The 56,162-nt window shown below is 71.5% G+C and carries 52 protein-coding genes, 1 tRNA gene, 3 pseudogenes and 3 riboswitches (2 of these 59 running past the window's edge); of the genes and pseudogenes, 27 read left to right on the top strand and 29 right to left on the bottom strand.

The window, feature by feature from the left end; all coding sequences use genetic code 11:
* From cbiE to ELX43_RS07655, 4 genes are all read left to right on the top strand, one after another.
* A protein-coding gene (gene cbiE, locus ELX43_RS07640) for a precorrin-6y C5,15-methyltransferase (decarboxylating) subunit CbiE (protein WP_127782848.1) crosses the window boundary here: on the top strand, positions 1-188 show its 3' portion. 1,069 nt of this gene lie to the left of the window's left edge; the window shows 188 of its 1,257 coding nt (coding positions 1,070-1,257); the start codon falls outside the window, past its left edge; it ends in the stop codon at positions 186-188.
* Positions 185-931: a precorrin-4 C(11)-methyltransferase gene (gene cobM, locus ELX43_RS07645; RefSeq protein WP_206518136.1), complete on the top strand. Its 747-nt coding sequence runs from the start codon at positions 185-187 to the stop codon at positions 929-931. Before cbiE ends, cobM begins: the two co-directional genes overlap by 4 nt.
* Positions 932-1,297: 366 nt before the next feature.
* Positions 1,298-2,044 (top strand): DUF4352 domain-containing protein, encoded by a 747-nt coding sequence (locus ELX43_RS07650; protein WP_241249828.1) that lies wholly within the window; start codon positions 1,298-1,300, stop codon positions 2,042-2,044.
* Between the two features lie 107 nt (positions 2,045-2,151).
* Positions 2,152-3,051, top strand: a complete 900-nt coding sequence (locus ELX43_RS07655; protein WP_127782850.1) for a DUF4352 domain-containing protein — start codon at positions 2,152-2,154, stop codon at positions 3,049-3,051.
* A gap of 160 nt (positions 3,052-3,211) precedes the next feature.
* Here the strand turns inward: ELX43_RS07655 and ELX43_RS07660 are convergent, their stop codons facing one another.
* The 3 genes from ELX43_RS07660 to ELX43_RS07670 are packed head-to-tail and all read right to left on the bottom strand — an operon-like array spanning position 3,212 to position 6,263.
* Entirely contained in the window at positions 3,212-4,729 is a 1,518-nt protein-coding gene (locus ELX43_RS07660; protein WP_127782851.1) for a precorrin-2 C(20)-methyltransferase, read from the bottom strand.
* Positions 4,726-5,388 (bottom strand): precorrin-8X methylmutase, encoded by a 663-nt coding sequence (locus ELX43_RS07665; protein ID WP_241249884.1) that lies wholly within the window; start codon positions 5,386-5,388, stop codon positions 4,726-4,728. The genes ELX43_RS07660 and ELX43_RS07665 overlap by 4 nt, the downstream gene beginning before the upstream one ends.
* Positions 5,388-6,263, bottom strand: coding sequence for a nitrite reductase (locus tag ELX43_RS07670; RefSeq protein ID WP_127782853.1), 876 nt, complete (start codon positions 6,261-6,263; stop codon positions 5,388-5,390). The genes ELX43_RS07665 and ELX43_RS07670 overlap by 1 nt, the downstream gene beginning before the upstream one ends.
* 53 nt (positions 6,264-6,316) lie before the next feature.
* A riboswitch (cobalamin riboswitch) is annotated at positions 6,317-6,516 on the bottom strand.
* A 35-nt stretch (positions 6,517-6,551) separates the two neighbouring features.
* A riboswitch (cobalamin riboswitch) is annotated at positions 6,552-6,697 on the top strand.
* Between the two features lie 103 nt (positions 6,698-6,800).
* Between ELX43_RS07670 and cobA the strand changes: the two genes are divergently transcribed.
* Positions 6,801-7,802, top strand: coding sequence for a uroporphyrinogen-III C-methyltransferase (gene cobA / locus ELX43_RS07675; RefSeq protein ID WP_206518137.1), 1,002 nt, complete (start codon positions 6,801-6,803; stop codon positions 7,800-7,802).
* Between the two features lie 3 nt (positions 7,803-7,805).
* Here cobA and ELX43_RS07680 read toward each other — a convergent pair whose 3' ends face one another.
* From ELX43_RS07680 to ELX43_RS07690, 3 genes are read right to left on the bottom strand one after another with little or no spacing between them, the layout of a single operon-like run.
* Complete coding sequence (locus tag ELX43_RS07680; protein WP_127782854.1) at positions 7,806-8,573, bottom strand: ABC transporter ATP-binding protein; 768 nt, start codon at positions 8,571-8,573, stop codon at positions 7,806-7,808.
* Entirely contained in the window at positions 8,570-9,598 is a 1,029-nt protein-coding gene (locus ELX43_RS07685) for an iron chelate uptake ABC transporter family permease subunit (RefSeq protein WP_127782855.1), read from the bottom strand. The genes ELX43_RS07680 and ELX43_RS07685 overlap by 4 nt, the downstream gene beginning before the upstream one ends.
* On the bottom strand, positions 9,595-10,623 hold the full coding sequence (locus ELX43_RS07690) for an ABC transporter substrate-binding protein (protein ID WP_206518138.1): 1,029 nt from the start codon (positions 10,621-10,623) through the stop codon (positions 9,595-9,597). The genes ELX43_RS07685 and ELX43_RS07690 overlap by 4 nt, the downstream gene beginning before the upstream one ends.
* 75 nt (positions 10,624-10,698) lie before the next feature.
* Positions 10,699-10,825: riboswitch (cobalamin riboswitch) on the bottom strand.
* Positions 10,826-10,973: 148 nt separating this feature from the next.
* Here ELX43_RS07690 and ELX43_RS07695 point away from each other — a divergent pair.
* Positions 10,974-12,140 (top strand): FUSC family protein, encoded by a 1,167-nt coding sequence (locus ELX43_RS07695; protein ID WP_164860607.1) that lies wholly within the window; start codon positions 10,974-10,976, stop codon positions 12,138-12,140.
* 75 nt (positions 12,141-12,215) lie between these two features.
* On the opposite strand, the gene lysA is transcribed toward ELX43_RS07695, so the two are convergent.
* The 3 genes from lysA to ELX43_RS07710 all read right to left on the bottom strand — a co-directional run bounded on the left by lysA (position 12,216) and on the right by ELX43_RS07710 (position 14,753).
* The gene (gene lysA / locus ELX43_RS07700; protein WP_127782858.1) at positions 12,216-13,538 is read right to left on the bottom strand and encodes a diaminopimelate decarboxylase; all 1,323 of its coding nucleotides are present in this window, start codon (positions 13,536-13,538) and stop codon (positions 12,216-12,218) included.
* Entirely contained in the window at positions 13,535-13,885 is a 351-nt protein-coding gene (locus ELX43_RS07705; RefSeq protein WP_127782859.1) for an SAV_915 family protein, read from the bottom strand. The genes lysA and ELX43_RS07705 overlap by 4 nt, the downstream gene beginning before the upstream one ends.
* Before the next feature lie 547 nt (positions 13,886-14,432).
* On the bottom strand, positions 14,433-14,753 hold the full coding sequence (locus ELX43_RS07710) for a hypothetical protein (RefSeq protein ID WP_127782860.1): 321 nt from the start codon (positions 14,751-14,753) through the stop codon (positions 14,433-14,435).
* A gap of 435 nt (positions 14,754-15,188) precedes the next feature.
* On the opposite strand from ELX43_RS07710, the gene ELX43_RS07715 reads away from it, so the two are divergent.
* Entirely contained in the window at positions 15,189-15,377 is a 189-nt protein-coding gene (locus ELX43_RS07715) for a GrpB family protein (protein ID WP_127784757.1), read from the top strand.
* Positions 15,378-15,734: 357 nt separating this feature from the next.
* Here the strand turns inward: ELX43_RS07715 and ELX43_RS07720 are convergent, their stop codons facing one another.
* The 3 genes and pseudogenes from ELX43_RS07720 to ELX43_RS17985 all read right to left on the bottom strand — a co-directional run.
* Entirely contained in the window at positions 15,735-17,078 is a 1,344-nt protein-coding gene (locus ELX43_RS07720; protein ID WP_127782861.1) for an NAD(P)-binding domain-containing protein, read from the bottom strand.
* Between the two features lie 174 nt (positions 17,079-17,252).
* Positions 17,253-18,272 carry an adenosine deaminase gene (add, locus tag ELX43_RS07725; protein WP_127782862.1) on the bottom strand — a complete coding sequence of 340 codons (1,020 nt, stop codon included), beginning with the start codon at positions 18,270-18,272 and terminating at the stop codon, positions 17,253-17,255.
* A 51-nt stretch (positions 18,273-18,323) separates the two neighbouring features.
* A pseudogene (locus ELX43_RS17985) lies at positions 18,324-18,507 on the bottom strand (IMP dehydrogenase); the annotation flags it as partial.
* A gap of 84 nt (positions 18,508-18,591) precedes the next feature.
* On the opposite strand from ELX43_RS17985, the pseudogene ELX43_RS18280 reads away from it, so the two are divergent.
* Together ELX43_RS18280 and ELX43_RS07740 are read left to right on the top strand one after the other, a co-directional pair.
* Positions 18,592-18,963: pseudogene (locus ELX43_RS18280) on the top strand (nuclear transport factor 2 family protein); the annotation flags it as partial.
* Positions 18,961-19,941, top strand: a complete 981-nt coding sequence (locus ELX43_RS07740) for an NAD(P)H-binding protein (RefSeq protein ID WP_346773871.1) — start codon at positions 18,961-18,963, stop codon at positions 19,939-19,941. The pseudogene ELX43_RS18280 and the gene ELX43_RS07740, both read left to right, overlap by 3 nt.
* Before the next feature lie 332 nt (positions 19,942-20,273).
* On the opposite strand, the gene ELX43_RS07745 is transcribed toward ELX43_RS07740, so the two are convergent.
* Positions 20,274-21,032 carry a hypothetical protein gene (locus tag ELX43_RS07745; RefSeq protein ID WP_127782863.1) on the bottom strand — a complete coding sequence of 253 codons (759 nt, stop codon included), beginning with the start codon at positions 21,030-21,032 and terminating at the stop codon, positions 20,274-20,276.
* Positions 21,033-21,207: 175 nt separating this feature from the next.
* Here ELX43_RS07745 and ELX43_RS07750 point away from each other — a divergent pair, with 175 nt between their 5' ends.
* Complete coding sequence (locus tag ELX43_RS07750) at positions 21,208-22,320, top strand: hypothetical protein (protein ID WP_127782864.1); 1,113 nt, start codon at positions 21,208-21,210, stop codon at positions 22,318-22,320.
* 269 nt (positions 22,321-22,589) lie between these two features.
* A complete protein-coding gene (locus tag ELX43_RS07755; RefSeq protein WP_127782865.1) occupies positions 22,590-24,041 on the top strand; it encodes a hypothetical protein in 1,452 nt (483 codons plus the stop codon).
* A 35-nt stretch (positions 24,042-24,076) separates the two neighbouring features.
* On the opposite strand, the gene ELX43_RS07760 is transcribed toward ELX43_RS07755, so the two are convergent.
* The 3 genes from ELX43_RS07760 to ELX43_RS07770 form a co-directional block, all read right to left on the bottom strand.
* Positions 24,077-24,718, bottom strand: a complete 642-nt coding sequence (locus ELX43_RS07760; protein WP_127782866.1) for a hypothetical protein — start codon at positions 24,716-24,718, stop codon at positions 24,077-24,079.
* 47 nt (positions 24,719-24,765) lie between these two features.
* Positions 24,766-26,331, bottom strand: a complete 1,566-nt coding sequence (locus tag ELX43_RS07765) for a TerD family protein (protein WP_164860608.1) — start codon at positions 26,329-26,331, stop codon at positions 24,766-24,768.
* 876 nt (positions 26,332-27,207) lie between these two features.
* Positions 27,208-27,732 (bottom strand): TetR/AcrR family transcriptional regulator, encoded by a 525-nt coding sequence (locus tag ELX43_RS07770; protein WP_241249830.1) that lies wholly within the window; start codon positions 27,730-27,732, stop codon positions 27,208-27,210.
* Between the two features lie 170 nt (positions 27,733-27,902).
* Between ELX43_RS07770 and ELX43_RS07775 the strand changes: the two genes are divergently transcribed.
* The 3 genes from ELX43_RS07775 (at position 27,903) to ELX43_RS07785 (ending at position 31,545) form a co-directional block, all read left to right on the top strand.
* Complete coding sequence (locus tag ELX43_RS07775; RefSeq protein ID WP_127782869.1) at positions 27,903-29,249, top strand: NtaA/DmoA family FMN-dependent monooxygenase; 1,347 nt, start codon at positions 27,903-27,905, stop codon at positions 29,247-29,249.
* Between the two features lie 139 nt (positions 29,250-29,388).
* Entirely contained in the window at positions 29,389-30,774 is a 1,386-nt protein-coding gene (locus tag ELX43_RS07780) for a DHA2 family efflux MFS transporter permease subunit (RefSeq protein WP_127782870.1), read from the top strand.
* Between the two features lie 24 nt (positions 30,775-30,798).
* Positions 30,799-31,545 carry an NAD(P)-binding domain-containing protein gene (locus ELX43_RS07785; RefSeq protein WP_127782871.1) on the top strand — a complete coding sequence of 249 codons (747 nt, stop codon included), beginning with the start codon at positions 30,799-30,801 and terminating at the stop codon, positions 31,543-31,545.
* Here ELX43_RS07785 and ELX43_RS07790 read toward each other — a convergent pair.
* The 5 genes from ELX43_RS07790 to ELX43_RS07810 all read right to left on the bottom strand — a co-directional run bounded on the left by ELX43_RS07790 (position 31,536) and on the right by ELX43_RS07810 (position 37,288).
* Positions 31,536-31,754 (bottom strand): hypothetical protein, encoded by a 219-nt coding sequence (locus ELX43_RS07790; RefSeq protein WP_127782872.1) that lies wholly within the window; start codon positions 31,752-31,754, stop codon positions 31,536-31,538. The two genes, ELX43_RS07785 and ELX43_RS07790, sit on opposite strands and share 10 nt — an antisense overlap.
* Positions 31,755-31,906: 152 nt before the next feature.
* On the bottom strand, positions 31,907-32,560 hold the full coding sequence (locus tag ELX43_RS07795; protein WP_164860609.1) for an EcsC family protein: 654 nt from the start codon (positions 32,558-32,560) through the stop codon (positions 31,907-31,909).
* A gap of 70 nt (positions 32,561-32,630) precedes the next feature.
* The gene (locus tag ELX43_RS07800) at positions 32,631-34,733 is read right to left on the bottom strand and encodes a DUF262 domain-containing protein (RefSeq protein WP_164860610.1); all 2,103 of its coding nucleotides are present in this window, start codon (positions 34,731-34,733) and stop codon (positions 32,631-32,633) included.
* Positions 34,734-36,338: 1,605 nt separating this feature from the next.
* A complete protein-coding gene (locus tag ELX43_RS07805) occupies positions 36,339-36,761 on the bottom strand; it encodes a hypothetical protein (RefSeq protein ID WP_127782875.1) in 423 nt (140 codons plus the stop codon).
* A 441-nt stretch (positions 36,762-37,202) separates the two neighbouring features.
* A tRNA-Leu gene (locus ELX43_RS07810) sits at positions 37,203-37,288 on the bottom strand.
* A 145-nt stretch (positions 37,289-37,433) separates the two neighbouring features.
* Between ELX43_RS07810 and ELX43_RS07815 the strand changes: the two genes are divergently transcribed.
* Together ELX43_RS07815 and ELX43_RS07820 are read left to right on the top strand one after the other, a co-directional pair.
* Positions 37,434-38,786, top strand: a complete 1,353-nt coding sequence (locus ELX43_RS07815; RefSeq protein WP_127782876.1) for a M20/M25/M40 family metallo-hydrolase — start codon at positions 37,434-37,436, stop codon at positions 38,784-38,786.
* Positions 38,787-38,824: 38 nt separating this feature from the next.
* A complete protein-coding gene (locus ELX43_RS07820; RefSeq protein ID WP_127782877.1) occupies positions 38,825-39,625 on the top strand; it encodes an SDR family oxidoreductase in 801 nt (266 codons plus the stop codon).
* Between the two features lies 1 nt (position 39,626).
* Here ELX43_RS07820 and ELX43_RS07825 read toward each other — a convergent pair whose 3' ends face one another.
* The 5 genes from ELX43_RS07825 to ELX43_RS07845 all read right to left on the bottom strand — a co-directional run bounded on the left by ELX43_RS07825 (position 39,627) and on the right by ELX43_RS07845 (position 43,824).
* On the bottom strand, positions 39,627-40,427 hold the full coding sequence (locus tag ELX43_RS07825) for an ABC transporter (protein WP_127782878.1): 801 nt from the start codon (positions 40,425-40,427) through the stop codon (positions 39,627-39,629).
* Between the two features lie 23 nt (positions 40,428-40,450).
* A complete protein-coding gene (locus tag ELX43_RS07830; RefSeq protein WP_127782879.1) occupies positions 40,451-41,524 on the bottom strand; it encodes a quinone-dependent dihydroorotate dehydrogenase in 1,074 nt (357 codons plus the stop codon).
* 66 nt (positions 41,525-41,590) lie between these two features.
* Positions 41,591-41,785, bottom strand: a complete 195-nt coding sequence (locus ELX43_RS07835) for a DUF5703 family protein (protein WP_127782880.1) — start codon at positions 41,783-41,785, stop codon at positions 41,591-41,593.
* Positions 41,782-42,801: a hypothetical protein gene (locus ELX43_RS07840; RefSeq protein WP_127782881.1), complete on the bottom strand. Its 1,020-nt coding sequence runs from the start codon at positions 42,799-42,801 to the stop codon at positions 41,782-41,784. Before ELX43_RS07840 ends, ELX43_RS07835 begins: the two co-directional genes overlap by 4 nt.
* Before the next feature lie 96 nt (positions 42,802-42,897).
* The gene (locus tag ELX43_RS07845; RefSeq protein ID WP_127782882.1) at positions 42,898-43,824 is read right to left on the bottom strand and encodes an aldo/keto reductase; all 927 of its coding nucleotides are present in this window, start codon (positions 43,822-43,824) and stop codon (positions 42,898-42,900) included.
* 84 nt (positions 43,825-43,908) lie between these two features.
* Between ELX43_RS07845 and ELX43_RS07850 the strand changes: the two genes are divergently transcribed.
* The 7 genes from ELX43_RS07850 to ELX43_RS07885 all read left to right on the top strand — a co-directional run bounded on the left by ELX43_RS07850 (position 43,909) and on the right by ELX43_RS07885 (position 49,886).
* On the top strand, positions 43,909-44,955 hold the full coding sequence (locus ELX43_RS07850) for an LLM class F420-dependent oxidoreductase (RefSeq protein ID WP_127782883.1): 1,047 nt from the start codon (positions 43,909-43,911) through the stop codon (positions 44,953-44,955).
* On the top strand, positions 44,952-45,800 hold the full coding sequence (locus ELX43_RS07855) for an undecaprenyl-diphosphate phosphatase (protein WP_127782884.1): 849 nt from the start codon (positions 44,952-44,954) through the stop codon (positions 45,798-45,800). The genes ELX43_RS07850 and ELX43_RS07855 overlap by 4 nt, the downstream gene beginning before the upstream one ends.
* 79 nt (positions 45,801-45,879) lie before the next feature.
* A complete protein-coding gene (locus ELX43_RS07860; protein ID WP_127782885.1) occupies positions 45,880-46,581 on the top strand; it encodes a histidine phosphatase family protein in 702 nt (233 codons plus the stop codon).
* A gap of 76 nt (positions 46,582-46,657) precedes the next feature.
* Entirely contained in the window at positions 46,658-47,251 is a 594-nt protein-coding gene (locus tag ELX43_RS07865) for a DUF3090 domain-containing protein (protein ID WP_127782886.1), read from the top strand.
* 14 nt (positions 47,252-47,265) lie between these two features.
* A complete protein-coding gene (locus ELX43_RS07870) occupies positions 47,266-48,144 on the top strand; it encodes an SCO1664 family protein (protein ID WP_241249831.1) in 879 nt (292 codons plus the stop codon).
* Between the two features lie 52 nt (positions 48,145-48,196).
* Positions 48,197-49,348: a DUF222 domain-containing protein gene (locus tag ELX43_RS07875; RefSeq protein WP_127782888.1), complete on the top strand. Its 1,152-nt coding sequence runs from the start codon at positions 48,197-48,199 to the stop codon at positions 49,346-49,348.
* Between the two features lie 223 nt (positions 49,349-49,571).
* Positions 49,572-49,886, top strand: coding sequence for a hypothetical protein (locus ELX43_RS07885; RefSeq protein WP_127782890.1), 315 nt, complete (start codon positions 49,572-49,574; stop codon positions 49,884-49,886).
* A 70-nt stretch (positions 49,887-49,956) separates the two neighbouring features.
* Here the strand turns inward: ELX43_RS07885 and ELX43_RS07890 are convergent, their stop codons facing one another.
* The 3 genes from ELX43_RS07890 to ELX43_RS07900 are packed head-to-tail and all read right to left on the bottom strand — an operon-like array spanning position 49,957 to position 52,354.
* The gene (locus tag ELX43_RS07890) at positions 49,957-51,111 is read right to left on the bottom strand and encodes a sulfotransferase (protein ID WP_127782891.1); all 1,155 of its coding nucleotides are present in this window, start codon (positions 51,109-51,111) and stop codon (positions 49,957-49,959) included.
* On the bottom strand, positions 51,108-51,896 hold the full coding sequence (locus ELX43_RS07895; protein WP_206518140.1) for an SDR family oxidoreductase: 789 nt from the start codon (positions 51,894-51,896) through the stop codon (positions 51,108-51,110). Before ELX43_RS07895 ends, ELX43_RS07890 begins: the two co-directional genes overlap by 4 nt.
* Complete coding sequence (locus ELX43_RS07900; RefSeq protein ID WP_127782892.1) at positions 51,893-52,354, bottom strand: nuclear transport factor 2 family protein; 462 nt, start codon at positions 52,352-52,354, stop codon at positions 51,893-51,895. The genes ELX43_RS07895 and ELX43_RS07900 overlap by 4 nt, the downstream gene beginning before the upstream one ends.
* An 88-nt stretch (positions 52,355-52,442) precedes the next feature.
* Between ELX43_RS07900 and cysD the strand changes: the two genes are divergently transcribed.
* The 4 genes and pseudogenes from cysD to ELX43_RS07920 form a co-directional block, all read left to right on the top strand.
* On the top strand, positions 52,443-53,354 hold the full coding sequence (gene cysD / locus ELX43_RS07905) for a sulfate adenylyltransferase subunit CysD (protein WP_127782893.1): 912 nt from the start codon (positions 52,443-52,445) through the stop codon (positions 53,352-53,354).
* Positions 53,354-55,228, top strand: coding sequence for an adenylyl-sulfate kinase (cysC, locus tag ELX43_RS07910; RefSeq protein WP_127782894.1), 1,875 nt, complete (start codon positions 53,354-53,356; stop codon positions 55,226-55,228). The genes cysD and cysC overlap by 1 nt, the downstream gene beginning before the upstream one ends.
* Positions 55,225-55,977, top strand: a pseudogene (locus ELX43_RS07915) (3'(2'),5'-bisphosphate nucleotidase CysQ); the annotation flags it as partial. The gene cysC and the pseudogene ELX43_RS07915, both read left to right, overlap by 4 nt.
* 118 nt (positions 55,978-56,095) lie before the next feature.
* Positions 56,096-56,162, top strand: partial view of a DUF1905 domain-containing protein gene (locus tag ELX43_RS07920; RefSeq protein WP_127782896.1) — the 5' portion only. The gene runs 221 nt beyond the window's last position; 67 of the gene's 288 nt are visible here — the first part of the coding sequence; its start codon is at positions 56,096-56,098; its stop codon lies beyond the right edge, outside the window.

Genomic DNA, 56,162 nt, shown 5'->3' on the forward strand with positions numbered 1-56,162 from the left:
TGGTGCACGGAGTGACCCTGCAGACCGAGGCCGCACTGGCCCAGGCACACGCCACCCACGGCGGGGAGCTGACCCGGCTGGCCATCGAGCACGCCGCCCCGGTGGGCACCTTCACCGGGTGGACCCCGGCCCGCACCGTCACCCAGTGGGCGTGGACCCGCCCCGCCGCAGAGGAGAACCCGTCGTGACCGTGCACTTCGTCGGAGCCGGCCCCGGGGCCGCCGACCTGCTCACCCTGCGTGCTGCGCGGATGCTCGCCGACGCCGACGTGGTGCTCTACCCCGGCACGTACCTCGACGCCGAGGTGCTCAGCCACTGCCGCGAGGACGCCGAGCTGGTGGACACCCAGCACCTCGACCTCGACGCCATCACCGCGCACCTGGTGGCCGGGCACGAGCGTGGCCACGACGTGGTGCGGCTGACCTCGGGCGATCCGTCGGTGTACTCCGCGCTGGCCGAGCAGACCCGCCGGCTGGACGCGGCAGGGGTGTCGTGGGACGTGACGCCGGGGGTGGCGGCGTACGCGGCCGCGGCGGCCCGGGTGGGGCGGGAGCTGACCGTGCCGCTGGTGGCGCAGTCGGTGGTAATCACCCGCGCCCAGGCCCGCTCCACCCCGATGCCCGACACCGAGTCGCTGGCCGCGTTCGCCGCCACCCGGGCCACCCTGGTGCTGCACCTGGCCATCACCCGCACCCGCGAGGTGATGGCCGAGCTGGCGGGGGAGTACGGCGCCGACTGCCCGGTGGTGGTGGTCTACCGCGCCAGCCAGCCCGAGGAGCTGGTGCTGCGCGGCACCGTGGGCGACATCGCCGACCAGGTGGAGGCCGCCGGGCTGCGCCAGGCCGCGATCATCCTGGTGGGCCGGGCGCTGGAGCCGGCCTCCGGTGGCGAGTCCTACTTGTACGACCGGGATCGGCCGCGGCGCAAGTAAACCCGACTTGCTCACCTCCACGCTGCAGTCCCGCGCATGGCGCGATGGCCGAGGTTGGCGGCGTTCCGCGAACCAACGAAGCGGCCCGAGCTGCAGGCCGCCCAGTGGCCGCTTGAGCTATGACGTCCCGGCGCAGGCTCCTTCCGCAAGCCGATGGCCCCGCAACTAGTGCAAACCACTCTGTCCGGACTGAGTGTGTACTTAGAGATACCGATAATCACGCTGTGTCACCGATTTGAGGCAATTTATGCAATCTCAGTGATAGTTGTTGCTGCTCTGTAACGTTCGGGGCTTCGTCTACGAGTGGTAGGCGCAGATGAAGTTGCGCCTTCCTTGGCGTTTACCACCCACATCCAAAGGAATTTGATGCCCGATCAGCGCCACGAGCCAGCCGATGCAGGACACCCTTCACAGGAGCAGGCCCCCCAGTTCGCCAGTGGTAACCAGGGGCCACCGTCGGGATATCAGGGTGCGCCTGGACCCGGATACCAGCCGGGCTACGGGCAGCAGCCGCCCCTGAACAAGAAGGACGCCAAGGCTCAGGCCGCAGCCGCGCGGGCTTACGCCAAGTCTCAGCGAAGCTGGTTCATGCGGCACAAGTTCCTCACCGCACTGGCTGCGCTCATTGTCCTCATCATCGTCATCGTTATGGCCACCAGCGCGGGCGGCGGCTCCGACAGTGATTCCGCTGGCGGGTCGGGGAGTTCTGAGCAGGCTTCTCAGGCCACCATCGGTACCCCGGTTCGGGACGGCAAGTTCGAGTTCGTGGTCAACGCCGTACAGCCCGGAACGCCCACCGTCGGGAGCGAACCATTGCAGACCACCGCCCAGGGCCAGTTCGTGGTCGTCAAGCTCTCAGTCCGCAACATCGGAGATCGCCAGCAGATTTTCAACCAGAGTGCGCAGAAGTTGATTGACCAGCAGGGTAGGGAGCTCTCGACCAGCACGGTGGCAGGTGCCTACCTTGACTCCAACAACTTCCTCGCGGAGATCAACCCGGGCAACAGTGTCGACGGCACCATTGTCTTTGACATCCCGAAGGATGCCGTCCCCACCACCTTGGAGCTGCACGACTCCGTCTTCTCCGGTGGAGTGAAGGTTCAGCTCAGCTGAGCACAGGAACGGTAGGTCGAGCAGCCGAGCGGGACTCGGCTGCTCGACCTACTCTTCGGCGCTTCCACATCTAGCCTCCCCTTTCTGCTCAGTTCAAAGGACCGTTGATGAACGACGACCAACCCGTCGGAAGCGACCCGTTCGCGCCCATCGGCGGGGACACCGGCAACGTCCACCCCGCTGCCTACTCGGCGCCTGCGGAGCAGAACCTGGTCCCGGTGAACCGCTGGCTGCTCTCCGGCCTGGTCGGCGTGGCGGCCATCGCGACTCTGGCCGTGGTGGCACTGGTGGTGGCCCTGGTCGGGCGTGACTCGACCACGCAACCGGTGGCCTACGACCCACCGCCGCAGGCGCCCCTGCCCACCGCCACCACGACGTCCGTGGCCCCGACACCGACGGAAACGACGGTGCTGGCACCCCCCGGCGTTGAAGAGGTTCCTGCGTCGACTGCTGCGCCGACAGCCACCCGGATCAGCGTGCCCACCCGAGTCCCGGCACCAGCGGCGACGGTCTCCGCGTCCCCGCAGCCTGCTGCTTCTGCTGCTCCTGCCGCGCCTCGACCGAGCCCAGCCTCGACCACCAAGCCCCCTGTCTCGGTCCCGCCAGCTCCAGCGAGCGTGGGCTCAACGGTGCCCTTCACGCTGACGGGCTCGCAGCCAACGTCCGGCACCGTCACCCTCAACAGCATCCGCCGCATTACTACGTCGGAAACGGCCTACGGCGGCAAGCCTACGAGCGGCAGCTACCTGATCGCCAACTTCACCGTGGCCATCAGCTCCGGAACCACCTACATCAGCCCGAGCTACTCCCGAGCCCAAACCCCTGACGGCAGCACCTACTCCGCCCAGCACAGTGTGGTCAATCAGGAGATGGACCGATCAGACCTCAGTGCAGGACGCATGCTGCGCGGCGACGTTGCCTTCGACGTGCCCCAAGGGTCCAGTCTGCTGCTGGACTTTGGAGGAGTCGGCAGCTCCCCGCTGGCGACCTTCCGCGTGACTGGTTAACCCGCCGTCCGTTCATGGCGACAGCACCCACCATGCGCCAGCACCCCGCGAGTTCGGCTGCACCCTGGCCCCCTGCTTCGGTGCTAGCGAACGCGTCCACTTCTCACCCAGCCAGCACTCAGGGCACCTCAGGGTCATCAACACGGCACTGTGCCACCTTTCAGTCCACGTAGCGCGGTGTCCAGACGGCTCCGCTTGCCGCCACCCGGGTGCGGGTGGCGCCCACGATGAGCAGGCACTTCATGTCGATGCTCGCCGGGTCCAGCTGGGCCAGCGTGGTCACCACCAGTGACTCCTCGGCGCGCCCGACGTCGCGGCCGACCACCACCACGGTGTCCGGGCTGCGGTGCTGCAGCAACAGCTGCTGCATGTCGGCCACCTGGTGGGTGCGGGAGCGCGACGCCGGGTTGTAGATGGCCAGCACCAGGTCAGCCTCGGCGATCGCCCGCAGCCGCTGCTGCACCACCGGCCACGGCTTGAGCCGGTCGGACAGGCTCACCACCGCGAAGTCGGCCCCCACCGGTGCTCCGGCCCGGGCGGCCACCGCCTGCACGGCGCTCACCCCCGGCAGCACCCGGACGGGCACCGTAGCGTACGCAGGATCCTCGGCGGCCTCGTAGACCGCCGCGGCCATCCCGAACACCCCGGCGTCCCCGCCGGAGACCACCGCCACCCGCTCACCGGCGCGCGCCAGGTCCAGGGCGAACCGGGCGCGATCCACCTCCACGGTGTTGCCCGAGGCGTGCCGCTGCAGCCCGGCCCGCTGCGGCACCCGGTGGACGTAGGGCGCGTAGCCGACGACGTGGTCCACTTCGGCCAGCACCGCCGCCGCCTCCGGGGTGAGCCAGCGCTCCGGTCCGGGCCCGAGCCCGACCACCACGACCTCGGCGACCACCGCAGTGTCCGGTGTGGACGGTGTTGCGGTTGCGCGCCGTCCGTGCGGGTCGGCCTGCAGCGTGTCGCCGGGCACCACGATCATGGAGAAGTACGGGACGCTGGCGGGGTCGACGTCGGCCACCGGCAGCCAGCGCTGGGTGGGCATGGACGCCCGCTCCACGTACAGCGCGTGCTCCAGCCGCCCCGCCTGCTCCAGCGCCCGGCGCACCGCGGGGAACGTGCGGCCCAGCTTCATGATCACCGCGGCGTCGGTGTCGGCCAGCCGTCGGGCCAGCTCCGCCTCGGGCAGGGTGCCGGGCAGCACGGTGAGCACGTCGGTCTGGCGCACCAGGGGAGCGGCCACCAGGGCCGTGGCGGCGGCGAAGGCCGGTACCCCGGCCACTACCTCGGTGGGAAAGCGGTCGGCCAGGCGGTCGTGCATGTACATGAAGGAGCCGTAGAAGAACGGGTCGCCCTCGGCCAGCAGCACCACGTCGCGGCCGGCCTCCAGGTGCGCGGCCAGCCGGGCGGCGGACTCGGCGTAGAACTCCGCCATCGCCCCGGCGTACCCGCCCGGGTGGGCGGTGGCGCCGGTGGTCACCGGGTAGCGCAGCTCCTCCTCCACCACGCCGGGCGGGATGAGGTCGGCGGCGATGCGCCGGGCGTTGGACTGCTTGCCCACCCCGGCGTGGAAGGCCACCACGTCGGCGTCACGGATGAGCCGGGCCGCCTTGAGGGTGATCAGCTCGGGGTCCCCGGGCCCGACGCCGACGCCGGCGAACCGGCCGAGGCGCGCGCTCACTCCGCCTCCTGGGCCAGGGCGTTGACGGCGGCCGAGGCCATCGCCGACCCGCCCCGGCGCCCGCGGACCGTCACGTAGGGGACGTCGATGCCGTGGTCGTCGGCGAAGCGGGCCAGCGCGTCCTTGGACTCCGCGGCACCGATGAACCCCACCGGGCAGCCGATGATCACGGCCGGGCGTGGTCCGCCGTCGACGAGCAGCTCCAGCAGGTGGAACAGCGCGGTGGGGGCGTTGCCGATGGCCACCACGGCGCCGTCGAGCAGCGGTTCCCACAGCGACACCGCCGCCGCCGTGCGGGTGGTGCTCCACCGTTGGGCGAGGTCGGGCACCTGCGGGTCCGGCAGCAGGCAGTGCACCGGGTTGCCGGCCGGCAGCCGACCAGCGGTGATGCCCATGGCGACCATCCGCGCGTCGCACAGGATGGGGGCGCCCCCGGCGAGCGCGGCGCGGGCGGTGGCCACGGCGTCCGGGTGGATCACCAGGTCGTCGGTCAGGTCCACCTGCCCGCAGGCGTGGATCATCCGCACCGCCAGCTTCTCCGCCGCGGCAGGTACCTGGGTCAGGTCGGCCTCGCGGCGGATGGTGGCGAAGGAGTCGAGGTAGATCGCCGGGCCGTCGTGGACGTAGGAGTAGCGCCGGGTGGGGCGGCGGAGCTCGATCATCGGGTCACCCCCGCGACGAGCACGCCGCGCCACGGCGTGACCACCAGGTCGCCGTCACCGGCCAGCTGCACCAGCTCGGCCACCAGCGTCGGGGAGAGAACGCCGTCGGGGGCGGGCACGTGCACGCCCCCGGGCACGGGGCCGTAGCCCAGCGGTCCCGCGGTGACGTCCACCTGGGGGTGCGGCAGCGTGGTGGCGGTGAGCGGCTGTGGCAGCTCGTCCACGTGCCACGAGGCGTCGGCGCCGTGCCCGCGCACCCGGAGGAACTCGTGCGCCAGCACCACCAGGTGCTGCGGGGCGTCGGCGATGGCGACGATCGCACCCCACCGGTTGCTGCCCACCCGCAGCTGGGCGGTGCTGGCATCCAGGGCCACGAGGCCCAGGTCGGTGGGCCGGGCGGCGAGGTCACCGCGGCCGTCGTCCAGCACGAACAGGAACCGCCCGGGCAGCTCGGCCAGGTCGGGGTCCAGGCAGATCAGCTGGTCCAGCCGGGCGGCCACGGCCCGCAGGTCGGCGCGCCCACCGGCCAGGCCGGTCTGCGGCGAGACCATCAGGTTGCGCACCCGGTCGTGCGCGCGGGAGGGCAGCAGCCCGGTGCGCTCCACCGCGGCCACCACCGCCGCCGGCAGGCGCCCGTCGGCCAGCGGCAGGCCGCGCAGCTGCAGGTTCGCCCGCCCGGTCAGGTGCAGGTCACCGTCGCCGTGGGTCTGCGCCACGGCCGAGGCGGCCTGCAGCTGGGCGGGGGAGAGGCGGCCGCCCACCAGGCGCAGCCGCACCAGGGCTCCGTCGGCGGCCGGCCACGGGCGGGTGACGCCCGGGCAGCGGTCGGCCCGGGTGCGCGAGAGCTGGGTACGGGAAGGCACAGGGGTCACACGAGTCCTCAGAGGTCTGGGGCCCTTGCGCGAAGCCCGCCGATGACCTCGCGGTGGTCACCGCAAGGGCCAGCAGGTCTTCGGACTCGGGATCACTCGGTGCGGAACACCTTCCCGGACCTTGTGGTCCAGTGGTCGTCCCGAAGGACACGTTCCGCCCGTCACCCTCACCGCTGCGCGTCAGTCCCGGATTCTCACTGGGTTCCCTGACTCCAACTGCTCATGGAGCTTGACTGGCCCCGGGAGGCTACCAACACCCCTGCCGGGCGCCCGGCCACCGGGGGCTTATGGTTCCCGCAGGCTCGAGGTGCCCCACGGCGAAGCTGCCACGGGGAGAATCGGGAAGCCGGTGAGAATCCGGCACAGGGCCCGCTGCGGTGACCCAGGCTCGTACCTGGGAAGTCCGAAGACCGGCCTCGCGCCTCGCCCGGCCGTACTTCCGCGGTCGTGGATCCGTCATGGCAGATCGAGCGGGAGCCCTACATGCCAGCGCAGCGCCCTGTCGTTGTCCCACGCCCAAATCCATTGCCACACAACGTGTTTTCCTTCGATGTGGCCGGCCGCGCCGTGCTGGTCACCGGGGGTGACGAGCACGCCGCCCGCGACGTGGCGGCGCTGCTGGCCGCTGGTGCCGACGTCACCGTGCGCGCCGCCGAGGTGTGCGCCGCGGTGCAGGACCTCGCCGACCGCGGGCTGATCAGCTGGCAGCCGGCGGCACCGGAGAACCCGCCGGACTACGACGTGGTGCTGCGGCCCCGACCCCGGAGCCAGCCCACCGAGGCGCGCGAGGCAGGCCGGGGCAGCGTGGTGCTGGTGGGCGGCGGGCCCGGCGACGAGTCGCTGCTGACCGTGGCCGGCCGCGACGCCGTGGCCCAGGCCGACGTGGTGGTGATGGACCGGTTGGCCCCGTGGGGTGCACTGGCCTGGGCCCGCCCGGACGCGGAGATCATCGACGTCGCCAAGATCCCCTTCGGCCGCTCCACCTCCCAGGAGGTGATCAACACGCTGCTCGTGGAGCACGCCACCGCCGGGCGACGAGTGGTGCGGCTCAAGGGCGGCGACTCGTTCGTGTTCGGCCGCGGCATGGAGGAGGTCCAGGCCTGCGCGGCCGCCGGAGTGCCCACCCGGGTGATCCCCGGCGTCACCGCCAGCATCTCCGCACCGGCGCTGGCCGGCATCCCCGTCACCCACCGCGGCCTGTCCCAGGGCTTCACGGTGATCTCCGGGCACGTGCCGCCGGGGCACCCGCAGTCCACCCTGGACTACGGCGCCCTGGCCCGCAGCGGCACCACGCTGGTGGTGCTGATGGGGGTGCACACGCTGCCCGCCATCGTCGCCGCCCTGCTGGCCGCCGGCATGGACCCGGCCACCCCGGCCGCGGTGGTCGCCGACGGTTCCCGGCCGAGCCAGCAGGTGGTGGTGAGCACCCTCGCCGAGCTGCCCGGGGCGGTGGCCCGAGCGGGGGTGCAGGCCCCGGCGGTGGCGGTGATCGGCGACGTGGTGTCCACCCGTGCGGTGTCACCCGCCCCACCGGGCTGAGCCTCACCCCCCGAGGTAGCGGACGTAGGTGCCCAGCTCGTCGCTGAGCACCCGCGCCGCCACCCCGTACACGGCGGCGATGAGGTCGGCGGTGAGCACGGTGGCGGGCGGCCCGGCGGCCACCGCGCGGCCCTGGTCCAGCACCAGCACCTGGTCGCAGTAGGCCGCGGCCAGATTCAGGTCGTGCAGCGCCACCACCGTGGTCACCGCGGTGGTGCGCACCAGCGCGAGCAGGTCCAGCTGGTGGCGCACGTCGAGGTGGTTGGTGGGCTCGTCCAGCAGCAGCACCTCCGGCTGCTGGGCCAGGGCGCGGGCGATCTGCACCCGCTGGCGCTCCCCGCCGGAGAGGGTGGCGTAGCGCTGGTCGAGCCGGTCGGCCACGCCGGTGAGATCGGCGGCCCGTACCACCGCGGCGGCGTCCTCCCGGGACGGCGCCGCCCACGCCGGGCGGTGCGGCACCCGGCCCAGGCTGACCACCTCGCGCACCAGCAGGTCCTGGTCGCTGCTCACCTCCTGCTCCACCACCGCCACCTGCCGCGCCAGCCGGCGGCGGGGCAGCCGCGCGGCGTCGGTGCCGGCCACCTGCACCGCACCCTGGGTGGGGCGGCGCAGCCCGGCCAGCATGCGCAGCAGGGTGGACTTGCCCGAGCCGTTGGGGCCGAGCAGCCCCACCGTGGCGCCCACGGCCGGGGCCAGGCTCACCCCGTCGACGATGAGCCGGCCGCGGGTCTCCCAGCTGACCTCGCGGGCCACCAGGGGCGCGGCGCTCATCGCCGAGACCGGTTGCGCAGCATGATCACCACGAAGGCCGGGACACCGACCAGCGCGGTGGCCACCCCCACCGGCAGCTCCTGCGGGTCGAGCACCGTGCGGGCGGCGGTGTCCACCCACACCAGGAAGATCGCCCCCATCAGCGCCGCCGCCGGCAGCAGGGCCCGGTGCCCGACGCCCACCACCGCCCGGGCCAGGTGCGGCAGCACAAGCCCGACGAAGCCGATGGCGCCGGAGGTGCTGACGATCACTGCCGTCATCAGGGCGGTGACCACCAGCAGCACCGTCCGGGTGCGGGCCACGTGCACGCCCAGCGACGCCGCGGCGTCGGTGCCGAAGGTGAACGCGTCCAGCGAGGTCGCCGCGGCCAGGCACACCGCCAGGCCGACGAGCACCACGGCGGCGCAGAGCACCACGTCGGCCCAGCTGGCGCTGGCCAGCGAGCCCAGCAGCCAGAACAGCACACCGCGGGTCTGCTCGGCGTCGGCGGCGGTGAACACGATGAACGAGGTGAGCGCGGAGAACAGCTGCGTGGCGGCGATGCCGGCCAGCACCACCCGGTCGGTGGTGCCGCCGGCGGCCGCGGCGAGCACCAGCACCAGCCCGAACGCCAGCAGCGCACCCAAGAAGGCGCCGGTGGTCAGCCCCACCGCGCCCGCGCCGGCGCCGAGCACCACCACCGACACCGCGCCGGTGGAGGCGCCGGAGGACACCCCCAGCACGAACGGGTCGGCCAGCGGGTTGCGCAGCAACGACTGCAGGATCACCCCGCACACCGCCAGGCCGGCCCCGCACACCGCGGCCAGCACGGTGCGCGGCAGGCGCAGGTCCCAGACGATGCCCTGCTGGATGCGGCTGAGGTCAGAGGTGGCCAGGCCGGCGTGGTCGGCCACCACGCCGAGGACGTCGGCGGGGCTGAGGTCGGACGGCCCGATGGTGATGGCGACGGCGATGGAGACCACCAGCACCACCGGGCCCGCGACCCACACCCCGTGCGCCCAGCGAGTGGCCGCACGGGTGCTCACTGGTGCGGCGAGAGCTCGCGCAGACCCCGGACGACGTTCTCCACGCCGTCGACGGTGCGCAGGGACGGGTTGAGCTCGGCCCCGGTCACCTGGATGTAGCGGCGGTGGCGCACCGCGGTCATCTCCCGGGTCACCGGGTGCGACTCCAGGAAGGCGATCTTGGCGGCGGCGGTCTCGGCGGTCTGGCTCTTGCGGGTGAGGTCACCGAGCACCAGCACGTCGGGGTCGCGGTCGGCCGCGGTCTCCCAGTTGATCTGCGGCCACTCGGCGGTGGTGTCGGCAAAGACGTTGGTCAGGCCCAGGGTGCGGCTGATGATGCCCGGGCCGCCGCAGCACCCGGCCAGGTAGGGCGACTCCTGGTTGGCGAACCAGAACAGTGCGGAGGTGCCCGCGGTGTCCAGGCTGGCCGCTGCGGTGCTCATCCGGTCGCGCAGCTGGGTGACCAGCGCGGCGCCGCGGTCGCGGACGTCGAAGACCGCGGCGAGGTCGGTGATCTCCTGGTAGACGGTCTCCATCTGCAGCGGGGAGCTGCGCACGCCGTCGTCGTCGCCCTGGTTGTTCTTGAGGCACTCGGCGGGGGACAGGTAGGAGGGGACGCCGAGCTTGTCCAGGGCCTCCGGCGTGGTGACGCCGCCCTCGCCCAGGGTGCTGGCGAAGGAGGCGGAGACGAAGTCGGGCTCGGCCTGCAGCAGCCGCTCGCGGGACGGAGCCTGGTCGGCCAGGCGCGGGACCGTGGCGTTGTCGGCGGCGAGGTTCTCCCGCACGGGGTCGGTCCAGGTGGCGGTGCCCACCATCCGGTCGGCCAGGCCGAGCGAGAGCAGGATCTCGGTGGAGCCCTGGTTGAGCGAGACGGCCCGCTGGGGCGCCTCGGCGATGACGACCGACCGGCCGCAGTTCTCGATGGTGACGGGGTAGGCCGAGCCGGCGGTGGCGGTGGTCTCGGCGGAGCTGGAGCACCCGGCGAGCGCGGTCGCCGCGGTGAGCGCGGCGACGAGGGCGACCAGGGGCGACAGACGTGTGGACATGGGCATCCTTCAGCAGGTCTGGGCTCGTGCGCGAAGCCCGTCTACGACCAGGCGGCGGTCACCGCGAGGGCCAGCAGGTCTTCGGACTCGGGGTCGTCCGGGCCGGAGCGCCTTCCCAGACCCGGAGGTCCAGTGGCTTGTGTGCTCGGCCCGTCACCCACACCGCTGCGCGTCAGTCCCGGATTCACACCGGGTTCCCTGTCCCGCTCGTGCGCTCTGCACGAGCGGGGGTGGCTGGCGAGGAGGACCGTAGCAGGCTCCGGATCCGTCCGTGGGCTACCACGGACGGCTGTCGGCACCACGGTGCACCCACGAGGCACGGCTGCTGCCCACCGGGGACCATGGACCGGGTGGGACTCACCGATCACGCCCGGGTCGCCACGGCTGCAGCACGCAGCTCGTTGCCCTCGCCCATCACCTTCTTCCAGGCCGCCGTGCGTTCCCGAGGTCCGCAGCGTCAGGTCTTCCTCGACGCGGGGAAGGCCGCACTGGCCGCGGCGCTCGCGTGGCTGCTCGCCGACCAGGTGCTCGGCTCGGGGCTGCCCTGGCTGGCGCCCTACACCGCGGTGTTCATCATCGGGACCACGGTGCACCAGTCGATGCGCTCTGCCGCGAGACAGGTCACGGTGGTGATCCTGGGGGTGCTGCTCGCGGCCGGCGTCGGCCTGGCCATCCCGTCCACGGTGGTCGCTCTCCCGGTGGCGGTGGTCCTGGGCCTGCTGATCGGCCACTGGCGTCCGCTGCACCCGGACGGCAGCTGGGTGGCGCTGATCGCCCTGCTGCTGCTCACCTACGGAACCGCGACCGAGCAGTCCGACCTGCTCTCGCGGGTGGGCGCCGTCGCCCTCGGTGCCGTGGTGGGGGTGGCCGTCAACGCGGTGATCCTGCCGCCGATCCGGCTGGACGCGGCCCTGTCCGCCATGGCGGCCCGCGCGGACGACATCGCCGGCCTGCTGGTGGAGACCGCGGAGGGAACCGAGGACGGGGTGGACGCCGAGCGCACGACCAGCTGGCACCACCGCGTCTGGCAGCTCGAGCACACCACCAGTGCGGAGGACGCCCTGGCCGATGGGCGGGACAGCCTGCGCAAGAACCCCCGGCGGCGCAGCGCGCGCACCGGGGGGAGCGCAGCCCCGTACCAGGCAACCGCCACCGCCCTGGACGACCTGGTGCCCCCGCTCAGCCCCATCGTGACCGCCGTGGCGCAGCAGCAGGAGCAGCTCGGCGAGGGCCAGGCCGTGAGCGCGCTGCGCCACCACCTCGCCGAGCTGCTGGGCGCGCTCGCGGAGGCGGTGCACCTGCTCGGTCAGTACCCGGCGAGCCCCGGCGACGGTGCGAACCCCGGGGACGGACAGCACGTGCTGCAGCGGGCCACCGACCTGCACCGACAGGCCCGGCGCATGGCGGACGCGCTGCCCGGGCCCAGCGACGTCGCCGCGGTCGGCGCCCTGCTGGCGGCCGTCCAGCGCACCCTGACGACGGTGGCCACCGCGCACCGCGCCACCCAGGACGCCTGACCGGGACCTGGGCAGACACCGCCATGGCAGAGTCGATTGACAAACGATAGGTCTGCACCTCGCCCGCGGACGCGGTCAGTCGGCCACGTCGCGGTCGATGAGGTCGGCCACCGTCTCCCGCCGCACCAGCAGCCGGGCGACGCCGTCGTGCACGGCGACCACCGGCGGGCGGCCCACCATGTTGTAGGTGGAGGCCATGGACAGGTGGTAGGCGCCGGCCACCGGCACCGCCAGCAGGTCACCCGCCCGCACGTCGGCGGGCAGCGGCACGTCCGCGGCGATCACGTCACCGGCCTCGCAGTGCCGGCCCACCACGGTGACGGAACGCAGGGGTGCGGCCGGGCGCTCGCGCTGGCCGACCAGCCGCGGGGTGTAGCGCTGTCCGTACAGGGCGGGGCGCGGGTTGTCGCTCATCCCGCCGTCCACCGCGACCCAGGTGTGCTGCGGGGTCCGCTTGACCGACACCACCCGGTACAGGGCGATGCCGGCGGGGCCGACCACGGCGCGGCCGGGCTCGATGGTCAGCTGCGGCACGGGAAGCTGGTGCACCGCGCAGCGCGCCTGCAGGGCTTCGGTGACCTGGACGCCGAGCTCGGCGACGTCCAGCGCCGGGTCCCCGGGGCGGTAGGCCACCCCGTGCCCGCCGCCCAGGTCGAGCTCGGGCAGCACCAGGCCGAACCGGTCGCGCACCATCGCGGTCAGGGAGACCATCCGGGTGACTGCCGCGAGGAACGGGGCGATCTCGGTGATCTGCGAGCCCAGGTGGCAGTGCAGGCCCACCAGCTCCAGCTGCGGCTGGGCCAGGATGCGGGAGACGGCCGCGGACAGCACCCCGTCGGCCGGCGCCAGGCCGAAGTGCTGGTCGTCGGTGCCGGTGCGAATGGCGTGGTGGGCGCCGGCGGAGATGCCCGGCACCACCCGGATGAGCACCCGCTGCTTGTGGCCGTCGGGCACCTGGGTGGCCAGCCGTCGGACCTCCGAGAGGCTGTCGATGACGATGCGACCCACGCCCAGGTCGAGGGCGGTGTGCAGGTCGGCGGGGGTCTTGGCGCTGCCGTGCACCAGCACGTCCCGCGCGGGCACGCCGGCCGCCACGGCAAGGTGTTGCTCCCCGGCAGAGCAGGCGTCGATGCCGAGGCCCTCCTCGTGCACCCACCGGGCCATCGTCCGGCTCAGGAACGCCTTGGCGGCGTACTGCACGTGGGCGTCGGGAAAGGCCTGCCGGTAGGTCCGGCAGCGCGAGCGCACCTCGGCCTCGTCGAGGACGTAGGTGGGGGTGCCGAAGTCTCGGGCGATCTCGGCGAGGGCGACACCGCCGACGGCGACGTCCCCGCCGGGCAGCTGCCGGGCGCTGGCCGGCCAGACAGCGAGGTCGGTGTCGTGGTCGAGGGTGGTCATGCCGGCTGTCCCTCGGCGGGAGCGCGGTGGGTGATGACGGCTGTAGTGGTCGGCGCGGCGGCGGGCGTGTGGGTGGTGGGGGCGGCGGCGCGCGCCGCGAGGGTGGGATCGATGACCAGCTGGGCCACTCCGAGCGGGCCCACCATGGCGCGCAGCGCGGGCTCGGCCAGCCGGATCCACTGCTGGGTGTCGCCGAGGACGTCAGTGAGCTGGTTCGCGGTGGTGAACCCCACGGCCGTGGGTGCGCCCATGGGGGTGTGGAACAGCCGGATCACCGGGCCGAGGTTTCCGTTGTGGACGGGGACGAAGAGCACCACGCGCGGGGTCGGATGACCAGAGCCAGTCACGGCATTCCTCCTGCAGAGGGAGCCCGAGCCGGTCGGCGGCGGGCTCCCTCATCGGACCACCGTGGGAGCGGGGGAGGAGCATGTGCAGACGCGATCTTGACGCGAGCCCGGCCGTTGTTGACGAACTCTTGACGGGCAAGCCGGTGAGGCCGGGCACGGTCCTCTACGACCGGAGCCACTTCTAGTCCCCCGGCTTCGCAGCTCAGTCCGCCCTTGGCTTGCAGCGCGGGCAGCATGCCGTCACCCACGGGCCGGCCAAGCCGCGTATGTGGTGGCGACACGCATCGCGCAATTTCCTGTGCCGGCGATTGGAGTGGTTCCTGGAGGTAGTCCGGAGAAGGATGAGCCCGACTCGTAGGTGCTAACGGAGCCGGTTCTTGCTACCTGTCCTTACCAGCCTGCCGCGCAGAGTCAGGCTGGTAGTGCGGCGTCGATTTCGGCGAGGAGTTGCGCCCGCAGCGTCTCTCCTGGTGCACGCGCAGCAGGCACTCGCGTGGCTTTCTGATGGTCGGCGAGGAACGTGGGCCCAAAGGTGCTGCTAGCGTTGTCAGTCCATGCTCGAGTAGCTGAAGAAGCCGGGTTCAATTCCTAACGACGTGAGCCACTTCTGTTCGCCGGTTTGGCAGATCTGATCGCCATTGGCTTGCAGCAACGGGAGCACGTCGTCACCTTCGGCGCCGCCGAGGGCGGCGACCACCAGGCTGATCTCATCTGGCTGCACGGTGAGCCAGTACTCGTACTCGGATCCCAATCCCAGTCCCTGTGGCGGACCGAGGTCCTGGCCGGCGATCTGCAGCACGCCGTCGTCGAGGATCTCGGCCCAGACGTAAAGCCCGTTGCTGTCTCTGAGGGTCACGCGTTCACTCATTGCCTCTCCCGGGTTGTCACAGTTCAGCTCGAAATGTTTCTTGTCAGCGATGCAGCTGGTCGATGGTCGCCCGTGGGACGTTCAGCTGCGCCAAGGCGTGGGTGTACTTGAGGTCCAGGCGCTCGCGGGTTGCGTCGTCAAGCTCGGCCACCCGGGCGGGGTCGAGGTTGGTGGCGGGATGCTGGATGTAGGGCGCGCCGGATCTTGTCGGTCTGTCCCGCGTGTGCCCGCTCGGCGATCTCGCGGGCAACGGCGATGACGTTGGTGCTCATGGTGGTCCTGACGAGCTCGGGGGAGGGGTGCCCCCATCTTGTAGTGCTCGACGCGTGGCCGCGGCGTTTCCCGCAGAAGGACCGTGCACCGTGTTCGACGGTTCCGAATGGGTACGGTCGCGACGTGCCTGTCGAGGTTGTCCGGTACTCGTCCGCGTAGCCGCTGCGGTTCCACCGCGTCGCCGGACACCTCCGTGCCGCCCTCGAGGACGTGCCTTCCGCCGTCGTCGAGCACGTGGGTTCGACGTCGGTACCCGGCCTCTGCGCGAAGCCGATCATCGGAGTCGGACCTGGCCGCGGAGGAGCGGCTGCGCATCTTGCGGCTCAACGATCCCACTGGCTAAGAGCGTGAGCTCGCCCGGGGGAGTCCGCTACCTCTTCTTGATGGTCGTCGTTGCCCATCCAACGGACACCAGGACCAAGACGACTCCCAGAATGAGGCCGACGCTGTCGTCTCGCGCGGCTGCGCGAGACGACATGGCGACGCCGACCACGCCCACCAAGAAGATGCACACCACGGCCCACCAGGTGCGCATCTCAGCACACCACGTCGTCGCGGGCCGCGCCCACCACCGTGACCGCGCGAGCATGGGCGTGGGTCATGTGGGTCGGCTCCCTTGTGTCCGCCCCGGCCCGCAGCCGCGTGGCTGCACCCGAACCTGAGCGCGCCGAGCGTGGCACAGATTCTCTTGTGCCTCAAGGACAGTGGTTACCGGCCGGGGCCAGGCACGGAGAGGGTGAGCAGCTCCGGTGCAGACGTGCCACAGCACCCACCACCTGTGGGGGCGTCGGCGTCGGGCTCCTCGAACACCCCAGCGCCGCCGCAGACCCCGGTTTCGGGCAGCGTCAGCTCAACCCGGGCCGCAGCCTCGTGGTCGCCGGCGATCGCGGCGGCGATGCTGCGGACCTGCTCGTACCCGGTCATCGCCAGGAACGTCGGTGCGCGGCCGTAGGACTTCATCCCCACCAGGTAGAAGCCGGGCTCGGGGTGGCTCAGCTCCTTGGCGCCGTGCGGGTACACGGTGCCGCAGGAGTGCTCGTTCGGGTCGATCAGCGGAGCCAGGTCGACCGGCGCCTGCAACACCGGGTCGAGCCCCAGGCGGATCTCCGACAGCCAGGACAGCTCGGGGCGGAACCCGGTCAGCACCACGACGCGGTCGACGTCGTCGATCCGCTGACCAGCGTCGGAGAGCAGGGCCACCCGGTTCTCGCCCGTGCGCTCCACCGCGGTGGTGCGAAAGCCGGTGACGACGTGCAGGAGCCCGTCGTCGACGGCCTTCTTCGCCTTGATTCCCAGTGCTCCACGGGCGGGCAGCTGGTCGGCCTGGCCGCCGCCGAACGTCGCGGCGACGTCGCCGCGACGCAGGACCCAGGTGATGCGGGTGCCGGGCGCCTCGTGCTCGAGCTCGGCGAGGGCGATGATCGCGGTCAGGGCGGAGTGTCCGCTGCCGGCGATCACGGTGTGTTGGCCGGCGTGCTGGGCACGCACGGTCGGGTCGTCGAGGTTGGGCACGCGGTAGGTGATCGCGTCGGCGGCGGTCTTCTCGCCGAGGGCGGGCAGTCCCTCGCCGCCCAGCGGGTTCGGGGTGCCCCAGGTGCCGGAGGCGTCGATCACCGCCTGCGCGAAGATCCGCTCCTCGGTGCCGTCGGCCCGGCGGAGGTGGACGGAGAGTGGCTCGGTGTCGCGGCCGGCGTCGACCACCCGGTCGCGTCCGCGGCGGGCGACGCCGATGACCTCGGTGTCGAGCTGCACGGCGTCGCCGAGCGCAGCGGCGAGCGGGTCGAGGTACTCGCGGGCCCACTGCAGGCCTGTGGGGTAGGCATCGTCGTCGGGAGCGTTCCAGCCGGTCTGGTCGAGCAGTCGCCGCGCGGCGGGGTCGATGACCTCCGACCAGCGGGAGAACAGTCGCACGTGGTTCCACTCGGCCACAGCCGCGCCCGCTGCGGAACCGCGCTCGAGAACCAGGGGGGTGAGTCCGCGCTCGCGCAGCTCGGCTGCTGCGGCGAGCCCGACCGGACCGGCTCCCACCACAACCACCGGCAAGTCACTCATGGCGAGGCCCTTCATAGATAGATTTCGATCCACGAAAACAGGGTATCTGACGCCGTCAGCCAGCGGGACTGCTGCTGCCGGGTTGGGGCTGCTGGCCGGGCACGCCTGACCACGGCGAACGGCGCCGCCGGCAGGTGCCAGCAGCGCCGTTCGGGTGCGCGGGAGAGCGGGAGGTCAGGCCGGCAGCGCGGCGTCGATCTCGGCGAGGAACTGCGCCCGCAGCGTCGCCGGCAGCCACGCGGTCTTGAAGGCGTTGCGGGCCAACGTCGCCGCCTCCTCGATGGTCAGCGGCGTCTCTTCGTGCACGCGCAGCAGGCACTCACCGACGTAGCCGTCGAAGTAGGCGGGGTCGTCGGAGTGCACGCTCACCTGCACACCCGCGTCCAGGAGCCGCTTGGTGGCGCCCTCCCAGACGGAGCCACGCACGAAGCTGTTGGAGATGGGGCAGACGGTGAGCCCGATGCCGCGCTCGACAACCTCGGCGAGCAGCGCGGGGTCGTCCAGGATGTTCACGCCGTGGTCGATGCGGTCGACGCCGATGACGTCCAGCGCCTGCCGGATGTGGTCGAGCGTGCCGGGCTGGTCGACGTCGCAGTGCATGGTCAGCAGGTAGCCCTCGGCGCGGGCCCGGGCGAAGACCTGCTCGAACTTCACCGGCGGGTTGCCCCGCTCGTCGGAGTCCAGGCCCACCCCGATGATCCAGTCCTTGTACGGCAGCGACTCCATCAGCGTGGCCATCGCGTACTCGGCGGAGAAGTCGCGGAGGAAGCACATGATCAGCTCGGCGTGCAGGTCCAGCGTGCGACGCGCGTCCACGATGGCTCGGCGCAGCCCGCGGACGACGGTGCTGAACTCCACGCCGCGGGAGGTGTGCGCCTGGGGGTCGAAGAAGATCTCGACGTAGCGCACCTTCTGCGAGGCGGCCTTGGTGAAGTAGGCCGTGGCCAGGTCGTAGAAGTCCTGCTCGGTGACCAGCACCTGCATGTTGCGGTAGTAGCCGACCAGGAAGCTGGTCAGGTCGTTGAAGGGGTTCTCCCGCTTCATCTCCGCGGCGTCGGCGTAAGGCATCTCGATGCCGTTGCGCCGGGCCAGCTCGAACACGAGCTCACCCTCCAGGGTGCCCTCGATGTGCAGGTGCAGCTCGCACTTGGGCACCTGGGCGATGAAGTTCTCCACGGTCTTGTCGCTGTTCATGTTTCAATTTTCCCATCCAGTCGCCTCGGTGCACTGCCCGGGTCACTGACGTCAGGACCACAGCAGCACCTTGATGGCGCGCCGCTCGTCCATCGCCCGGTAGCCCTCGGCGGCGTTGTCCAGCGGCACCTCGAGGTTGAAAACCTGCCCCGGGGTGGACCTTGCGCTACCAGATCAGGTCGGTCAGGTCGGTCAGGTCGGGCAGGAACCGGCGCACCGGGGCGGGTCCGCCGTGCGGGATGCGGGTGAGGCTCGCGCATGGCGCAGGATCACCCCCGAGGGGCGCGGCCGCGCACCGCAGCGACGACGAGGAGGCTCCGTGATCGACGACGTGATCGCCCGCTGGCACCGGTACATGGGAGGTGAGCTGCCCGGCGGTCTCGACGAGCTGCTCGCCGACGACGTGGTGTTCTACTCGCCGGTGGTCTTCACCCCGCAGCGTGGGAAGCCGATCACGACGCAGTACCTCGAGGCAGCGGCCGTCGCGCTGGCTGGTGGGCCAGACGGCACCTTCCAGTACACGAAGCAGGTCCTCGCGGGCGACACCGCGGTGCTCGAGTTCGAGACGAGCGTGGAGGGCAAGTACGTCAACGGCGTCGACATCATCAGGTGCGACGACACGGGCCTGATCGTGGAGTTCCGCGTCATGATGCGGCCCCTGCAAGCGATCCAGGCCGTGCACGAGCAGATGGGTCGGCGCCTGGCTGCCGGCAGTCGTTCGCCGCGCAGTGGGCGCCGTGTCGCTGGCAGTGTGAATGACATGGCTGAGAACTCTTCTGTCGTCGTGGTGACCGGTGCGAACGGACTGGTGGGTGCCGCGGTGTGCCGGGCGCTCGTCGAGCGGGAGGCACAGGTGCGCGCCATCGTCCGCCGTCCCGGCAGTGCTCCTGCACTCCCCGGTGTCACCGAGCACGTCGGCGACTTCGCCGACGAGGGCCTGGCCCGGGCAGTGGTCCAGGGTGCCGATGCGGTAGTCACGACGGTCCACCCGATGGGATCGTCGCGGGAGGCGCAGCACCGGGTGGGGGTCGAGGGGACGGCGTTGCTCGCTCGGGCTGCCCGGGACGCCGGCGCCGCCCGGTTCGTGCACATGTCGACGGCTGGGGTCTACGACCGCTCGGCGGGCGTCGGGGACGTGGCCGAGGACGGGGCGCTCCTGCCCGAGGGCAGCGGCGACTACCCCGACACCAAGAACGCCGCCGACGCCGCGCTGGCGCAGATCGCCGGGCTCACGACCGTGCTGGTCCGCCCGCCGGCGATCTTGGGTGCGGGTGAGACGTCCGTGTGGAACACGCTGCGCCCGCAACAGGTTCGAGACGGTGAACGCCGAGCGAATCCGGCGAAGACCTGGGCCTGGGTGCACGTCGACGACCTGGCGGCCCTGATCGCGGACGTCGCCACGGGCACCGTCGCGACCTCCGACGACCCGGAGCGAGGCCCCGAGGACGGGAGCGTGACGCCGGTCATCGTGGCGGGCGAGCCGGCGACGTGGCGGGACTACCTCGGCACCGTGACCGACGCGTTGGGCGTGGAGCCCGAGTGGACCGACGAGCAGGTCTGGACCGGGCAGCTCCGGGCCGACCGCGCACGGGGCTGGGGCTGGGCGCCGCGAGTGGGCCTTGCGGAGGCGATGGCAGAGCTGCGGCGGAGCGTGACGGCCCTCGAGTGAGGGCTCCGCGGATCGGGCGATCCGCCGTCTGCGCGACAGGCCTGCAGTGCACCTGTGCGCGTCACTACCTGATCACGTGGTGGGTCGGGCCGCTCAGGCGACGGTCCGCAGCCCCTCGACCAGCGGGGTGGTGGGGCGGCCCGGGAGGCGGGCGAGGTCACCGTTCGGGAAGGCAAAATCCCGGCCCGGATCCCGGCGTCCACGCTGACCACCATCGCGGCCAGTGGCTCGGGGACGCCCGCCTCGGTGAGGGCGGCCAGGTGCTCCTCGGGCATGACCGACTTGCGGACCACGTCGCGGCCGAGGACCTCGCTTCCCCGTCTTCGCTGGTCTCAGTCGGTGGTGCGGCTGGCGCGCGTGGGCAGCTCGGGGTCGTCCGGGTGCAAGGGGCCCACGACCTCGCGCCACGCCCAGGTCATCTCGTCGTAGAGGTCCTGAAAGAAGCCAAACTTCCCCCGCAGGTCTCGCAGCGCCAGGGCTCGCGCAGCGCCCTCGATGTCCCGCCCCGGGCTCCACCCACGAAAGAGCGACATCATCCGCTCACCACCGCCACCGTTCGCGGCGGAGAGGGCGTCGTCGGAGGCGTTCAGCGCCGCCTCGGCCACCCGCCTGGTGGCGTAGGCGCGCTCAGCACGCTCGGCGACCGCGATCGTCGGGTGCGGCACCACGGCGTTCTGCCGGGACGCCGCCGCGATCTGCTGCGTCTCGTCTGCGGTGAGCACCCCGGCGCGGCGCACGAACGCCACGACCTCCGCCCACTGGGGGCCGAACGCTTGGGCAAGCACCGTGGTGCTGACCCGGGTCGACTGCAGCAGCGCGTCTACCCGCGTCGCAGTGTCGCCGCGGCCCTTGGCGGAGCTGGTGGTGCGCAGCAGGTGGTTGACCACCTCGCGGGCGAGGTGTCCGTCGCCAGGTACTCGGGCGCGGCGCAGCAGCTCCTTCTCCAGCTGCCTGCCGACGAGCGGCTGGTCGCCAGGCTCGGCGACGAGGTCGGCGAACAGCTGCTGCAGCGACGCGCAGATGTCTAGCGCACCTGCTCCGCCGTCGCCGGTGGGTGGCGTGGTGGAGGTCTGCTCGTCGCTGGTGGTCACTGTCAGACATCCCTGAGCCGAGGGGTGGGGCCCGGTGCTCCCGCCGCTGCACTGGGCATCGTGCCACCTGCGACCTGAGGACGAGCCGGTGCCACGGGTCGGGCCCAGCGAGGAACGGCTCGGCGCCGTCGCCCCGGGGGTGGTTGGGTGGTCGGCACGGGCCCGTGGGGGGGAGATGTCCATCAGCGCCGGAGAGCTGCACCACCAGGACGACTCGTGCACGAGTGCGGCTCCGCCGTGCCCCTTCTCGCTCGAGGTGTCGCCGATCGCCCGCTTCTTGAACGTCGAGCTGTCGGACGATCCGACCTACGACGGCCTCGAGCTGCAGTGGTTCGACGACGACCTGCACGGCACAGGCATGCTGGCCTTCTTGTCTCGGCGGGCCGACCGGCGCGTGGACTACTACCTCGAGCCGGGCCTTCGGGTGGACCCGGCCGGCTACGAGATCGGCGGAGGGATCGGGCACTGGGGTGAGACGGAGTTCTCCGTCGCGCGACTGGAGGTCGCCGAGGACGGCGTCGTTGCTGAGGTGCGGTTCACCGACGTGGAAGGACGCGAGGTCGAGGTCCGGGTGGACGACCGCGACGGTCGGCGGCGTCGCCGGGCGCAGCTGCTCGCACCGGTCAGCGCGGGAGTCGACCGACCAACGGCGCTGTTGCTCGTGTGGCTGGGCCGGTTTGACCTGGTTCGCGTCACCAGCACTCCGCCGACCATCCGGATCGGTGGGCACCAGGTCTCCACGGGACGACTGCCGGGAGCGCGCCTGCATCGCAGGCACCTCATCAAGTACGCCGCGCCGCTGTGCGCCGTCGGGGTCAATCGCGGCCAGGACGGCCCGCTGCCTCCTGGGAAGGCTGGGCAGCGCGTGGAGCTGACACCCGACCGGTCGGGAATCACGGCCGTCGGTGCCGAACACGGTGGACACCGCGCCCGCGTCGACCTCGACCCGGCACTGCCCGACGTCCGCGCCCTAGCCGACGGCGCGGCTGCGACGGGGCACTGGCACGTGTCCGTCGACGGCGCCCGCGTGACGGGTGGTGCATGGTTGGCGCAGCGCCGCGGCGACCAAGTGGCCCTGGGCCTGGACGTGACGCAGCGGTGGCGGCCAGGGCCCCTGCCGTGGCTGATGCGTCTGGTGACCACCCTCGTGCCCGTGTTCCGGCGCTGGCCCACCACCTACCGCTGGCGGGCCGTCGTGCAGCTGGGTGAGACCGCAACCATGGCGTCCCACTGGGAGCGAACGGCTCCCGGCGGGGCCACCGGCTACCGCCGCTGGACCCGTTCTTGACCGGATCGGTGCCAGCCCTCCGGGCCGGCAAGAACCAGGCCCGAGGCTCCTGCAGAGTGGGTCCCGTCGAGCAGGCAGCCCTTGCTGACACGCGTGACAACAGTGCTCTGGCCTGCTAGTTTCGCGGTGAACCGCCGGGACAGGACGCGTGGGTCCAGGAGCTGGTCGTGGTTGACGTTCGTCGTGCTGGCGGTGGGGTTGTGGGTAGCCCCTGCGCAGGCAGAGCCCTGTCGGTGCCGACGTTGGTCGCTGGTCAGTGAGGATGTCCCATGATTGGTTCTCGATCCGCCCGTTCCCGAGTCCTGCTGAGTGCTGGCGCACTCGCCGCGGTGACGGCGCTCACCGCCGCTCCGGTCGCCTCAGCGGCGCCGGCTGCTCCTGCGTACACCGCGCAGCGCACGGTGCTTGACGATGCGGGGCAGCCGCGCGCGGTGGCCGTGCACCGCACCACCGGAACCACCTACGTCGCGGTGTCCAGCGGCGACGGGACCGGGCCCGGGGTGCTCACCGTGGTCGACGGTAACCCCCCAGGGGTGCGCGCGAGCGTGCCGCTGGCCGGCGGTGCCTCAGACGTCGCCGTCGACGAGGCCCGCAACCGCGTCTACGTCACGTCCCCCGGAAACGACGGTGCGCCCAGCTCGATCACGGTGGTCGACGCCTCCACGGGCGTGGTGCTGCAGCAGGTTCCCGTCCCGCCGGGCTCGGACTTCGCCGGCGGCGCACGGGCGGTGGCGGTGGACGGCCGGGACGGAGCTCCCTACGTCCTGGTCGGCGACCAGCTGCGCCGCCTCGACCCGGCGAGCCTGCTGCCCACCGCGACGCTGCGGGAGAGCGAGGCAGGTGACGTCGACATCGACGAGCGCACCGGAGCGGCCGTGCTCACCTTCCCCGGCGTCAGCACCAGTGGCGAGTTCTCCTACGTCGGTTTCGTCGACCTGAGTCGATTCGTCGACCTTCCCGCCGAGGACACCGCGATTCGCGGGTCGCTGGACTCGGTCGCGGTCGACGACACCACGGGCCGGGCCTACGTCGTGCGGCGGGGGACCGTCGTCCCGAACTTTCTCACCGCGTCGTTCGCGGCGGGCGGGATCGAGGTGTTTGACGTGGCGTCCCGGGCCCGGTCGGCGACCATCACCGTCCCCGGAGACCCGATCGGGGTGAGCATCGACGCGACGAGTCGCACCGGGTACGCCGCTGAGCGCAACGGGGTGGTCGGGGTGTTCGACCTCGACACCAACACGGTGGTGGGCAGCCCAGGAGTGCCCAGTCCGGCCGCCCTGGCCAGCGACGCCGCCGGCGTGCAGGTCGCGACAGTGGGACCCGCGCTGGTCAGGCTGACCCAGGCGGGTTCGACGACGCCCACCACCACCACGGTCCAGCCTTCGGTGAACGCCTCGGTGGGCAATCTCGGTTCCTTGATCACCGTCGCGATCGCCAACGGTGGTGGCGGCCGGGTGGCCTTCACCGCAGACGGTGCGCCCATTCTCGGTTGCGGATTTCAGCCGGTGGTCAACGGTCTCTCCTACTGCATCCCCGAGCGCCCCTTTGACCGCGCTGGGGAAGTCGTCATCGAGGCCACCTACAGCGGGGACGACACGCACGCGGCATCTCGCGGCGCCGCACCGATCACCGTCGCCCCGTCGACCGACCCGTTCAGCTACGCGCTCGGCCAGGCCCTCCGATTCCTCCAGCTCTTCCTCGTCGGGTCACGCCTACCCTGACCTGACGTCGCCTCGGTGCATCACTCGGGTGAGGGCTACCGCGGCAGCCGGTCGAGCCAGTGGCGCAGGCGGTCGGCCATCTGGCGGCTGTCCTGCGCGGCCGGGTCAGTCCGCGAGCTGATCGAGCTCAGGTGCTGCTGAATGAAGGCCCAGCCCTCGTCCGGACGACCCAGGCGGGCGAGCAGCACCGCGACCGTGCAGGGCCCCGCCGCCGAGGCCATGATCGTTCCCGAGGACTTCACCGCCTGCAGCACGCGCTCGGGATCGGCCGCGAGCCGTTCCAGGTAGGGCTGGGCGTGGTCACGGGTCGCGGCGGCCAGCTCGGCGGCGACCGGGGCCGCCGTCTCCGGTGTCACCAGCCAGCTCCGCCAGGTGGGCGCGGGCATCAGGTAGCCGATGCTGGTGACGGCGCTGGTCGAGCGGTAGCCGCCGTCCTGGTAGGTGCTCTGGAGGAGCTCGCGGACCACCGGCTGCACGTCGTCGCGGCGCAGGTGGACGAACAACGTGGCGTGCCCCGTGCCAGCTGCTGCGTACCTCGAGGCGACGCTGGCGGCGAGGACGCCGGTGTACTCGGGAGCAATCGAGCGGGTGAACCACCCGGCTGCCCGGGGCCGCCAGCCGATCGCCTGCATCGGTTCCCGCAGGGCCTGTTCCATCAGCTGCCGGCCCGTAGTCACTCGGTGACGCTAACCGGTGCCGACGACAGCCGGTGTAGGTGACTCAACTAGATCCGGGCGCCCTTGACTGCGTTGCAGGCCCGGCAGAGGAGCTGCAGGTTGGCCTCCGAGGTGGCGCCGCCCCGCGAGTACGGGATGACGTGGTCGTACTCGAGACAATTGGTGCTCTGGCACTGCACGCAGGCACCGCCGTCGCGCTGCCAGACCGCCGTTCGCACCAGCTGGGGGATCCGACGGGTGTCTTGCCCTGGGGCGAGCACGAGCCGCTGCGACAACCGCAGCGCCCCGGTCGCCATGGCGGCGGCGAGCTCCGCGTCGGGCACGTGGTAGAGGTACTCCCCCCGCACCAGGGTCGTGCTGACGACGAGGGTTCCACCGGAGGAATATGCACTGACGGCCCTCTGCCAGGGGTACGTGTGCCCGGAGACGCCGGTGAAGGTGACGCCCCCGCGCGTGATGACCAGGCGCCCCTGGTGATGGCGGGGGCCGCCGGCGTACATCCGGATGTAGGTGGCCTGATGAACGTCCAGGTGCACCATGTCGGCGCTGGCCAGGTGCAGACCAGCTGCTGAGATTCTGGGCAGGTCGCCCGCCTCTAGCCGGGACAGGTACTGACCGCGCACCATCCGCATCCGCAGGGAAGCCACCTCGGCATCACTGCCAACGCGCAGCTCGCCGACCCAGGCGTCGAACTGGTCCAGCTCACGGTCCTCGATGATCCCGTCGGCGAAGGCGATCCCCACCTGAGCCCGCAAGTGCGCCAGGGCGATCGGACGCAGGGCTCGACGCACCTCCGCAGGGTCGACCCCGGCACGGCCGATGTCTGCCCACAACGACCGCAGGTCCGTCGGCACCGCAGCCGGCAGGATCGCTGCCACCCGAGAGACCCACCCCGACACCTGCTGGCGGTCCCCCTCGACGCAGTGCTTGCACCGGTTGGCGTCGCGGCTCAGTGATATCCAGCGACTGTAGGGGCGTCTGCAACGGGGGCAGCAGCTTGGGTCGATGACCGGCGGCGGCTGCCCGAATCCCGGCGGCTGCGGGAGTGGTGGGGCGGGCGGGAGCGAACGCGACGCGTGGTCCGGGCGTGGCGCCGCCCATCTTGGCCCCGGCGGTCGTGGCACGGCAGGTGGCACGGGCGGCGGGTCCGGCGGTGCGTCGACCTCAAACCCGTAGTCGGTCACCAGGCCCTGCAGGCCGGTCGGGTAGCCCTGGCCAACGGCACGTACCTTCCACACCTCGCCCCGGCGGTAGAGCTCGAGCAGGACCAGCGCAGTCTCGCCGCCAGCCGGGTGCAGCTCGGCGTCCAGCACGACCTGGTGTTGACCCGTCGTCACGGTCACCACCACCGGAACAGCGGCGTCGAACGGCGCAGCGTCGCCGGATGCGGCGACCACCACCCGCGCATCGTGGTGGCGCGCCCTTGCGAGGTTCACCGCCAGCGCACTGACCCCCGGCGCCGGATCAGGAAGGCACGAAGCAATGCCGGCGGGGTGCTCGCGCTGGTTGAAGAACACGAGGTCAGAATCGGCACGGCGCTCGCCGGGCTGGCCGAGCACCAGCGCCACCAGATCGACCCCGCTGCCCCGCCGAAGTGGCTGGGTGACGGTCACCACTAGATCCGCCACGTTCAGCGTGGTGTTTTGCCCCGCCTGAATCCGCAACTACTCCCCATTCCTCACGCTCCCAGGTCGGGCACTACCCGCACCGTGGTGCGGCAGAGCCGATCGCGAAGTCGGGGAAGCGTACTCCGGCGAGCGGCTCCACGAGGAATGTCCGGGTCGCCCAGAGGGAACGAGCACCTGGTGACGCCCGGACATAGTCAGACTCGCCAATTACTTTGGGGGAAGCGGCCACGGCGAGCGACCGGGCACCGGCCCAGACACACAGATGCCTTGGTTTTCACATGCAGTGCCGCGGCCTCGCGAGAGAATCACGCTCGTCGTTTACCGGTAAGGGGGACCGTCGCCGGGGATTACCTACCGCAGGGTGGCGGCGCGAGGGCAGTTCGCTGTCGTCCCTGGTCGGTGGTGGATTGCGCAAACCTGGCGACGCTCCGAGAGCGGCAGCACAGAGAAACGCAGCGCTGAGCAGGGGCACGCTCGTCCAACCCGTCCTTCGCTCGCACGCGGCGCCGAGCGACGGCCTGCATCCGCCCGCCAACGATGTCGAGTCCAGTGAAGCCGCCATCCACCGCCTGCTGCCCACAGCCTTCACTGCCCGCCCACGTCGACTGCCCGTGTCCGCAGCTCGCCGACCACGTCGCAGAGGCTTGGACCCTGGTTGTGCCTGCCAGCTGACGACCTGCAGGTTGCGTTGGCGGCGGAGAGCTTTCGTGGGACCTCGAACGCCATCATCAAGCTCGACCGGCATCGGTACCGCCCGAGGCCTGGCGCGCACGTACCAGCTGCTGGCTCGGGGCAGGCGAGCTCGACGGCGCCCGCCCGCTGTCCGGGAACGCGGTGCCGCGCGCCCTACGAGGCGATCCGCTAAGTGGAGGAGGGCCGGGGGAGCTCCCAGCCGCCCCTCATCATGGCATTGAGGGCCGCGCTCGAGGACTCGTCGGCCATGGCCGCTCCGCCCACCCAGCTCGTCGCGAGCACGGCGAGGAACAGGTCCCTACCGCGTACCTCCGGCCGCGCGCCACCGTCCTGCTGCGCTGCGGCGAGGAACTCGTCGGTGGTCGTGACGAAGCCGTGGCAGGTGAGGGCCAGCGGGCTCGTGTCCTCGGACAGGGCCACCCGCAGCGGCTCTGGCAGTCCGTCGAACGCGGTGGCCCAGTTCCCGAGCGCCTCCAGCCACTGAGACAGGGCCTCGGTGGAGTCGTGCACCTCCGCGCGGATCGCCTCACGACGCGACACCAGCTCTTCCGCACGTGCTCTGAGCAGTGCGTCGAGCAGCGCTTCCCGGTTCGGGAAATGTCGGTAGAGGGTCCCGGCGCCCACGCCGGCCCGCTTGGCGATGGCGTCCAGGGATCCGGTGATCCCGTGCTCGGCGAAGTACTGCTCGGCCACGTCGAGGATGTGCGTCCTGTTCCGCTGGGCGTCCGTCCGGGGCCTGCGCTCGCGGGCTGCTGTCGCCTCGGACACGTCGGACCACCCCTCGTTGACAATGCGGAGACTGTCTCCGTATCTTCGGTGAAGTCAAGCGGAGACGCTCTCCACCTTATCGCAGAGGACCGATCATGCCCACCCCGCAGATGCTCCTGGCCATCCAGATGGCCAACGGCTACGGCTCCCAGCCCGGCTCCTGGCGCATGCCCGGAGTCGACCCGTCGAGCTACACCGACATGGACGTCTTCGCGCGGCACGTGCAGGTGGCGGAGCGGGGGAAGATCCAGCTGGTCTTCCTGGCCGACACGCCGGCGCTCGAGAACGACATCGAGCGGGGCGTGCCGAACCACGCCATCGACCCGCTGGTGGTCCTGACCACGATGGCGCGGGCCACCGAGCGCATCGGCCTGGTGGCGACGGCCTCCACGACGCTGAACGAGCCGTACACGATCGCCCGCCAGTTCAAGGCGCTGGACGTGGCCAGCCACGGTCGCGCCGGCTGGAACGCCGTCCCGACCTCGCTCCCAGCTGCGGCCGCGAACTACGGCGTGACGCTCCCGCCCCGCGCCGAGAAGTACGAACGCCTCCACGAGGTCATCCAGATCGTCCAGGCGCTGTGGGGGAGCTGGGGGCCCGACGCCTGGGTCCGTGACGTCGCCGGTCGGCGGTTCGCCGACACCAGCCAGATTCAGCCGGTGAACCTGCAGGGGCGTCACGTCTCCTCCCGCGGCCCGCTGCCCATCCCCCCGTCGGAGCAGGGGCAGCCGGTCGTCTTTCAGGCCGGTGGGGGAAGCAACGGGCTCGAGGTGGCCGCGCGCTACGCCAGCGGTGTGTACGCCAACCCGTTCACGATCGAGGAGGGCCGGGCGCACCGCGCGGCGCTGCGGGCGGCCGCCGAGAGCGTCGGCCGCGATCCCGACGAGGTCAAGCTGTTCGCCGGGTTCATGCCCAGCATCGCGCCGTCCCGGCGGGCCGCCCTGGACCGGCGCCGGCAGCTGGACGAGGTCGTCGACCTCGACCAGCGGGTGACCTATCTCGGCGCCATGCTCGGGCTGCGCCTGACGCCCAACCAGATCGACGAGCCGCTCACCCCGCAGCAGCTCGCCGCCGCGCGACCCAGCCCGGGGGACCCGCGCTCGCCGCACGCTCTGGAGGTCGCCCGCGAGGGCTGGACGCTGCGCGACGTCCTCGCCCACGGCGTCATCGACTACCACCCGGTCGTGCCCGGCACGGCCGCCGACGTCGCCGACCACATGCAGGAGTGGTTCGAGGCCGGGGCCTGCGACGGCTTCTCCCTGGCGATCGACGTCTACGCCGACGGAATCGAGGCCTTCGTCGACCAGGTCGTCCCGCTGCTCCAGGAGCGGGGCCTGTTCCACCACGACTACGAGGGCGCCACCCTGCGCGACCACCTCGGCGCTCCCGCCCAGTACGGACTGGATCCGCGACTCGCCGGAGCGGCGCACGCGTCGAGCTGACCCGGCTCCACCAAGAAGGACGGAGACACATCGCGTGGACATCCAGGAATCACCGGCACCTGCCCTCGCAGCGCCCGCACCGCAGACCCACCCCGGCGACCGGCTCCCCCCGGGGAGCGCTCTCGTCATCGGCCTGCTCATGGCCTCGACGTTCACCGTCCTGCTCAACGAGATGATGCTCGGGGTCGCGCTGCCGACCCTGATCACTGACCTCGGCATCACCCCCACCACCGGTCAGTGGCTGACCACCGGCTACCTGCTGACGCTGGCGGTGCTCATCCCGGCCACCGGGTTCGTGATGCGGCGGTGGCACCTGCGCACGATCTTCCTGGGCGCGATGTCGCTGTTCACGGTGGGGACGGCGATAGCTGCCGTCGCTCCGGGATTCGGCGTCCTGTTCGCCGGCCGGATCATCCAGGCGGCTGGTACCGCCGTCTTCCTTCCTCTGCTGATGACCACCGCCATGCGTCTGGTCCCCGTCGCCCGGCGCGGCGCGGTGATGGCGATCGTCACGGCCGTGCCGGCCGTGGCGCCGGCGGTCGGCCCCGCGTTGTCGGGAGTGGTGCTGTCGGCGCTGAGCTGGCGGTGGCTCTTCATCCTCATGCTGCCGGTCGCCGTTCTCGCGCTGGGGCTCGGGGCGCTCAAGCTCCGGAACATCACCACCCCTGAGCCCGTCACTCTCGACGTGCTGTCCCTGGTGCTCTCCGCCGTCGGCTTCGGCGCACTGCTCTACGGGCTGGCGTCGATCGGCGAGTCGGTCTCGGGTCACGCACCCGTCGCCCCTTACGTCCCGATCGCGGTGGGGCTGGCCGGCATCGCGGCCTTCGTCCTGCGCCAAGTCACCCTGCAGCGGTCGAGCAACGCCCTGCTGGACATGCGCGTCTTCCGGTCGCGCTCGTTCACGCTAGCGCTGCTGGTGATGCTCGTGATCGCGATGATCGGCTTCGGCAGCCTGATCGTGCTGCCCTTGATCCTGACCAGCGTCCTCGGCCTGAGCACGCTGTCCCTCGGCCTGTTCCTGGTGCCGGGCGGTGCGGCCATCTCGCTCGTCTCGGCCCTGGGCGGGCGCGTGTACGACCGCGTCGGCCCCCGACCACTGGCGATTCCCGGCGCGCTCGTCTGGACGGCATCGCTGTGGTTCCTCAGCACCGTGGACGAGGACACCGCCGTCGGGACGGCCCTGGTGGCCTACCTGGTCATGTCCGCTTCCCAGGCCCTGATGTGGGCGCCGATGACGACGACGGCGCTGGCGGGGTTGCGCGCCGATCTCTACCCGCACGGCACCGCGGCCTTCACGACGATCCAGCAGCTTGCCGGTGCCGCGGGCGGGGCCGTGCTGATCTCCGCTTACACCATCGGCTCCGACGCCGCGGGCGCCGGCACGCTGACCCTCGCCCAGGCCGAGTCCGCGGGACAGGCCGCCTTCGTCACCGCGGCAGTCATCGGCCTCGGCGCGGTCGTCGGCACCCTCTTCGTGGGCCGGTCGTCGGTGCCCGCCGAGGCGACCGCTCCTGACCTGACCTGAATCACCACATCACAGGAGCACACCATGCAGATCGGCATCCTCGGCGTCGGCAACGTCGGCGCCACCCTGGCGCAACGACTCACCGCTGCCGGGCACGAGGTGAAGGTGGCCAACTCCCGCGGTCCGGAGACCATCCCGGCCGAGGTGACTGCCTCGGGAGGACGGGCCGTCCGCGCGCACGACGCCGTTTCCGACGTCGAGGCACTGATTGTGTCCATCCCGCTCATCCGCATCCCGGACATCCGGCCGCTCGTGGACCAGCTGCCGGCCGGCGCCGTCCTGCTCGACACCTCGAACTACTACCCGTTCCGCGAAGGCCGCATCCCCGCCCTCGATGAGGGACAGGTGGAGAGCGTGTGGGTCGGCGAGCAGCTCGGCCGCCCCGTCGTCAAGGCGTGGAACGCCATCCTCTCGGGCTCGTTCGCCACCAAGCACACGGCTGCCGGCACCCCCGGCCGGATCGCGATCCCCGTCGCCGCGGATGCGGAGGCCGACCGGGCGCTGGGCATGGCACTGGTCGAGGACACCGGCTTCGATGGCTTCGACGCCGGCAGCCTGGCGGACTCGTGGCGCCAGCAGCCCGGCGCGCCGGCCTACTGCACCGACCTCACCCGCGACGAGCTGTCCGCCGCCCTGGCAGCAGCCGCTCCCGGCCGTGCGCCGAAGCGGCGAGACCTGGCCATCACCGTGATCTCCGAGCTCATTGCCGACGACCCGACCGGCCGGGGGAACGACTTCCTCCTGTCAGTCGCCCGGTTGATCTACCCCTGACCCGGACCGAGCCCGGACAAGCCGGGACGCAGGCGGTGCGCGGAGGACCCGTTGGTGCGCGCCCCGCCACGCCGGGGCTCGGTCAGTACCGCGCCGACGATGCTCTCGGTCTCTGTGGCGATGAGGGTCGCATCGTCGGGGAGCGGCTGACCGTCGGCGAGCTCGAGGTAGTACTCCGCGCTGAAGGGACCAACACTAAGCGCGCTCATGGCCCGGTAGTGCGGGTAGGCGGACGAGCCGCCGGGGGTGAGGTCGTCACACCGCTCCTTGATGCCACTGGCGCTCTGCTCTGCGATGCCAGACGCCGCCCGAGGCAAGCGGAACCACGCGGGCAAGCGGAGAAGGGGTGCGGTCCACTGCCTTAGACCAATCCTGCGGACGGGCTGGATACGGGCGTGAACGTCGACTTGGAGTACCTGCCAATGCTGCGCATGGTGGCGACGTTCACCGCAGAGCCCACGCCGCCGCCGGCCAGCGGAATCCACTTCACGAGGTTGATTGCGCCCTTGGTCCCGAACTTGGTGAACAGGCGGTAGCCCACCTTCTTGTTGATCTCGATGAGGATCGTGCCGGGCAGCTTGTTCAACGCGGCCATGGCGGTCTTGTTCGCCACGTTGATGCCTATGTCAGCCAGCACCGCCGACCCTGCCGACCCCAACAGACTGAGCAGCACGGCGCTGCGCACCTCCTCGGAGGTCACGTCGTAACCACGGAGGTGGGCGATGCCCGCTGAACACCTCGCCGCGTAGGCGTACAGCAGGGTGATGTCCGCGGGGATGGTCACAGGCATGGTGAACGCGCCTCCGACCCCGGTGGCGAAGCCGGTCGCTCCGACGAGCCGCATGTGGGTGGCGATGAGGCGGTCGATGGCCTTCTCCACTTCGCCGTGGTGGGCGAGGCTCTCCTCGGCGATCTCGCGAGCGCTCGACAGCGGCCCTATACCGTCGATGCCGATCGAGATGACCTTGTTGATGACCACCATCCCGGTGGACGCAGGTGCCATTGGGCTCGTCATGTTGTCTCCTGGCTGAGGTTTGTCGGTCATCTAGCGGGGTTCTTGGTCGTCTGGGGTTGGAGACAGACGGTCAGGGCTTCTTGACCGCACCGCGGTAGCCGTTCCGTGTTCCAGGCTCGACACCTGGCAGCGTCATCCGCCCGTTGGCAGGGAAGAGACGCGCGCTGATCGCTCCTGCTGACGGGGGCTTGTCGGCGTACTCCGGCGACGGCCTCCGGGCGATCTCCGAAATGGTCAAGAAGTCACCGGTTTCGAGCTCGGTGAAGACGTGGGCAATGTGCTTGGCGATGTCTCCGCGCCTCGTGCTGGGGGACTCGGCGTCGCGTGGCCGGGCCGGTGTGGCGTCGTTGCCCTCCCGGTCGGGGCGGAGGTCCCGGTCGGTGTCTGATAGGGGCTTGAGCTGGCTCTCGGTCGGCTCGGGCCGTTCCCAGAGGTCGATGGCCAGCGTCGCGAGATAGCGGGAGCGGGCCTCGATGGCTGAGGTGGTCCACGCCTCGGGCAGCGTTCGATTCAAGGTGAGCGCCGAGTGCTCGAGCAGGTGGCGGCGCTTGGAAGCCCAGCTGCCGTTCGACAATGTCGCGTTCAGCGACCCGGTGACGAGCGTCAGGTTGCCGATGGTGTGCAGCAGCTCTGCGCGACGCCCGCGCTCGTGCTCGGTGTCATCGAGCGCGGCGGGAAGCGCCCAGTGCTCCTCCCAGTGCTGAGGGAGCAGGTGCTCGACCGACAGCTTCCTGCTCGGAGGCACTGGCTCGGTCCTCGCGGTGCGCGCAGTCATCTCGAGGGCCAGCAGGACGCGCTGAAGCCGGTCGCGCTTGAGCAACCGGTACAGCGGCAGTGTCGTCAGGCTCCGGGTGACTTCGTCGTCGGCTGGCCACATCCCGGAGTCGGAGCCCTGTTCAGCGAGGTAGCTGGTCACGACCGCTCCGGCTGGTCCGGCTCCCGTGCCGAGCCGGCGAAGCAGTTCGAGGAACATGCGGTTGTAGTTCTTGGTGGTGAGGCGGGCGAGGCTGCGCCGCACCACGTAGGACTCCAAGGACTGCACCGCGCGTGCCCGCTCGACTCCCTCGGTGTTCGCGAACAGCCAGAGGAGCAGGGGGGTCATCGTCGTGGTGTCGACGATCTCCATGCGCTCCAGCCGCTGCTGGTCCAGGTCGTCGCCGGCGTGGCCGTTATCGAGCTCCTCGTAGACCACGGCGTAGCGGGTGACCTCCCGCAGCAGCTCCTCGGCGCGGTCCGGGTCGTTGCCCACGTGGGCGCGGACGGCGGGGAAGAGCTGGTGCGCCTGCACCTCGCGCTGCAGGAATACGGTGAGGAAGTATCCCATGAACGCGTCCAGCCGCGGCCGCAGCAACCTGCCCTGCCGCACCTGCTGCTGCCAGCCCTTGGTCTCCAGCGGCGCCCAGTACTTCTCGTACAGGTCCTCCACCGGCCGGTCGTGGTCCTGCAGAGTGCGGAAGAGGAGGTTCTTGATCAGGTCGGACGCGCGCAGCGGGGTGCCCCGCGCGTTCAGAGTCTCGAAGATCACCTGCGCGTTGTCGTCCTTGCCGAGGTCGATGAGGACGACCTCGAGCTGGGTGAGCAGGACGTTGCTGACGGCAGTCAGCTCGGCCGCCCCTGCCTCGGCGTCGAGGCCCGCGACCAGCTGCTCCGCTGCTGTCCGGAACCAGGTGTAGGCACCGACGATCCCGGTCACGGTGTCGGAGTACGGCGTCGTCAGGTGCTGGCCGGTCATCACCGACCGGTAGCCGAACCGGTCGACGTTGGTCGGCCACAGACGGAAGTGTTCCTCGGGGCGTTCGACGAGATCGGGGTCGTTGACGAGGAGCTTGGTGAGCCGCTTCGCCATCTGCGCGTCGTGCAGGCCGTGGGTGCTGAAGCTATCCCGCACAGCGGCGATCAGCAGCTGCAGCGTCGTGAGTCGCTGCTGCCCGTCGATGACCTCGCGCACCTCGAGGCCGCCATGCGCGGTGCGCTTGACCTCCAGGACGACGGCGCCCATGAAGTGCGGGACGGTGTCGCCGTCCGCGGCGCGGTCCTTCGTGGCCAGGACGTCCTCCCACAGGGGCAGCCACTGGCTGTCGCGTGTCCAGACGTACGGCCGTTGAAACAGGGGCACCACCAGACGGAGATCGGAGTGGAAGACCCTGGCGAGGTCGCGGGGGTGTGCTTCCACCGTCGGCGCTCCTTCTGTAGTGGCGGTCTTGCGGGTGCGGCGAGGGTCAGGACTGCAGCGCGGCGCGGCAGTGGTTCTCCTCGAGCAAGAGGTCGGGCGCGGGCGGAGACAGGCCAGCGGATGCCGATCTTGGTGGGGTGATGACCGAACTCGAGGTCCAGGTCCACCTGTAGCCACCCACGATCTGTTGCCGCTGCATCACACCGCGCTGGGGGAGGGGGGCGGTGACGGCAGGGGCGCCGACGCCGGCGGAGTTCTCGTGTCCGATGAGGATCCGAGACTGCCCGCCGGCGGAGCCGGGGCGGCCCACCCGACGATGGCCGGCTTGCGATCGGCGTAGGTGGTGCCGGAGCCGCGGCCGGGCTGCGGAACCACCTTCGGCTTGCCGCCGACGTAGATGTTGAGGCCGCGAGCGGGTCCCGGCCCGGGGGCGGGCGAAGGAAAATGGACCCATGGGCAAGCCTCTCTCACAGCGGTAGTGCGTCGAGTCTTGTGGTGCCGTGAGCGGCTACCCATGTCGTCGCACGGGGAAGAGTACGGGGAATGTGTTGTGCGCATACGTCTTTCGGAGAATCTCGTCGACCCTCGGGAATCTCGTGGTTGGCGTCCCCGTGTGGTCAAACTCGTTTCGCCCTCCCGATGGTGTCAGCGGCGGAGTTCTGACGGTGCCGCGCTGCCGTGTATGGCTGAGGCTCCTCACGAGGCCGCTGTCGCCCAGCGGCGGGGTGGGTCGCAAAACCGCCGGGTGAAGGGACTGCTGGGCCGTCCCCTCCGCCCTCGCATCCGGCTGCGGGACGATGCTGGGGCGAGTGCCTTACAGCTCCGGTGACTCCTTCTCCACGGGCTGAGCAGCACGTTCGCCTGCTCGATTGTCATGGGGTCGCTCGGGTGAGGGTTGGCATGGCGGTGCGAGCGCGCTACCGCTTCTCTCCGCGGACCTGCGGTGATGGTCAACGGGGGTCGGCGTACTAGGACCTGTTGGGCTGGACGGGGACAGTCATGAGGGTTCACCGGGGAGCGGCGGACGGTCGCAGCAAGGCCTGCACGTCCTGCTGACCCCAGGCCTGCGGCAGGCCGGTAGGTACCCGCACCGGGCGCGAGAGCAGCGCCAGAACGGGTGGAGGCCGCCCGAGGGACAGGGACGGGAACACTGCGGGCCGGTGTGGGGCGGGTGACAGCCTTGCTGCGACCGGCGGGGGGAATCGGGTTCGGCATGCGAGCACCGGTGTCGTCACCGCAGGGCAGCGCGATGCCCGCATCCGCCGTCAGTGAGCCGGAGGGCGGTAGGGGTGTCTGACCTGCATGTTCGTCAGCGCGGTTCCCCGAGGTGCGCTCCGTGTGCGCAGGCCTCGGCGCAGCGGGGCGAACCTGGACGTCCCGGCGAGGGAACTGCGGCGGCCTGGTGGGTTGGCGCGCGAAGGGGATTGACGCCGGCAACGGAGGCTCGAGGAGGTCGTGACGGCTGTCTCACATGAGGCACCGTCACTGAACCAAACTATCTATCGGACACGGGCACGTTGCCAATCTCGGGGGCAGTCGGGGTGCGCCGTCGTCCGGTGCCCGATCGGCTGGTGAGACTGCGGTTAGACCGGGGGAAACGGGGGTTCAGGCGGGCGGCAGCCGAAGAGCGGCGGTGTAGTCCTTGCCGTCCTTGCGGTGGGAAGCAAACGACCGCAGCCCAGTGAAGTCGCCGCGGCAGATCTCTGCGGCCAGCCGGTGAGCGAGGACGGCGCCGCGGAGCGTGCCCGGCGTGAAGGTTGGACACACGGCGTCGAGGTCCGCTGCCAGTCGGTCGTGATGAGCAGCGGCGACGTCGAGGCCACCGCCGGAGGAGAAGGTGACGATCGCCGCGAGCCGTAGCTGGTTCTGGAGGATCTGAACTCCTGCGTCCTCACGGTCTCCGGTGAGCCGGTCCAGGACAAGCTCGCTGAGCGCGAGCGTCCGTGCCCAGGCGAGGCCTGTGCTGTTCTCGTCCCCGGCATACCTGTCGACCATCCCGGTGATCCGCAGCTGTCGTGGGTCGGTCATCTCGGCCTCCAGTTCGTGGTGCGGCCAGGGCCTCTGGAGTTCCCCCAAGCGGCGGCAACAGCCGGAGGCCTGACGTGATGGGCTTGCTCAGCGCAGGCGGCCGCCCTGGTGGCCACCGGTCGGCGATCACCGTCATCCAGCGACTGCGGAGAGTGCATGCCAGCACCTTTGCACACTGCTTGGCCACGGACGCTCATCGTCACCGGCATCGCCGCCCACGATCAGCTGCTTCAGCCGCACATCCGCTTCAACCAGGCTTTGCGCGCGCCAAAGCGACGTGCCAAGGACAGATGATGAGCTGGAGCTCGTTGTCGTCGGCGACCCTGCGCAGGCCGCAGCTCGCCGGAGGTGCAGTCCATCGCCGGACGCTCACCTCTGAGGAAGACGACCTAGACGCAAGAAAGCCCCGGCCGTGGAGACCGGGGCTGTTCGTGTTCTGGGTGTCCGAGGGGGGACTTGAACCCCCACGCCCGTTAATAGGGCACTAGCACCTCAAGCTAGCGCGTCTGCCATTCCGCCACTCGGACATGCGCACAGCAGCATGCTTGCCTGCGCTGGGCTAGGTTAGCCGACGCGGTGTGCGCTTCCCAAACCGGGTGGTCAGCGGGTGACGACCTTGCGCCGTCCCGGTCCGAAGGCCCTGTGGCACCACCCGAGTGGTAGGAAGACCCGGTGGCCCCCAGTGATGACACGAGCACCGAGTCCAGGGCTGAGGCTGAGGTCGTCGAGCTCACCAGCCAGCTGATCCGCATCGACACCACCAACACCGGCGACCCCGCCACCGTGGTGGGCGAGGAGGAGGCCGCCCGCTGGGTGATCGCCCAGCTGGAGGAGGTCGGCTACGAGACCACCTACGTGGAGTCGGGCATGCCCGGCCGCGCCAACGTCTTCTGCCGGCTGCCCGGCGCCGACCCCGCCCGCGGCGCCCTGCTCATGCACGGCCACCTCGACGTCGTGCCCGCCGAGCCCGGCGAGTGGTCGGTGCACCCCTTCTCCGGCGCGGTCAAGGACGGCTACGTCTGGGGCCGGGGCGCGGTGGACATGAAGGACATGGTGGCCATGACGCTGGCCGTCGCCCGCCAGTTCAAGGCCGAGGGCGTGGTTCCCCCGCGCGACGTCGTCTTCGCCTTCCTGGCCGACGAGGAGGCCGGCGGCAAGTGGGGCTCGCACTGGCTGGTGGAGCACCGCCCCGACCTGTTCGCCGGCGTCACCGAGGCCGTGGGCGAGGTGGGCGGCTTCTCCCTCACCGTGGCCCGCCCCGACGGTGCCGAGCGCCGCCTGTACCTGCTGGAGACCGCGGAGAAGGGCATCGCCTGGATGCGGCTGCGCGCCACCGCCACCCCCGGCCACGGGTCCTTCCTGCACTCCGACAACGCCGTCACCCGGCTGGCCGAGGCCGTCGCCAGGCTGGGCAACCACACCTTCCCGCTGGTGATGACCGACAGCGTCCGCGAGTTCCTCACCGCCACGGGGGAGGAGACCGGCCTGGACTTCGACCCCGACTCACCGGACCTGGACGGCACCCTGGCCAAGCTGGGCTCCATCGCCCGCATCGTCGGGGCCACCCTGCGCGACACCGCCAACCCCACCATGCTGCAGGCCGGCTACAAGGCCAACGTCATCCCGGCCACCGCCGAGGCTGTGGTGGACTGCCGCGTCCTGCCCGGCCGCCGCGCCGCCTTCGAGGCCGAGGTGGACGCCCTGCTCGGGCCGGACATCGAGCGCGAGTGGGTGACCGCGCTGGAGCCCTACGAGACCACCTTCGACGGCGAGCTGGTGGACGCCATGAACGCCGCCCTGCTCGCCCACGACCCGCACGCCCGGCTGGTGCCCTACATGCTCTCCGGCGGCACCGACGCCAAGGCCTTCGACAAGCTGGGCATCCGCTGCTTCGGCTTTGCCCCGCTGCAGCTGCCCCCCGAGCTGGACTTCGCCGCGCTGTTCCACGGCATCGACGAGCGGGTTCCGGTGTCTGCCCTGAAGTTCGGCACCCGCGTGCTCGACCAGTTCCTCCGCACCTGCTGACCATCCCCACCTGCTGAGCCACCCCCTTGAGGAGTCCGATGGATGTCGCCGGCAAGACCGTCCTGATCACCGGCGGGGCCTCCGGCTTCGGCGCCACCGCCGCCCGCCGGCTGGCGACCCAGGGCGCGCAGGTGGCCCTGGTCGACCGCAGTGCCGACGCCGTCACCGCCCTGGCCGAGGAGCTCGGCGGCCTGGCCGTCGTCGGCGACGTCAGCGACCCGGACACCGCCAGCCGGATGGTGGCCGAGACCGAGGAGCGCTTCGGCCGCCTCGACGTGGCGTTCCTCAACGCCGGGGTGATCGGCGGCCAGTCCGCCTGCGACGACACCTTCGACCTGGCCCGCTACCGGGCGGTGGTCGGGGTGAACCTGGACGCCGTGGTCTTCGGCACCTGCGCCGTGGTGCCCGCGCTGCGCCGCGCCGGAGGGGGACAGGTGGTGGCCACCGCCTCGCTGGCCGGCCTGGTGGCCATCCCGGGCGACCCGGTGTACACGCTCACCAAGCACGCGGTGGTGGGCTACGTCCGCTCGGTGGGTGCGCAGCTGGCGGGGGACGGCATCGCCGTCAACGCGATCTGCCCGGGTTTCGCCGACACCCCGCTCATCGCCGGGCAGCGCTCCGCCTTCACCGACGCCGGCTTCCCGCTGCTCACCGCCGATGACGTGGTGGACACCGTCGAGGCGGTGCTGGCCAGCGGGCAGAGCGCGCAGTGCTGGTACATCCAGCCCGGGCGCACCAGCGAGCCGTTCCGCTTCCGCAACGTGCCCGGCCCGCGCGCCGGCGCCACCACCGCCGCCGCCCCGCCGGACGACGTCATGCGGTCAGCCCACGGAGGCTGAGCTACTGGTTGATGATCTGCGGGTTGGGCCCAGCGCCCTTGCGCCGCAGCAGGCTGTTGGGCACCCGGTTGGCCAGCTCGCCCAGCGGCTCCACGGCCCGGTTGAGCACCAGCACCGACTGCTGCAGGTCCTTGAGCACGTCGCCCAGGTGCAGCAGCTGGTCCAGGGTGCCGCCGTCGGCGGTGAGCTTCTCCACGAAGCCGTCCTCGGCGAGCAGCCGGTCGGCCAGCCCCTGCTCGCGCAGCAGCAGCTCCAGCAGCCCGTTCTCGTGGGTGATGCGGTCGAGCGCGCCGTTCTCGGCCAGCAGCCGGTCCAGCGGGCCGCCGGGGGACAGCAGCAGCTCCAGCGCACCGCCGGTCTGGGTGATGCGGTCGAGCGCGCCGCCCTCCACCAGCAGCCGGTCCAGCGGTCCACCGGGGGCCAGCACCCGCTCCAGCGCGCCCCCCTCGGCCAGCAGCCGGTCCATCGGCCCGCCGCGGCTGGCGAAGCGCTCCAGCACGCCCTCCTCGATGATCCGCTCCAGCGGCCCGCCCGGGGCGATGGCCTTGCCCAGCGGACGGTCTTCCTCCAGCGCCTCCGCCAGCTTGGTCAGCGCGCTCAGCGGACCCTGGGGGTCCTGCAGCACCCGCGCCAGCTGCTCGGCCACCCCGCCCGCGCCGAACACCGCGGTCACCTGGTCGGCGTAGCCGCCCTTGCGGCGCAGCGGTCCCTCGGCGGCGGCCAGCTGGCCGAGGCCGAGCGTCACCTGGGTGGCGGCGACGGTGACACGAACAGGCAGCGTGACGAGGCCGAGGAGGTTCATGAGGGCACCCTAGACCGGAAAGCTCACACTCGAGCGGCGCTGCCCACAGCCTGCTCGATGCTGGTGAAGCCCTCGCGCCGCAGGATCCGCGCCAGGCCCTTGTGGATGCGGCGGGCGTAGAACGGCCCGCCGTAGACGAAGCCGCTGTAGCCCTGCACCAGGCTGGCGCCGGCGGCGATGCGCTCCCAGGCGTCCTCGGCGGTCTCGATGCCGCCGACGGAGATGAGCACCAGCTCCTGGCCCACCCGGCCGTGCAGCCGCCGGAGCACCTCCACCGACCGCGCGGCCACCGGGGCGCCGGAGATCCCGCCCGCGCCGATCGCCTCCACGGTGGTGGCCGGCGTGCGCAGCCCGGCGCGGGAGACGGTGGTGTTGGTAGCCACGATGCCGGCCACGCCCAGCTCCACGGCCAGGTCGGCGATCGCGTCCACGTCGGCGTCGGAGAGGTCCGGCGCGATCTTCACCAGCACGGGGATGGACACGGTGTCCTGCACGGCGCGCAGCAGCGGCCGAAGCGACTCCACCGCCTGCAGGTCGCGCAGCCCCGGGGTGTTGGGGGAGCTGACGTTGACCACCAGGTAGTCGGCCAGCGGCGCGAGCAGCCGGGCGCTCTGCACGTAGTCGTCGGCAGCCTCGGCGGCGGGGACCACCTTGGTCTTGCCGATGTTCACCCCGACGGGCAGGTGGGTGCGGCGGCGGCGCAGCGCGTCAGCCGCAGCGCCCGCGCCGTGGTTGTTGAAGCCCATCCGGTTGACCACCGCACGGTCGTCGACCAGCCGGAACATGCGCGGCTTGGGGTTGCCCGGCTGCGCGTGGGCGGTGACGGTGCCCACCTCCACGCTCCCGAATCCCAGTGCTTCCCAGGCGTCCACCCCGGTGGCGTCCTTGTCGAAGCCGGCGGCCAGGCCGAGCGGCGCAGGGAAGTCGATGCCCAGGACGGTGCTGCGCAGCGCGGGGTCGCGCACCGTGAACACCCGGGCCAGCAGCCACCGCAGCGGCGGAAGGGCAGTGACCAGGCGGAGCAGGCCGAAGGCCAGGGTGTGGGCCTTCTCGGGGTCCAGCCGACGCAGCAGCAGGCTGAACAGCAGGCGGTACACGGTTCTCCTCGGGTGGTCAGTGCGGCGCCGAGCGCGGTGGTGGGAACGAGTGGCGCAAGGCAGAGGCTAGGTGCTGGGCGCCGGCAGCTGCTGGCCGGTCTTGCGTCGACGCAGGATCACCCGGCGGCTGCCGTCGGAGTACAGCCGCACGCGGGAGAGCTCCCAGCCGCCGAACTCCGCCTGGATGGACAGCTGCATGGTGGCCGTGACCCGGGAGACGCCCGGGGGCAGGCGCAGCGGGTGGTACTCGTACTCGATCACCGGGTGCCTCCTCCGGGGACGACTCGCTGCAGACCACCACCTGAGGCGGAGGCGACGAGCACCGCGCCGCTCGCGGAGTCCACCGCAACAGTCTCAGGCTGGGCCACGGTGTCAAGCCGGTACCGCTCCACCGGCTCGCCGCCGCCCATCGCGTAGCCCACCACCTGGTTGCGGCCGGTGACCGTGACCCACGCGAGGTCGGTGGTGGGGTCGTAGGCCACGGCGTAGGGCTGGTTGGCGACCGGGAACCGCTGCCGCATCAGCAGCGGGTCGGCGGTGAACACCATCAGCTGGCCCAGCTCCACGTCCACCACCAGCATTCGCCCGTAGCGGTCGGTGGTGCCGTTCACCGCACCCTGCCCGGCGCGCAGGCTGGTGCCGAGGTCGCCGTCGTCGAGGTTCACCTGGGTCACCGAGGTCTGCTTGCGGTCCAGCGCCACCAGCGTGCCGTCCGCGTAGCTCAGCGCCGCGACGTCGGCCAGGCCGGCGATGGTCTTGGTGACGGTGTCGTCGGCGCCGAGCACCAGCACCTCGCCCTCGGCGGTGCCCACCACGGTGGTCTGGTCGTCGATCTGCAGCGCGGCCTGCGGGGTGCCGGGCAGGGTCACCGTCGTCACGTCACCGCTGCGCTGGTCCACCCGCAGCAGGGCGCCGGGCACGGAGACCAGGAAGGGCCCGCCGGGCTTGCTCAACGACACCTGGGCGGCGCGGGCCGGCAGGGCGACGGTGCGGGCGACGCCGGCGGGGTTCTCCGAGCTGCGCAGCAGCAGCCGGTCGGGGCCCTCCACCTGCACGGCCAGCACGTGGGTGCTGGGGTCGACGGCCATCCCCCGCGCGGGGGCGCCCAGCACGGTGACGGTGCCGGCGGGAGACGCGGTGGGTGCCGTGGTGGCGGGCACGGCCGGTTCGCGCACGTTCTCCGGCGTGCTGCTGTCGCTGGAGCAGCCGGTGGCGAGCAGGGCCACCGCCGTGAGCAGGGCAGCGGCGCCCGCCGCAGCCCGTCGTGAGCCGACCATTACAGAACTCCCATGCTTGACGACGCGGTGTGTCCGCCCTGTCAGTGTGCCCTCGGCGTGGGTGCCCAGTGCCCTCGGCCTGGGTGCCCCGTCCCCTCAGCCGGAGCTGACGTCGTCCAGGGCTGCGCGGATGGCGGTGGGCAGGATCACGTCGCGCTCGGCGAGCACGCCGGTGAGCTGAGCGGCGGTGCGGGCGCCCACGATGGCGCTGGCCACGCCCGGCTGCTCGCGCACCCAGGCCAGCGCCACCGCCAGCGGTGAGACGCCCAGCCCCTCGGCCGCAGTGACCACCGCCTCCACCACCCGGGCAGCGTCCTCCCCGCGGTGCGCAGCCAGCCCGGCGGCCAGGTGCGCGCTCGCGCCCCGCGAGTCGGCGGGCACCCCGGTGCGGTACTTGCCGGTGAGCACCCCGCGGGCCAGCGGCACCGCGGCCAGCAGGCCCAGCCCGTGGTGGCGGGCGGCGGGCAGCAGCTCGCGCTCCGGCGTGCGGTCCAGCAGCGAGTACTCCGTCTGCACCGCCACCACCCCGCTGCGCTGGCCCTGCGACACGGCGGTGGCCAGCTGCCAGCCCGCGTGGTCGCGCAGCCCGGCGTACCGGGTGCGACCGGTGCTCACCGCGTGCTCGAGGGTGTCCACCACCTCCGACACCGGCGTGTGCGGGTCCCAGCTGCTCACCTGCCACAGGTCCAGGTGGTCGGTGCCCAGCTCGCTCAGCGTCTCGTCCAGCTGGCTCAGCAGCGCCCGCCGAGAGCAGTCCACCAGGCCCCCGGGGTGCAGCCCGGAGGCGGCGCTGAGCACCACCGCCGAGCGGGGCACCAGGTCGCCGATCAGCTCACCGACCACCCGCTGGGCCGCGCCGCCGGCGTAGGCGGGGGAGACGTCCACCAGCGTGCCGCCGGCGTCCACGAAGGCCACCAGCTGTGCGGCGGCCTCGTCGGAGCTGGTGTCCCGGCCCCACGTCAGGGTGCCCAGGCCGGTCTGGGACACCCGCAGTCCACTGGCTCCTACTGATGTCTGCTCCACAGCACAGGAACCCTAGGCCGCACCGGCACCGTTGCCGGCCAGGCTCGCCGCCCCCTGCACTACCTACCGGTAACCTGCCGCACCATGCGACTGGGACTGAACATGGGCTACTGGGGCGCGGGCAACGACGCGTCCAACCTCAAGCTGGCGATCGAGGCGGAGCGGCTGGGCTTCTCCGTGGTGTGGGCGGCCGAGGCCTACGGGTCCGACGCCCCCACGGTGCTGTCCTGGGTGGCGGCGCAGACCTCCACCATCGACATCGGCAGCGCCGTCATGCAGATCCCCGCGCGCACCCCCGCCATGACGGCGATGACCGCGGCGACCCTGGACACCCTCTCCGGCGGCCGCTTCCGCCTGGGCCTGGGCGTCTCCGGCCCGCAGGTCTCCGAGGGCTGGCACGGCGTGCGCTTCGGCAAGCCGCTGGGCCGCACCCGCGAGTACGTGGAGGTGGTGCGCCAGGCACTCTCCGGCGAGCGCGTGCGCCACGACGGCGAGCACTACCAGCTTCCGCTGCCCGACGGCCCGGGCAAGGCCCTGCAGCTCACCGTGCACGGCGCCCGCAAGGACCTGCCCGTGTACCTGGCCTCCGTCGGGCCCCGCAACTTGGAGCTGACCGGCGAGATCGCCGACGGCTGGCTGGGCATCTTCTGCTCGCCCAAGCACCTGCCCAAGCACCTCGCGCACATCCAGGCCGGCCGCACCAAGGCGGGCAAGACCGGGCTGGAGGGCTTCGACGTCGCCCCGTCCATGCCCATCGTCCCGGGCGCCGACTGGCGCAGGTGCGCCGACTTCACCCGCCCGTACACCGCGCTGTACGTCGGGGGCATGGGCAGCCGGGAGAAGAACTTCTACAACGCCCTGGCCGTGTCCATGGGCTACGCCGACGCCGCCAAGCAGGTGCAGGACGCCTACCTGGACCGGCGCTACGACGAGGCCATGGCGGCGCTGCCGCTGGAGCTGCTCGACGAGATCGCGCTGCTGGGCACCAAGGAGCGCATCGCGGAGCGGTTGACGGCGCTGGCCGAGGCCGGGGTCACCACCGTCAACCTCGCGTGCCCGCCCGGCGAGGACGGCTTCGCCGCGCTGCGCACCGCCGCCGAGGCGCTGGAGCTGGCAGGCCTCGGCGAATGATCCTGGACATGACCTGGCTCCAGGCGATGGTCCTGGGGCTGGTGCAGGGGCTCACCGAGTTCCTGCCCATCTCGTCCTCGGCGCACCTGCGCATCGTCTCCGGGGTCTTCTTCGGCCACGACACTGGCGCCTCCTTCACGGCGGTGACGCAGCTGGGCACCGAGGCGGCGGTGCTGCTGTACTTCGCCCGCGACATCGGCCGGCTCGTCGTCGCCTGGTTCCGCGGCTTCCGGGAGCCGGCCGTCCGCAAGACGCTGGACTACCGGATGGCCTGGTACGTCATCGTCGGCACCATTCCGGTGGGCATCCTGGGCCTGCTGTTCAAGGACCAGGTGCGCTCCGGGGCGCGCAACCTCTACCTCATCGCCACCATGCTCATCGTGTTCGGCCTGGTGATGGCCGCGGCGGAGTACTTCGGCTCCAAGCGGCGCACCGTCAAGGAGCTCACGCTGCGCGACGGCATCGTGATGGGCTCGGCGCAGGCGCTGGCGCTCATCCCCGGCGTGTCGCGCTCCGGCGGCACCATCAGCGCGGGGCTGTTCCTGGGCCTCACCCGCGAGGCGGCGGCCCGGTACTCGTTCCTGCTCGCCATCCCCGCGGTGGTCGCGTCCGGGCTGTTCAGCCTGCCCGACGCCTTCGAGCCGGCCGAGGAGGGACTGCTGCAGGCCAGCGGGCCCCAGCTGCTGGTGGCCACCCTGGTCGCCTTCGCCGTCGGCTACGCCTCCATCGCCTGGCTGCTGCGCTACGTGGCCAACCACACCATCTACCTGTTCGTGGGCTACCGCATCGCCCTGGGCGTGCTGGTGCTGGTGCTGCTGACCACCACCGGGCTGCAGGCCACCTGAGCGCGGAAAGCTGTCCGCTCAGGGTGAACTGGTGCACTGCCTGCTCACCGGCGGGGCGGCCGGGTCCTAGGGTGGTCGCATGACGGTCATCCTGCTGCGCCACGGCCGCTCCACCGCGAACACCGCCGGGGTGCTCGCCGGGCGCAGCGAGGGCGTGGCGCTGGACGAGAAGGGCACCGCGCAGGCCGAGGCATTGGTGCAGCGGCTCGCCGAGCTGCCCATCACCGCCATCGTCACCTCCCCGCTGCTGCGCTGCCAGCAGACGGTGGCCCCGCTCGCCGCCGCCCGCGGCCTGCACCCACGCTCCGAGGAGCGCCTGGCCGAGGTGGACTACGGCGAGTGGACCGGCCAGGAGCTGAAGAACCTGGTGTCCGAGCCGCTGTGGAAGGTGGTGCAGCAGCACCCCTCGGCGGCGGTGTTCCCCAACGGGGAGGGCCTGGCGCAGGTGCAGGCTCGAGCGGTGGCCGCGGTCCGTGAGCACGACGCCGCGCTGGCCGCCGAGCACGGCGCTGACGTGCTGTGGGTGGCGTGCACCCACGGTGACGTCATCAAGTCGGTGCTGGCGGACGCGTTGGGCACGCACCTGGACTCCTTCCAGCGCATCGTCGCCGACCCGTGCTCGGCGAGCGTCGTCCGCTACACCGACACGCGGCCGTTCGTGCTGCGCAGCAACGACACCGGGGGAGACTTGTCCAGCATCACCCCGCCCAAGAAGGCCGCCGAGGGCGAGGCCGCGCCGGCTCCTGCCGACGCGGTGGTCGGCGGAGGCACGGGCGGGTGAGCGCCGTGCCCGCACGCCTGGAGCACCGGTCCCTGGTGTGCCGATCCAGAGTGATTCACCTAGTGTCGGAGTTGCCATGTCACGAGTAATCCACGTCTTCCGCAACCCAGACCGGTTCATTGTCGGCACTGTCGGTGAGCCCGGTGACCGCGCCTTCTACCTGCAGGCTGTGCAGGAGGGCCGGCTCATCAGCGTGCTCCTGGAGAAGCAGCAGGTGCAGGTGCTGGCGGAGCGCATCATCGCGCTGCTGGAGGAGGTGCACCGCCGCTTCGGCGCCGAGCTGCCCGACGACGACCCCATCGTGGAGGACCTCGAGCCGCTGGCGGTGCCGGTGGACGAGGAGTTCCGGGTGGGCACCATGGGGCTGGGCTGGGACGCCGACGCGAGCTGCGTGGTGGTGGAGCTGCTGGCCGTCACCGAGGGTGAGGTGGACGAGTCGGTGGTGCTCGACGACACCGACGAGGGCCCCGACTCCGTGCGGGTGTTCCTCTCCGCCGAGCAGGCCCGGGACTTCGCCGCGCGCGCCGAGCTGGTCATCAGCGCCGGGCGGCTGCCCTGCCCGCTGTGCAACGAGCCGCTGGACCCCGAGGGGCACGTGTGCGTGCGCACCAACGGGTACCGCCGCGGCGTGGGCATCGCGCCGTCGGCCGGCGAACCCAGCCAGGACTGATCACGACCGTGCAGGTGCACGACCCAGCCACGCTCGAGCTGCTGCGCGCCGGAAAGCTCGAGATCCTCGGCCGCATCGTGGAGGCGAGCAACGCCACGCTGCTGTGCTCGGTGGAGCTCGACGGCGTCACCGGCCACTGCGTGTACAAGCCGGTGCAGGGCGAGCGACCCTTGTGGGACTTTCCGGACGGTACGCTGGCCGGCCGCGAGGTGGCCTCGTACCTGGTGTCGGCGGCCAGCGGCTGGGGGGTGGTGCCGCCGACCGTGCTGCGCGACGGGCCGTTCGGCTCCGGGATGGTGCAGCTGTGGATCGACACGCCTGCGGCCAGCATCTCCGACGACGAGGACTCCGGTGCTGGGTCCGGCTCGGCGGCTGGTTCTGGATCGGCTGCGCACCGCGAGCACGTGGAGCAGGTGAGCGACCTGGTGGAGCTGTGCCCGCCCGGGGCGGTGCCGCAGGGGTGGATGCCCATCTTGCGGGCGCAGGACTACTCCGGGGAGATGGTGGTGCTCGCGCACGCCGATCACCCCGGGCTGCGCCGGATGGCCGTGCTGGACGTGGTGCTCAACAACGCCGACCGCAAGGGTGGGCACGTGCTCGCCGGGCTGGACGGCGGGGTTTACGGCGTGGACCACGGCATCTGCCTGCACAGCGAGCCCAAGCTGCGGACCGTGCTGTGGGGCTGGGCAGGGGAGCCCATCGGTGACGAGGCGGTGGAGATGCTGTCGAAGCTGGCCAGCCTGCTGGAGGGCGAGCTGGCCGACCAGCTGGACGAGCACCTGACCATCGCCGAGGTGCAGGCGCTGCGCACGCGGGTGCGCCGGTTGCTCGCCACGCGGGTGATGCCGGAGCCGTCCGGGATGCGTCCGGCGATTCCCTGGCCTGCGTTCTAGCGGCTTTCGCGGTTTCCCTGAGGTTGTCGGGGGTTGTTCGTATCGTTCGAACATGAGTTCGAACGGTGTAGCGGAGGACCTCCCTGACGAGGTCGCCTCCTTGCTGGCCGAGCACGCCTCAGTCGTGGGCCGGCTGCAGCAGGTGCCGCTGGCCGGTCTGTCCGATGCTGGGGTGTTGACGGTGTGCCGTGAGGTGGAGCGGGTGCACCGGATGAAGCTGACGGTCGATCATCGGTTGATCGTGGAGATGGAGTGCCGTTCCCTGGCCACGGTGTTCCTGGCCCGCGGGACGGCGGGGTTGCTGTCGGAGGTGCTGCACCTGGACGTGCAGGAAGCGCGAGCGCGGGTGCGAGCCGCCTTGGTGCGGGGTCCTCGGACGTCCTTCACCGGTGAAGACCTCGGACCAGCCCATCCCGCGTGCGCTGTCGCTGAAGCCGAGGGGGCGATCTCGCCGCGGCATGCCGACATCGTCGCCAAGACGCTGCACGACCTGCCTGCCTCGTTGGACGCCGAGACCATCGGCCTGGCCGAGCAGACGCTGGCTGCGCACGCCTGCGCGTTGCGGCCCTCCGAGCTGGCCAAGGCCGCTGAGCGACTGGTGGCCTACCTCGATCCCGATGGGCGGGAAACCTCCGAGGTGGATCGGGCCCGGCGGCGCGGGTTCACCATCGGCCGGCAGCGCCCGGATGGGATGAGTCGCATCAGTGGTGAGCTAGACCCGATGACACGCGCTCTGGTGGACGCCGCCTTCTCCGCCGCCGCCCGGCCGGTGTCGGAAGATGGGACTCCGGATCCGCGGAGTGCCGCCCAGCGCAACCACGACGCGCTGGCCACGCTGTGCCGCAACGCCCTCGCCTCCGGCGAGCTGCCGAGCAACCGTGGCCTGCCGGCGACGGTGGTGGTCACCATGGGACTGGCGGACCTGGAGCGCCGGGCGGGCACGGCCGGTACCGCGTCCGGCGGGACCGTGCCGGTGCGTGACGTGCTGCGCATGGCCGCTGATGCGAAGTGGCTGCCCTGCGTGCTCGACTCCACCGGACAAGTCCTACACCTCGGTCAGGGGCAACGACTCGCCTCACCGGCCCAACGCCTGGCCCTGTATGCCCGCGACCGCGGCTGCACCCGGCCCGGCTGCGAGATGCCTGCGCAGTGGCCCGAGTTCACCACCTGCACGAGTGGCAACACGGCGGCCCCACCGACCTAGCGAATCTCGCGCTCGTCTGCCCGTTCGACCACCGGCTCATCACCCACGAAGGCTTCACCGTCCGCATGGGCACCAGCGGCCGCATCGAGTGGATCGCGCCCAGACACGTTGACCCACAACAGGTTCCACGCACCAACCCGATCCACCACCCACCCGACCTCAGCGACGCCGACCCGCCGCCCCAGCAGTCGAGGACCAGCTGGCGGCCTGGCACGATCAGGGCATGACCGTGCTCGAGCTCTCGGACGAGTGGTGGAGCCGCGATGGTCCGTTGGCAGCGGACAACTTTGCTGCGGTGCTTCGCGAGATCGAGCGGGAGCTGAGTCCCGACCACCCGCTGGCGGGTCAGGTCGTGCGGGTGGAGGCACGCTTCGGGCCGTCCGACGACGTCATCGTCAGCCTGGTTGACGGCGGGTTCGCTCTGGTCCACCCGACGTGGTCGGGTCACGTCGAGCCGTCGCCGTGCCCAGACACGACCTACCTCGGGGACGCGGCAAAGGCCTCGCAGGCGATCGCGGAGTGGGAGCGGTGGTGGTGAGGTGAGCCTCGTCCCCAGTCGGGCCGGTGCAGGACGCTACACCGGCCCGACCTCGGGAGAGCCCCGCTGATCAGCTGCGCCGCGCGTACCGGGCGAAGCGGGCGTCGATGTCGGCCTCGGTGAGCCCGAAGTCGGACAGCTTGTAGCGGTGCGACGGCGTGCGCGGCCCGCTGGTGCTCTCCGCGTGCATGTCCTGCTGCGCCTTCCGCGCCTCGTCGCTGAGGGTGATGCCGAAGTGGCGGTAGATGCCCTCCACCGTGCCCAGCGCGTCCCCGACGAAGTCCTCGTAGTAGACGTCGCAGAACTGCGCCGGATCGGCCTTGGCCCGCGCCTCGGTGAACGCATCCAGCCCCCGTGCCCACAGGTCCACCTGGTCGCGCCCGATCAGCTGGTCGGTGAACTTGTCCGACCACCCCTGCGCCGCCTGCGCGCTGAGGCTGCACGAGGACGGGATCGCCGTCCGCGGGTCGCGGTGCGTCTGGACGATGAGCGCGTCCGGGTACACCTCCAGCAGCGCGTCCAGGGCGAACAGGTGGCTGGGGTTCTTCAGCACCCACCGCCGGTCCGTGTCGTTCAGCCCGATCAGCTGCAGGTTCTTGCGGTGTCGGGCGTAGGCCGACGTCCAGCTCTGCTCCGCCAGCCACTGCGAGTACGTCGGGATGTGTGCCAGCGACTCGTAGGACACCGACTGCATCGACTGCCGCAGCAGCTGCCAGCACTCCTCCACCTCGCTGGCGGACATGTAGTGCACGCCCATGAACTCCGGGCGCTCCACGTGGTGCTGGCTGAACGCGGCCTCGATGCCCTGGAACACCGGGTTGTCCGCCCACGTCTGGCGCGGCGGTCGCGGCTGCGGGAACTCCGTCAGCCACATCTCCGGGCCCTGGTGGCCGGGGTCGGCGGTGAGCAGCCGGTGCAGCGCCGTGGTGCCGGTGCGCGGCAGCCCGGTGACGAAGATCGGCCGCTCGATGGCCACGTCGGCGTGCTGCGGGTTCTTCTTCCAGGCGTCCTCGCTGAGCAGCCGGGCCACCAGCGCGCCGCGCAGGAACACCCGCGCGACCTTGGAGCCCAGCGGGGTCAGCTCCGCCTCGGTGATGTAGGAGTCCAGCAGGACCCGCAGCCCCTCCAGGTAGCCCTGGTCGCCGAAGTCGTCCAGCCCGGTCAACCGGGACGCCGAGGCGTGCAGGTCCTCGACGGTGCCGACGGTGGTGTGCGGTGCGGTCACGGGTGGAACTCCCCACAGTTGACGTCCAGTGTCTGTCCGGTGATGGCCCGGGCCATCGGCGACGCCAGGAACACCACGGCGTCGGCGATCTCGTCCGGCTCGGGCAGCTTGCGCAGGTCCATCGCCGCGGCGGTCTCGTCGTAGACCTGCTGCACCGGCACGCCGCGCTTGCCGGCCAGGTGGTCGAAGTACCACTTGAGGCTGTCGGCCCAGATCCAGCCGGGCGCCACGGTGTTCACCCGGATGCCGCGCGGACCCAGCTCGGTGGCCAGGCTCTGCGAGGCCGCAAGCAGCGCGGCCTTGGTGATCTTGTACGGCCCGTACGGCGCCTGGGTGTGCCGGATGACCGAGGAGTTGATCATCACCACCGCGCCCTTGCTCTCGGCCAGGGCCGGCACGAACAGCTTGGTCAGCCGCAGCCCACCCAGCACGGTCACCTCGAACGCCGCGCGGATCGCCTCGAAGTCCACGTCGGCCAGCTTCTTCATCGGCGGCATGCCGAAGGCGTTGTTCACCAGCACGTCCACCCGGCCGAACTTGTCCAGCGACGCCTGCACCAACCCTGCGGCGGAGCTGTCGTCGGTGATGTCGGTGCGCACGGTCAGCACCTCGCGGCCCAGCTCGCGGACCTCCTTGGCCACCTCGTCCAGGCGCGACTGCGTGCGCGCGGCCAGCACCAGGTCGGCACCGGCCGCCGCGCTCTGCAGGGCGATGGAGCGGCCGAGCCCGGGGCCGACGCCGGAGACCACCACGACCTTGTCGGCCAGCACCCCCGCGGTGCTCACTTGCGGTCCGCCCAGCGGTTGACGGTGAGCGCGAAGCTGGGCACGTCGTCGGTGGACATCGTCGCCTCGTAGGTGCGCACGTAGCCGGTGGAGCTGATCCACCACTGGCCGTCCTCGCCCCGGACGTAGGTGTCGGTGTAGAACGCCGCGCCCTGCAGGATGAACTTGTACTTCGGCACGATCACCCGGTCCTGCAGGTACCAGGTGCCGGTGGCGGTGTCGCCGTCGACGTCGATCTCGGGGTGACCGACGTGGTGCTCGGTGATGCTGTTGCGGTCCAGGGACTTGCGCATGAACGCCAGGATCTCCTCGCGCCCGGTGAAGGTCAGCTTGTGCCCGTAGGCGGCGTCGGCGTCCGGGGTGAGCGTCGACTCCAGCAGGTCGAAGTCCTTGGTGTCGACGGCACGCAGGTAGCGGTACTTCAGGCGCTTGATCTCTTCCAGCGTTTCCAGGTCCATTCGGCGACACTAGAACTTATTCTAGTTTTGTGCCAGTGTTTCCAGCCATGACCTTCGACCCTCGCTCCGCCAGAGGGGGACACCCCCTGTGAGCAGCACCTACGAGCTGACCCACCTGCAGGCGCTGGAGGCCGAGGCGGTGCACATCTTCCGCGAGGTCGCCGCCGTCTTCGAGCGCCCCGGCCTGCTGTTCTCCGGCGGCAAGGACTCCGTCGTCATGCTGCACCTGGCTACCCGTGCGTTCTGGCCGGCGCCGGTGCCGTTCCCGGTGATGCACGTGGACACCGGGCACAACTTCGACGAGGTGCTGGAGTTCCGCGACCGCACCGTGGCCGACCTGGGCCTGCGCCTGGTGGTGGCCAGCGTGCAGGACGACATCGACGCCGGGCGCAGCGTGGAGGAGACCGGCCCGCGGGCCAGCCGCAACCGGCTGCAGATCGCCACCCTGCTCCGCGGCATCGCGGAGAACCGCTTCGACGCGGCCTTCGGCGGGGCGCGGCGCGACGAGGAGAAGGCCCGCGCCAAGGAGCGGGTGTTCAGCTTCCGCGACGAGTTCGGCCAGTGGGACCCGCGCAACCAGCGCCCCGAGCTGTGGAGCCTGTACAACGGCCGCCACCACCGCGGCGAGCACATCCGGGTGTTCCCGCTGTCCAACTGGACCGAGCTGGACATCTGGCAGTACATCCACGAGCAGCAGATCCCATTGCCGTCGATCTACTTCGCCCACCGCCGCCCGGTGGTCGAGCGCGACGGCATGCTGCTCGCCGTCACCCGCCACCTCACGCTGCTGCCCGGCGAGCAGCCCTTCGAGGCCCAGGTGCGCTTCCGCACCGTCGGCGACGCCACCGGCACCGGCTGCGTGGAGTCCGACGCCACCACCACCGCGGCCGTGGTGGCCGAGGTGGCCGCCACCCGCGTCACCGAGCGCGGGGCCACCCGCGCCGACGACCGCATCTCCGAGGCCGGGATGGAAGACCGCAAGAAGGACGGGTACTTCTGATGCCGCAGCTGCTCCGCATCGCCACCGCAGGCAGCGTCGACGACGGCAAGTCGACGCTCATCGGGCGACTGCTCTACGACTCCAAGGCCATCTTCACCGACCAGCTCGAGGCGGTCGCCCAGACCAGCCGCGACCGCGGCTCGGCCACGCCGGACCTGGCGCTGCTCACCGACGGCCTGCGCGCCGAGCGGGAGCAGGGCATCACCATCGACGTGGCCTACCGCTACTTCGCCACGCCCCGGCGCAAGTTCATCATCGCCGACACCCCCGGGCACGTGCAGTACACCCGCAACATGGTCACCGGTGCCTCCACCGCCGACCTGGCGATGATCCTCATCGACGCCCGCAAGGGGGTGCTGGAGCAGACCCGCCGGCACGCCTTCCTCTCCACCCTGCTGGGCATCCCGCACCTGGTGCTGTGCGTCAACAAGATGGACCTGGTCGACTGGTCGCAGGAGCGCTTCGAGGAGATCCGCGAGGAGTTCCGCGTCTTCGCGATGAAGCTCGACGTGGCGGACCTGACGTTCATCCCGATGTCGGCGCTGCAGGGCGACAACATCGTGAACCGCTCCACCAGCATGGACTGGTACGAGGGCGCCTCGCTGCTGCACCACCTGGAGGAGGTGACGTCGTCGTCGGACCGCAACCTCATCGACGCACGCTTCCCGGTGCAGTACGTGATCCGGCCGCAGAACCTGGACGGCTCGAGCGGGGCAGCAACGGACGACCCCGAGCTGCACGACCATCGCAGCTACGCCGGCACCGTGGCCGGGGGAGTGTTCCGCCCCGGTGACGAGGTGACGGTGCTGCCGTCGGGCTTCAGCTCCACGGTGGACAAGATCTGGGGCCCGGGCGGGGTGCCGCTGGACGAGGCGTTCACCCCGGCGGCCGTGACCATGCAGCTGACCGACGACATCGACATCTCCCGCGGCGACCTGATCTGCCGTCCGGCCAACCGTCCGCACGTGGGCCAGGACGTCGACGCGATGCTGTGCTGGCTGACCGAGACGGCCGCGCTCACTCCGGGGGCCAAGTACACGATCCTGCACACCACCAAGGCCACCAAGGCCGTGGTGCGCCAGCTCGACTACCGGCTCGACGTCAACACCCTGCACCGGGACGAGTCAGCAACAGCGTTGTCGCTCAACGAGATCGGCCGGGTGCGGCTGCGCACCCAGGCGCCGCTGCTCTTCGACGCCTACCGCCGCAACCGCGACACCGGCAGCTTCATCCTGATCGACGACGCCACCAACGCCACGGTGGCTGCGGGCATGATCACCGGCCCGTCGCTGCCGCAGGCGCAGGTGGTGTGGCACTCCGCCGCGGTGGAGCGCACCGACCGCAGCACCCGCGGGATGACCGTGTGGATCACCGGGCTGTCCGGCTCGGGCAAGTCCTCGGTGGCGGTGGAGCTGGAGCGCCGGCTGGTGGCGGCCGGACACCCCGCCTACCTGCTGGACGGTGACAACCTGCGCCACGGCCTCAACGCCGACCTCGGGTTCTCCGACGCCGACCGCGCGGAGAACGTGCGCCGGGTGGGCGAGGTGGCGGTGCTGCTGGCCGACGCCGGCGTGGTGTCGGTGGTGTCGCTGATCAGCCCGTTCCGGGCCGACCGCGCCAAGGCCCGCGCCGCGCACGAGGCCGCGGGACTGCCGTTCGTGGAGGTCTTCGTGGACACCCCGCTGGCCACCTGCGAGGAGCGGGACCCCAAGGGCATGTACGCCAAGGCTCGGGCGGGGGAGATCATCGGCTTCACCGGCATCGACTCGCCCTACGAGGCGCCGCAGTCACCCGACCTGCTGCTGCGCCCGGAGGACGGCGCGCCCGCGGACATGGCCGGCGCCATCCTCGACCTCGTGCTGGAGCAGCTGTGAACGACTCCCGACTGGCCGCGCAGATCGCCGAGGAGGCGGGGCAGCTGCTGCTGCAGGTCCGCGCCGAGGCCCCCGCTCACCTGACGCCCAAGCAGCTGGGCCAGCGCGGCGACAAGCTGGCCAACGAGATGCTGCTGCGGCGACTGGCGCAGCTGCGACCGGACGATGCGGTGCTGTCGGAGGAGTCGGCCGACAGCCCGCAGCGGCTGAGCAGCGACCGGGTGTGGATCATCGATCCGCTGGACGGCTCCCGGGAGTTCGGCCTGCCCGACCACGACGACTGGGCGGTGCACGTGGCGCTGTGGCAGCGCAGCGCCGGAACCGAGCGAGCCGGGATCACCGCTGCGGCCGTGGCGCAGCCCGCGCTGGGTGCGGTGTACGCCGACGACGACGCGGTGCTGGCCGGCTCCGGCGCGGCCGGCTCGGGTCCGCGGATCCTGGTGAGCGCCAGCCGTCCCCCGGTGTTCGCGGCCGCGATGGCGCAGGCGGTGGGTGGCGAGCTGGTGACCATGGGCTCGGCCGGCGCCAAGGCGATGGCGGTGCTGCGTGGTGACGCCGAGGCCTACGTGCACGCCGGTGGGCAGTGGGAGTGGGACTCCGCGGCCCCGGTGGGCGTGGTGCTCGCCGCAGGGCTGCACGCCTCCCGCGTGGACGGATCGCCGCTGCGCTACAACGAGGCGCACCCGTACCTGCCGGACCTGCTGATCTGTCGGCCGGAGCTGGCGCAGCCGCTGCTGTCAGCGATCGCGGCAGCGGGCTAGCCGCCGGCTTCGGGGCCCGGGGGCTCGGGGGCTCGGGGGCTCGGGCGATGAGTTCGGCGCCGTTCCACGGTCTGCACCAGTAGACCCCGGTGGAAGGGCGGTTGTCATGAGCACCGTTGCGCGTCCCCTGGACAAGTGGTTCACCGCCACCCTGCAGCAGAGCCCGGGCAAGG

The sequence above is a fragment of the Rhodococcus sp. X156 genome, assembly GCF_004006015.1.
Classification (GTDB): Bacteria; Actinomycetota; Actinomycetes; order Mycobacteriales; family Mycobacteriaceae; genus X156.

Bases quoted from the DNA above. Each gene is read 5' to 3' on its own strand.
- ELX43_RS07650 (WP_241249828.1), top strand. From the start codon at position 1,298: ATGCCCGATCAGCGCCACGAGCCAGCCGATGCAGGACACCCTTCACAG.
- ELX43_RS07655 (WP_127782850.1), top strand. From the start codon at position 2,152: ATGAACGACGACCAACCCGTCGGAAGCGACCCGTTCGCGCCCATCGGC.
- ELX43_RS07680 (WP_127782854.1), bottom strand. From the start codon at position 8,573: ATGAGCGCCGCGCCCCTGGTGGCCCGCGAGGTCAGCTGGGAGACCCGC.
- ELX43_RS07690 (WP_206518138.1), bottom strand. From the start codon at position 10,623: ATGTCCACACGTCTGTCGCCCCTGGTCGCCCTCGTCGCCGCGCTCACC.
- lysA (WP_127782858.1), bottom strand. From the start codon at position 13,538: ATGACCACCCTCGACCACGACACCGACCTCGCTGTCTGGCCGGCCAGC.
- ELX43_RS07710 (WP_127782860.1), bottom strand. From the start codon at position 14,753: ATGAGTGAACGCGTGACCCTCAGAGACAGCAACGGGCTTTACGTCTGG.
- ELX43_RS07720 (WP_127782861.1), bottom strand. From the start codon at position 17,078: ATGAGTGACTTGCCGGTGGTTGTGGTGGGAGCCGGTCCGGTCGGGCTC.
- add (WP_127782862.1), bottom strand. From the start codon at position 18,272: ATGAACAGCGACAAGACCGTGGAGAACTTCATCGCCCAGGTGCCCAAG.
- ELX43_RS07740 (WP_346773871.1), top strand. From the start codon at position 18,961: ATGGGTCGGCGCCTGGCTGCCGGCAGTCGTTCGCCGCGCAGTGGGCGC.
- ELX43_RS07750 (WP_127782864.1), top strand. From the start codon at position 21,208: ATGTCCATCAGCGCCGGAGAGCTGCACCACCAGGACGACTCGTGCACG.
- ELX43_RS07755 (WP_127782865.1), top strand. From the start codon at position 22,590: ATGATTGGTTCTCGATCCGCCCGTTCCCGAGTCCTGCTGAGTGCTGGC.
- ELX43_RS07775 (WP_127782869.1), top strand. From the start codon at position 27,903: ATGCCCACCCCGCAGATGCTCCTGGCCATCCAGATGGCCAACGGCTAC.
- ELX43_RS07780 (WP_127782870.1), top strand. From the start codon at position 29,389: ATGGCCTCGACGTTCACCGTCCTGCTCAACGAGATGATGCTCGGGGTC.
- ELX43_RS07785 (WP_127782871.1), top strand. From the start codon at position 30,799: ATGCAGATCGGCATCCTCGGCGTCGGCAACGTCGGCGCCACCCTGGCG.
- ELX43_RS07790 (WP_127782872.1), bottom strand. From the start codon at position 31,754: ATGAGCGCGCTTAGTGTTGGTCCCTTCAGCGCGGAGTACTACCTCGAG.
- ELX43_RS07795 (WP_164860609.1), bottom strand. From the start codon at position 32,560: ATGACGAGCCCAATGGCACCTGCGTCCACCGGGATGGTGGTCATCAAC.
- ELX43_RS07805 (WP_127782875.1), bottom strand. From the start codon at position 36,761: ATGACCGACCCACGACAGCTGCGGATCACCGGGATGGTCGACAGGTAT.
- ELX43_RS07820 (WP_127782877.1), top strand. From the start codon at position 38,825: ATGGATGTCGCCGGCAAGACCGTCCTGATCACCGGCGGGGCCTCCGGC.
- ELX43_RS07825 (WP_127782878.1), bottom strand. From the start codon at position 40,427: ATGAACCTCCTCGGCCTCGTCACGCTGCCTGTTCGTGTCACCGTCGCC.
- ELX43_RS07840 (WP_127782881.1), bottom strand. From the start codon at position 42,801: ATGGTCGGCTCACGACGGGCTGCGGCGGGCGCCGCTGCCCTGCTCACG.
- ELX43_RS07850 (WP_127782883.1), top strand. From the start codon at position 43,909: ATGCGACTGGGACTGAACATGGGCTACTGGGGCGCGGGCAACGACGCG.
- ELX43_RS07855 (WP_127782884.1), top strand. From the start codon at position 44,952: ATGATCCTGGACATGACCTGGCTCCAGGCGATGGTCCTGGGGCTGGTG.
- ELX43_RS07860 (WP_127782885.1), top strand. From the start codon at position 45,880: ATGACGGTCATCCTGCTGCGCCACGGCCGCTCCACCGCGAACACCGCC.
- ELX43_RS07865 (WP_127782886.1), top strand. From the start codon at position 46,658: ATGTCACGAGTAATCCACGTCTTCCGCAACCCAGACCGGTTCATTGTC.
- ELX43_RS07875 (WP_127782888.1), top strand. From the start codon at position 48,197: ATGAGTTCGAACGGTGTAGCGGAGGACCTCCCTGACGAGGTCGCCTCC.
- ELX43_RS07885 (WP_127782890.1), top strand. From the start codon at position 49,572: ATGACCGTGCTCGAGCTCTCGGACGAGTGGTGGAGCCGCGATGGTCCG.
- ELX43_RS07900 (WP_127782892.1), bottom strand. From the start codon at position 52,354: ATGGACCTGGAAACGCTGGAAGAGATCAAGCGCCTGAAGTACCGCTAC.
- cysC (WP_127782894.1), top strand. From the start codon at position 53,354: ATGCCGCAGCTGCTCCGCATCGCCACCGCAGGCAGCGTCGACGACGGC.